Genomic DNA, 55117 nt, shown 5'->3' with positions numbered 1-55117 from the left:
GACCGAGGGCGTACTCGCGCAGGGCGAGGGACCGCTTGTGGTTCAGGAACCGCTGCCGCAGCCGGTCGAGGTTGTCCGGCCGGGTGTACTCGGGACCGTAGATGATCCGCAGGTACTCGCGGCCCCGGCACTTGATGCCGGGCTGCACCAGGCGCCCGCCCTTGTTGCGGACCAGCGCGCCGACCGGCTTGACGACCATGCCCTCGCCGCCCCGGCCGGTCATCTCCAGCCACCAGTCGACGCCCGCGCGCACCGACTCCGGGTCGCCCGTGTCGACGTACAGCCGGCGGGTGGTCTGCAGCAGACCGGAGCCGTCGTGCTCCACCATCCGGTCCAGCAGGGCCAGTTGCTCGTCGTGCGGCAGCGCGGCGAGGCTCCGGCCCTGGACGGCCAGCAGCTGGAACGGGGCCAGGCGGACGCCGTCCAGGCCGTCGGTGGTCCAGCAGTAGCGGCGGTAGGCCTCGGTGAACGCGGCCGCGTCGGCGGCGCGTTCCCGCTGCCGGGCGAGCAGACCGCCCACGTCGGTGCCGCGCGCCGCGGCGGCCTCCAGGGCGGCCAGCGCGCCCGGGAACACCGCGCCGGACGCGGCGCCGACGGCCGCGTACTGGCTGCGCAGCAGCCCCGACGCCTTCAGCGACCACGGCATCAGCTCGGCGTCCAGCAGCAGCCAGTCGGTGCCGAGCTCGTCCCACAGCCCGGCGTCCGTGACGGCCGAGCGCAGCCGGCCGAGGATCTCCTCGGTCACCTTCTCGTCGTCGAAGAACGGCCGTCCGGTACGGGTGTACAGCGAGCCGGTGGGGCCCTGCACGCCGAACCGCCTCGCGGCCGCCTCCGCGTCCCGGCACACCAGGGCCACGGCCCGCGAGCCCATGTGCTTCTCCTCGCACACGACCCGCTCGACCCCGTCGGCCGCGTACTGCGCGAAGGCCTCCTGGGGGTGCTCCAGGTGGCCCTCCAGCCGCGAGGTGGCGGTGGGCGCCATCATCGGCGGCAGATACGGCAGCAGGTGCGGGTCGACCGCGAAGCGGCTCATGACCTCGAGCGCGGCCGCCGCGTTCTCCTCGCGGACCGCCACCATGCCCGCGTGCCGGGTCTCCACGGCCCTGCGTCCGGACACGTCCGCCAGGTCGAGGGGCCGGCCGTCCTGTCCGCCGGGCGCCTCGGGGCGCAGCGGGCGGGCCGGCTCGTACCAGACCCGCTCGGCCGGTACGTCGACCAGCTCGCGCTCCGGCCAGCGCAGCGCGGTCAGCTTGCCGCCGAAGACGGCCCCGGTGTCCAGGCAGATGGTGTTGTTGAGCCAGGTGGCCTCCGGGACGGGCGTGTGGCCGTAGACGACCGCGGCCCGGCCCCGGTAGTCCTCCGCCCACGGGTAGCGCACCGGCAGCCCGAACTCGTCGGTCTCGCCGGTGGTGTCGCCGTACAGGGCGTGCGAGCGGACCCGGCCGGAGGTGCGGCCGTGGTACTTCTCGGGCAGGCCTGCGTGGCAGACGACCAGCCGGCCGCCGTCGAGGACGTAGTGGCTGACCAGGCCGTCCAGGAACTGCCGCACCCGGGCCCTGAACTCCTCGCTCTCCCCCTCCATCTGGGCGACGGTCTCGGCGAGTCCGTGGGTGTGCCGGACGTTGCGGCCCTTGAGGTAGCGGCCGTACTTGTTCTCGTGGTTGCCGGGCACGCACAGCGCGTCGCCCGACGCGACCATGGACATCACCCGGCGCAGCACGCCGGGGGTGTCCGGGCCGCGGTCGACGAGGTCGCCGACGAAGACCGCGGTGCGGCCCTGCGGGTGGACGCCGTCGACGTAGCCCAGCCTGGCGAGCAGGGCCTCCAGCTCGGCGGAGCAGCCGTGCACGTCGCCGACGATGTCGAACGGGCCGGTGAGGTGGGTCAGGTCGTTGAACCGCTTCTCGGTGACGACCTCCGCGTGCTCCGCCTCCTCCACTCCGCGCAGGACGTGCACCTTGCGGAAGCCCTCGCGCTCCAGGTGCCGCAGGGAGCGGCGCAGTTCGCGGATGTGCCGCTGGATGACCCGGCGGGGCATGTCGGCGCGGTCGGTGCGGGCCGCGTTGCGCTCGGCGCACACCTCCTCCGGCATGTCCAGGACGATGGCGATGGGCAGCACGTCGTGCTCCCTGGCCAGCTCGACGAGCCGGCGCCTGCTGTCCTGCTGCACGCTGGTGGCGTCCACGACGGTGCGCCGCCCGGCGGCCAGCCGCTTGCCGGCGATGTAGTACAGGACGTCGAAGGCGTCCCGGGTGGCGCTCTGGTCGTTCTCGTCGTCGGAGACGAGGCCCCGGCAGAAGTCCGAGGAGATCACCTCGGTCGGCTTGAAGTGCCTGCGGGCGAAGGTGGACTTGCCGGAGCCGGAGGCGCCGACGAGGACGACCAGGGAGAGGTCGGTGACGGGGAGGACCCGGCCCTCGCGCGTCTCGGTCATGCCGCCTTCGCCTCCTTCTCGGTCCTCATGCTGAACACGGCCATCTGGGTGGGCGGACCGACCTCGGGGTCGTCGGGTCCGACGGGGACGAACTCCGCCTCGTAGCCGTGCCGTTCGGCGACGGCCGCCGCCCAGGCGCGGAACTCCGCGCGGGTCCACTCGAAGCGGTGGTCGCCGTGCCGGACGTGCCCGGCGGGCAGGGACTCCCAGCGGACGTTGTACTCGACGTTCGGGGTGGTCACCAGGACCGTGCGCGGGCGGGCGTGCCCGAACACGGCGTACTCCAGGGCGGGCAGCCGGGGCAGGTCGAGGTGCTCGATCACCTCGCTGAGCACGGCGGCGTCATAGCCCTTGAGCCGCCTGTCGGTGTACGCGAGCGAGCCCTGGAAGAGCTTGACGCGGGCCGCCTGCCGCTCCCCCATGCGGTCCAGCCCGAGCCGCCGGGAGGCGATGGCGAGCGCCCGTACGGACACGTCGACCCCGACGACCTCGGTGAACCGCGCGTCCTTCAGCAGCTCCTGCACCAACTGGCCCTGCCCGCAGCCCAGGTCGAGGATGCGGGCGGCACCGGAGGCGTGCAGCGCGGTGACGACGGCCTCCCGGCGGAGCACCGCGAGCGGGGTCGGCCTCTGCTCCGCCTCGGTCTCCTCCTCGACCGCGTTGTCGATGTCCTCGACCTCGCTGTCGTCGGCCTCGGCCAGCCGCACCAGCTCCAGCCGCTCCCGCGCCTGCCGGGTCAGCGACCAGCGCCGGGAGAGATAGCGGCTGGTGATCAGCTGCTGCTCCGGGTGTCCGGGCAGCCAGCCCGCACCGGCCCGCAGCAGCTTGTCCACCTCGTCGGAGGCGACCCAGTAGTGCTTGGCGTCGTCGAGGACCGGCATCAGGACGTACAGGTGGCGCAGCGCCTCGGCGAGCGTCAGCGCGTCCGACTCCAGGACGAGGCGGACGTAGCGCGAGTCGCCCCACTGCGGGAAGCCGGTGTCGAGCGGGACGGGGTCGGCGGTCACGGCCCAGCCCAGCGGCTCGAACAGCCCGCGGACGAGAGCGGCGCCGCCGCGGGCGGGCAGGGCCGGTACCTCGATGCGCAGCGGCAGCGGCGCGGCGGCCCGCTCGGGGCGGGCGGCGCACACGCCGCGCATGGCGCTGGAGAACACGTTGCCCAGCGCCACCGCGAGCAGCGAGGAGGCCGCGTAGGGGCGGTCGTTGACGTACTGCGCGAGTGCCGCGTCGGGTGCTCCGCCGCGGCCCTTGCCCCTGCCCCGCCGCACCAGCGCCACCGTATCGGTCTCCAGCAGCAGCGCGGCCGTGCAGCGCTGCTCGTCCGCCTGGGGGTAGAAGACGTGCGCGGTCCCGTAGGACGTGGAGAACCGCTGCGCGTTGTCGGGGTGCTTGTGCAGCAGGTACCCGAGGTCGGTGGCCGGGTGGGCGGCGTCGCCGCTCGTGGAGATCGTCAGGAACACACGTCCGAGTCTCCCCGCCCCAGTCCCCCCTGACCACCGGTTTTCGGGACGACACGGGGCCTGTCTCCGCGCTCACGTGAAGTCCGCGTGGGCGAACTCGGTGTCACAGACGCGGCAGCGGAACAGGTACGCGGTCGGCTGCCCGTCCTTGTCGAGAGCGGACAGGAAGTCCTCGGTCAGGGCCGGCCGCCAGCCCCACTCGGCGCACAGCCCGCGCAGATGGGCGAGGGCGTCCGGGGGGACCGCGGCTCCTTCGCGCCGGCCGCGCCGAGGAACACCCCGGCGTCGCCGCAGTGCGCCGGCCGGCCCCGTTCCTGCCAGGTGGCGAACCCGGGCGTGCGCCGGCAGATCTGGTCGGCCACCCCGTCCGGCAGCCGCCGCGCCTCGACGTCGTCGAAGAACGCGCCGAGGCGCCGGGCGGCGGTGCCGAACGCGACGCGGTACGGGCAGACCCGTCCGTCGGGCACGTCCGCGCCGTAGACGGTCGCCGTGCAGATCCAGCCCTGTTCGTGCCCGCAGCACACGCATCTCTCGTCGCCAGCGGCCACCGCACCGGTGCCCACCGGATCGGGATGGTAGGGGAACGGCGGGAGCACGGGCCGCCGCAGGCTTCCCCGGGCCTCTTCGAGGAGCCGCCCGACCGTCTGCCCGGTCAGCTCGGCGACGAGGTCCAGGACTCCGGGACCGGTCCGCTCGAGCGACACGCCCTGGTGGTGGCGCAGCTCGGCTTCGCCGCCGTCCGCCGCCCGCATCCGCTCCGCGCCGGGCACCTCGTGGGAGACGTACGGTTCCAGCACCTCCCGGACCGCCCGGCCGTCCAGCGGCATGTTGTCGCCGTCGCGGAACCTGATGACGTGAAGACCGGAACCCATGGGGCTCACTCCACCACTCGGCGGGGCGGCGGCCGGCGCCCGCGTGCGTGCCGTCCCGGCACCGGAAGCCGCATGCATGATGGGTACATGGATCTTCGAGTGTTTACGGAACCCCAGCAAGGTGCGACCTACGAGACGCTGCTCCGTGTCGCGAAGTGCGCCGAAGAACTCGGCTTCGGGGCGTTCTTCCGGTCGGACCACTATCTGCACATGGGGGGTGTCGACGGCCTCCCGGGTCCCACCGACGCATGGATCACCCTCGCGGGCATCGCCCGGGAGACGAGCCGTATCCGGCTCGGCACGCTCATGACCGCGGGCACCTTCCGGCTCCCCGGCGTCCTGGCCATCCAGGTGGCACAGGTCGATCAGATGTCCGGCGGACGCGTCGAACTCGGCCTCGGCTCCGGGTGGTACGAGGAGGAGCACAAGGCGTACGGCATCCCGTTCCCGAAGGAGAAGTTCGGGCGCCTGGAGGAGCAGCTCGCGATCGTCACGGGGCTGTGGGGCACCCCCCTCGGCGAGCGGTTCGACTTCGACGGGACGTACTACCGGCTGGAGGACTGCCCGGCGCTGCCGAAGCCGGCGCAGAGCAGGGTGCCCGTGCTCGTCGGCGGTCACGGCGCCAAGCGCACGCCGGCACTGGCGGCGCGGTACGCCGACGAGTTCAACATTCCGTTCGCCTCCGTCGAGGACACCGAGCGCCAGTTCGGCCGCGTCCGTGCCGCCGCCGAGGAGCAGGGCCGCAAGGGCGACGACCTCGTGTACTCCAACGCGCTGGTCGCCTGCGTCGGCAGGACGGACGCCGAGGTGAAGCGGCGGGCGGACGCCATCGGCCGGGACGCGGAGGAGCTGAAGGCCAACGGCCTCGCGGGATCCCCCGCCGAGGTCGCGGAGAAGCTGGGGCGCTACGCCGCCGTCGGCTCGCGGCGCGTCTATCTGCAGATCCTGGACCTGGACGACCTGGACCACCTGGAGCTGATCGCGGCCGAGGTCATGCCGCAGACCGCCTGATCTCGTCGCCCGCCCGCCGGAGGCCTCTGCGGCCTCACCGGCGCCTGGCCGGGGGCGTGTTCGGCCTCACGGCGCCTGGCCGGGGCCTGTTCGGCCTCACGGCGCCTGGCCGAGGGGCGTCCCCGGCCGGGTGGCCGTGGGCTCTCGGCCGCGCGGGCGGAGATGGCGGGCGGGGAGGCCGGTGCCCGGGCGGGTGTTCGGGGGCTCTCGGCCGCGCGAGCGGAGACGCGGGGCGGGGAGGCCGGTGAGGCCAATGCCCGGCCGGGTGGTCTGGCGCTCTCGGCCGCGCGAGCGAGACGCGGGGCGGTGGCCGGTGAGGCCGGTGCCCGGGCGGGTGTTCGGGGGCTCTCGGCCGCGCGAGCGAGACGCGGGGCGGTGGCCGGTGAGGCCGGTGCCCGGGCGGGTGTTCGGGGGCTCTCGGCCGCGCGAGCGGAGACGCGGGGCGGAGCGGCCGGTGAGGCCAATGCCCGGCCGGGTGGTCTGGCGCTCTCGGCCGCGCGAGCAAGACGCGGGGCGGGGAGGCCGGTGCCCGGTCCCGGCTGTGCGCTAGGCGCAGGGAGCGCCTCCGAACGGGCTGTTCTCGTTGCCGTTCCCCGGTAACACCTCCTCGCGCGCCGCCAGCTTCCGCAGCATCTCCCGGACGCGGTCGCGGGACTCGTCGGCCGCGTCGATGGCCTCCATGCACTGCCAGTACGTCGTCTCGTCGGCCGCGGCGCTGGCCATGCCGACCAGGGCCATCCCGACCTCGCCGAGCAGGCCCCCGAGGCAGAGCAGCGTCTCGCGGGCGTCGTCCAGCGCGGTCAGCTGGGCGGCGCGCAGATCGCCGGGGTCCAGTTCGGGCGGGTCCAGGACTCCGCAGCCCCGGCCCGCCAGTTCGGTCAGCCCCAGCGCCTCGCCGCGCAGCTCCGGCGGACCGGAGACCGCGAGGCGGCTGCCGATCGCCTGCGCCAGGGCCTGAGCCTGCCACACCTCCGCCATGAGAGCGGGCGTGTCCGTGCCGTGCGCCAGCGCACGCCTGCTCGTGAGGATGAGCCGTATCGCATCCATCCGTCGCCCCCGTCCGTCCGCGTGCCTGTCAGCACGACTACGTGAACTCCCTTGTTCACTACCCAGAGTGAGGGCCTGTGGGACGAAAAGCCAGAGGAAGGCGGAAAATTGCGGACAACAATTCGGATTCGGCTGGCAGTATGACTCCGCAGAGTGATAACGGAGTCCAAACGTCCGCTGAATGGGACTGCCGCCGGGACCGTGACGTCAGGGGGTCTCCTCCGACCCCGGGAGCGGGAAGCGGCGCTCGTTGCGGTCGATCTTGGCATCCAGGGCGGCCAGCGGGTCGATGCCGAGCACCTCGCAGAACTGGAGGAGGTAGGCGAGGACGTCGGCGACCTCGTCCGTGACCCGGTGCGCGGTGCCGGGGTCGCCCATCACCCGGGCGGACTCCTCCGGGGTCAGCCACTGGAAGATCTCGACGAGTTCGGAGGCCTCCACGCTGAGGGCGGAGACGAGGTTCTTGGGCGTGTGGTACGGCCCCCAGTTCCGCGCGGCCGCGAACTCGGCCAGTCTGCGCTGGAGTCGGGGCAGGTCGGGGTGGTGTTCCGTCACGGGTTCAGGTGTACCACCGTGACTCCGTCGATCCCGGTGACCCAGGAGGCGTCGTTCACCGCGGCCACGCAGCGGATGTGCCCGCGCTCGCCCATCCGGGCCGCAAGGCGCAGCAGCGCCCCGCGCTGGTCCGGATCGAGCCCGCGGTCGAAGCCGTCGGCGAGCACGGTGAGGGTGCGCAGCGCGTCGGGCACCTCGCCCGGCGCGTCCACGTCCAGCACCCCGGGTCCGGTCAGCAGCACCAGCGTGAGCGCGAGGTAGCGCAGTTCGCCGTCGCCGAGCCGGGCCAGCTCGGTACGGAAGCCGTCGCCGCGGTCGAGCAGCGCCCGGATCGTGCCGTCGCCGAGCGGCTCGGCGACGAGGTCGGCCACCTGTCCGGCGCAGCCCGTGCGCAGCGCCTCGACCAGCAGGCCGTGCCGGCGGGAGCACTCCGCGCGGGTGCGCCACAGGACGTCGGCGAGGTTGTCGCAGCCGGGCATCAGCCGTCCCGTGCCCGTGCGGACGGGGGCACGCATGCGGTCGGGGCGCGGGTCGCAGGAGAAGACCGAGCGCAGCGCGACGACCATCTGCTCGGCCGCGGCCAGCACCTGGCGCTGCCCGTCCGTCTTGCCCGCCACCCGCAGTGGCAGCAGGGCGGTGCCGAGGCGGTCGTCGGGGAGCGGGGCGCGCGTCACCGGTGCGGTGCCCGCGGTGTGCCATGCGGCCTGCACGGTGCGGCGGCCCGGGTCGCGCAGGGCGGTCTCCAGCAGCACGACCCCGCCCGCGGTCAGCCGCTCGCCCACGATCCGCAGGTGCGGCTCGGCCTGTACGGCGATGTCCAGCCGGACGGGTCCCCCGGCGCCGTCGGCCGTGCACCCGATCCGGAAGCCGCGCCGGCCCTCGGCGTCCGCGCGGGCCCGCTCCGGGACACAGCCGGCCGGGTCCGGGAACGCCTCCACGAGGGGGGCTCCGCCGCCCAGCCGGGCGAGCGCCTCGTACGCCGCGAGCGCGGTCGTCTTGCCCGCGCCGCTCGGCCCGGCGAACACGGTGACGGCTCCCAGCGGGAACCCGGCCCGCCGGTGCCCGGCGAAGGCCGACAGCCGCAGCTCGGTGATCCGGGCGCGCACGTCGAGGGCCCCGCGGGACTGCGCGGGCAGGGCTCCGGCGGAGCCGCCGGGCGCCGGTGACCCGGGTGCGGCGGCGGAGGTGTCGCCCGCCGGTGGTTCGGCGGAAAGGGAAGGCACGGCCATGTCCGGACGGTATGGCTCCGCCCACCCGCCGAACCGTTTTCCCGCCGGGACCTTCCTACGATCGGGGGGCCGGACCACCACGAACGGGATCCAGGGCCACCCGACCGGGTGACACGGCCACCTCGGCGGCGACGCCGCGACCGGCCTGTCCGGGACACCGGGGAGGCCCCGGGGCGGCCGGGCACGCACCACGTAACCGGCGGGGGCGGCCCGACACACACCGCAAACCGGCGGAGACGGCCTGACGCACACCGCAAACCGGCAAAGGCCGCCCGACCCGCACCGCGAACCGGCCGGGGGTGCCCCGCCGCCGCTCAGCCGCCGGAGGCGCCCGCGCTCTGCATCAGGCCGCTGACCTCCGTGCCCGGCGGGGTGAGGAGGAACACATTGCGGTCGACGCGGTGCATGCCGCTGCCGAGGCCGAAGACCACGCCCGTGCTGAAGTCGAGGACGCGCTTGGCGACCTCGGTCTCCGCGCCGGACAGGTCGAGCAGGACCGGCGCCCCGGCCATGAGGGTCTCGGCGACCTCCCGGGCGTCCGCGAAGACGTTGACCCGCAGGACCACGAACCGGCGCCGGGTCTCGGTCTCGGCGTCCGGCAGGGACCGGTGGTTCACCGCGGACGGCCAGGCGTCCCGCCCCCGCAGCGGCACGACCTGGGCGAGCCCTTCCCATTGTTCGTCGGTGACGTCGTAACGGCTCACCGGATCCCCCTGACCTGACTCGCACTCCATGCCTGCACCAGCCAATTCTTACGCCAAGTCACCCGTTCGGCCCAACAACGACACGGTCCGCGACCGGGCCGATGCCGGGCCCGCCGACGGGACTGGGGTACATGTACGAATACGCCCGCTTCTTACCGGCCTCATACCTGGCTCTTCACGTCCGGCCATGAACCGCTCACATGCCGCCGATAGCGTCCGGTGCCGTGCAGTTGGCAGAAACACAGCAGGTGACACCCGGCCGGCGGACACAGTCGGCGGTGTCCGCCGTACCGGTACCGCGCGCGGAGGCCCCCGGGAGCCCGCCGCAGTGGCACCGGGTGCTGACGCTGCTCGCCAACGTGAGCCTCTTCATCGGCACACGCTCGGTGTGGACGCAGGCCGCCACGCACCAGCTGGTGCTCGCCGCCGTCATCTCCGTCTGCTACGCCTCGATCCTGGTGACGGGCGTGCTCACCCTGACGGTCCGCCGGGCGCGTTCACTGGCCCGCCTGGACGTGGTCGTCCTGGTGACCGCGATCGCCCTCACCCTGTGCACGTGGGCGCTGAACCACGCCGGCGGCGACGAGGCGGTCCTCACCACCCAGGCCGCGAAGGAACTGGCGCACGGACACATCGTCTACGGGCAGCAGTGGCCGTGGCTGTTCCGCATCAAGGGCGTCGCGCTGACCACGACGATAGACGGCGGGTACGACTTCACCTACGGCTATCCGCCGCTGGCGCCGCTGCTCACCGTGCCGTTCCTGTGGCTGGGCCACGGCGGCGCGCCCGCGACCCTGGCGGCGACCTGCGCGCTCGTCGTGGGTGCGGTGGTGCTGTGGCGGCTGCTGCCGGCGCCGTGGCGCTCGGCGGCCACGATGATCTGCCTGGGCTTCAGCTTCCTGCCGATGTACGCCCGCCAGGGCTATCCGGCGATCGTGGCCCTGACCCTGCTGCTGCCGGTGGTGGTCGGCTGGCCGCGCCTCGGCGCGCGCGGCAGGCTGGGCGCGGCCGGGATCGCGCGGGCCGTGTGCCTCGGTGCCGCGTGCGCGACCCAGCAGCTGCCGTGGTTCGTGACGCCGTTCCTGCTGGCCGGGATCTACGCGGTGCGCCGCGGCGAGCTGGGTGGCCGCCAGGCCGCGCGGCTGGTGCTGCGGATCGTCGGGATCGCGGTCCTGGCCTGGCTGCTGATCAACGCGTACTTCATCGTGAGCGAGCCCGGCCCCTGGCTGCAGGGCATCGCCCTGCCACTGACCCAGGGCGCGACGCTGCACGGCCAGGGCCTGGTGGACATCTCCCTGTACTTCACCCACGGCAGCGACCGGCTCGACTGGTACGGCCACGCGAGCGTGCTGCTGGCCGCGGCCCTGCTCGGGCTGTTCGTGCTGTTCGTCCGGCGGCTCGGCCCGGCCGCGACCGTGCTGCCCTGGTGCGCCTTCTACCTCGCCACCCGCTCGCAGGACGGCTACTACCTGATGATGACGCCGCTGTGGCTGGCGGCGGCGATCACGGCACCCCTGTCCGAGTTCAGGCGCGCCTGGCAGCCGCGGCCCCGGTGGCTGACCGGACCGCGCCGCCGTCCCGCCCTGATCGCGGCCGTGGTGCTCCTGGTGGCGCCCGCGCTGGTGAGCGCGACCCTCGCGGTCACGGGACGGCCGCCCCTGCGGATGGACATCACGGCCGTGCGGCACAGCTCGGCGCGCACGGTGTCCGCGCTGACCGTGAAGGTCACCAACACCGGGGACGAGGCGCTCACCCCGCACTACATGCTCACCACGGGCCAGGGCCTGAACCGCTACTGGTCGCTCACGCACGGCCCTGCCTCGATTCCCGCGCACGGCACGGCGACCGTCGTGCTCGGGGCGCCGTCCGGCAGGTTCCCGGTGCCCACGAAGAAGAGCACCCATCTGCGGCTGCGCGCCTTCACGGGGTCCCCGCAGACGCTCTCCACCCGGGACGTACGGCTGGCCGAGCTGGGCGGCAAGGGCTGAGCCGGCCGTCGAGGGCCGTGCCGGGCGTCAGGGGCTGAGCGAACGGCTCACGCCTGCTCGCGTGTGAAGCGCAGCCCGGCCGTCACGGTGGTCAGGCCGCGCAGCATGCCCAGCTGGTTCCAGCCCATGCCGAACTGCTCGCGGTCCACGTCGAACTCGGCCGCCAGCGTGAGCGCCCCGGCCGTCGCCTCCGTCAGGCGCGCGGTGAGGGACAGGGGCCGGGAGACGCCCCGCACCGTCAGCCGGCCGGTGACACGCACCTGGTCGCCGTCGAGGCGGTCGGCCCCGCCCACGGCGAAGGTGATCTCCGGGTGGTTCCCGGCGTCGAAGAAGTCGGCCGAGCGCAGGTGCGTGTCCCGCTTGGCGTTGCCGGTGTCCAGGGAGGCCACGTCCAGGGTGACGGCGCCGGTGGCCGAGCCGTCGGGCCGGACCTCGCCCGAGCCGCCGACAGCGGCGAAGGCGCCCTTCACGGTGACGAGGCCCCAGAAGGTCCTGTGCCGCAGTTCCACGGTGGACGCGGTCGCGTCGAGCTGCCAGCGGCCTGTTTCCACGGCGACGGTCATGATGTGGCTCCCTGTTCCGGTGATTCAAATTTGGATGACCTCACGCTAGCCGCTCATCCAAAAATGGACAACCAGGCCGCTCCTTTCGAACGATTCACCCGCCCAAATTTGGACAACGGTTAGACTTCAGTCATGTCCGCCTCCGCCGCGCACCCCGACGGCCAGCCCGAATGCCCGCTCTCCGGGAACGGCGGCGGCCTGCTGCCGGACGAGCTGCGGGCCTGGATGCTGCTGCTGGCCGCGACGGGCGCGGTCGAGCAGCGGCTGCGGTCGGTCGTGAAGGAGACCCTGGACGTCTCGCACGACGAGTTCCTGATCCTGTGCCTGCTGGCCGAACAGCCCCGCGCCGGGCTGCGCATGACCCAGGTCGCCGACCTCCTCGGCCGCCCCAAGACCCGCCTCACCTACCAGATCGCCTGTCTGCAGCGGGCCGGTCTGGTCACCCGCAGGTCGGTGTGCGGCGACAAGCGGGGCGTGGAGGTCGCCCTCACCGACAAGGCCCGCGAACTGCTGCGCGAGACCTCCGTCCTGCTGGCCGGCGCCGTGCGCCGGGCCCTCACCGACTCCATGGGTCCCGAGCAGCGCGCGGCCGTCTCCGCACTGGTGCCGGACCTCGGGAACGAGCCCTCGGAGGGCTGAGAGGCGCAGGTCACACCCGCAAGAGGAGAAACCTCACATCCCGCGGCCTGCGTTCCCTTAGGCGTGCTGCCCTAGCATCCGACCATGACGGTCCTGCCTGACGACGGGCTCCCACTGGCCGCCGAGTTCCCTGACGCGACACACGAGCAGTGGCAACGCCTGGTCGAGGGTGTGCTGCGCAAGTCGGGCAAGGAAGTCTCGGGCACGGCAGCTGAGGACGCTCTGTCCACGACGCTGGAGGACGGGCTGCGCACGCGGCCCCTCTACACCGCGCGCGACAGCGCGCCCGACCCCGGCCTGCCCGGCTTCGCCCCGTACCTGCGGGGCGGCCGCGCCGAAGGCGGTATCGCGGGCGGCTGGGACGTGCGGCAGCGGCACACGGTCCTCGCGGAGAACGCCGTGCTGGGCGACCTGGAGAACGGCGGCACCTCCCTGTGGCTGGTGCTGGGCGAGGGCGGCATCCCGGTCGCCGAACTGGGCCGGGCCCTGGAGGGCGTGTACCTCGACCTCGCGCCGGTCGTGCTGGACGCAGGACGGGACACCGCCGAGGCCGCCGAGGCGCTGCTGCGGCTGTACGAGGAGAAGGGCGTCGACCCGAAGGCCGCACGCGGCAACCTGGGCGCCGACCCGCTCGGGTACGAGGCCCGCACCGGCACGGCACTCGACTTCGCGCCGTTCGCCGCCCTGGCGGCGCGCTGCGCCGAGCAGTACCCCGGGGTGCGGGCGCTGACCGTGGACGCGCTGCCGTACCACGAGGCGGGCGGCTCGGCCGCGCAGGAGCTGGGCGCCTCGCTCGCCACCGGCGTGGCCTGTCTGCGCGAGCTGGCCGAGGCCGGACTCGGCGTGGAACAGGCCGCCGCCCAGCTGGAGTTCCGCTACGCGGCCACCGCCGACCAGTTCCTGACCGTCGCCAAGCTGCGCGCGGCGCGCCGGCTGTGGGCGCGGGTCACCGAGGCGTGCGGGGCACCGGGCGCGGGCGCGCAGACCCAGCACGTGGTGACCTCGCCGGTGATGATGAGCCGCCGCGACCCGTGGGTGAACATGCTGCGCACGACGGTCGCGACGCTCGCCGCCGGAGTGGGCGGCGCCGACTCCGTGACCGTGCTGCCGTTCGACCACGCGCTCGGACTGCCCGACGCGTTCGCCCGGCGCATCGCCCGCAACACCTCCACGATCCTGATCGAGGAGTCCCACCTGGCCCGGGTCATCGACCCGGCGGGCGGCTCCTGGTACGTCGAGCGGCTGACCGACGAACTCGCCCAGGCCGCCTGGGAGTTCTTCCGGTCCATCGAGCGCGACGGCGGCCAGGCGGCCGTGCTGCGCTCCGGCCGGCTGCGCACGGACCTGGCGACGACGTGGGCGGAGCGCTCCAAGCGGCTCGCCAAGCGCCGCGAACCCATCACCGGGGTCAGCGAGTTCCCGCTGCTGTCCGAGAAGCCGGTGGAGCGGGAGCCCGCGCCCGAGCCGCCCTCCGGCGGGCTGCCGCGGGTGCGCCGCGACGAGGCCTACGAGGAGCTGCGCGCCCGCTCCGACGCCCACCTGGCGGCGACCGGGTCCAGGCCGCGCGTCTTCCTGGCCACGCTGGGCACGGCCGCCGAGTACACCGCCCGGGCCACCTTCGCCGCCAACCTCTTCCAGGCGGGCGGCATCGAACCGGTCACCGAGGGCCGCTTCGAGGACAGCGGCGCCACCGAGGCCGTGCTGTGCTCCAGTGACGCGCTCTACGCCGAACAGGCCGGGCAGGCCGCACAGTCGCTGCGCGCGGCCGGTGCCCGGCAGGTGTCCCTGGCGGGCCGGGGCGACTACGCCGGCATCGACTCGTACGTCTTCGCGGGCTGCGACGCCATCGACGTGCTGTCCGCGACCCTCGACCGCATGGGAGTGTCCTGATGGGAATCCCCGACTTCTCCGGCATCGAGCTGGGGACCCCGTCCGCCGACGGCGGCGCCGAGGAGTGGAGCGCGGCCGTCAAGCGGGCGACCGGGGCCGAGGAGCCGCTGTGGGAGACCCCGGAGGGCATCGGGGTCAAGCCGCTGTACACCGGCCGTGACCTGGAGGGCCTGGACTTCCTGGGCACCTACCCGGGCGTCGCGCCGTATCTGCGCGGCCCGTACCCGACGATGTACGTCAACCAGCCCTGGACCATCCGGCAGTACGCGGGCTTCTCCACCGCCGAGGAGTCCAACGCGTTCTACCGGCGCAACCTGGCGGCCGGCCAGAAGGGCCTGTCGGTCGCCTTCGACCTGCCCACGCACCGGGGTTACGACAGCGACCACCCCCGGGTGACGGGTGACGTCGGCATGGCGGGCGTGGCGATCGACTCGATCTACGACATGCGGCAGCTGTTCGACGGGATCCCGCTGGACCGGATGACCGTGTCGATGACGATGAACGGCGCCGTGCTGCCCGTGCTCGCGCTGTACATCGTGGCGGCGGAGGAGCAGGGCGTACCGCCGGAGAAGCTGGCCGGAACCATTCAGAACGACATTCTGAAGGAGTTCATGGTCCGCAACACCTACATCTATCCGCCGAAGCCGTCGATGCGGATCATCTCCGACATCTTCGCGTACACCTCGCAGCGGATGCCCCGCTACAACTCCATCTCCATCTCGGGCTACCACATCCAGGAGGCCGGCGCGACGGCCGACCTGGAGCTGGCGTACACGCTCGCGGACGGCGTCGAGTACATCCGGGCGGGCCGGGAAGCGGGCCTGGACGTCGACGCGTTCGCGCCCCGGCTGTCCTTCTTCTGGGCGATCGGCATGAACTTCTTCATGGAGATCGCCAAGATGCGCGCGGCCCGGCTGCTGTGGGCCAAGCTGGTCTCGCAGTTCGAGCCGCGGAACACCAAGTCGCTGTCCCTGCGCACGCATTCGCAGACCTCGGGCTGGTCGCTGACCGCGCAGGACGTGTTCAACAACGTCACGCGTACGGCCGTGGAGGCGATGGCGGCGACCCAGGGGCACACCCAGTCGCTGCACACCAACGCCCTCGACGAGGCCCTCGCGCTGCCGACCGACTTCTCGGCGCGCATCGCCCGCAACACCCAGCTGCTCATCCAGCAGGAGTCGGGCACCACCCGGGTCATCGACCCCTGGGGAGGCAGCGCGTACGTGGAGCGGCTGACGTACGACCTCGCCCGCAAGGCCTGGGCGCACATCCAGGAGGTCGAGCAGGCGGGTGGCATGGCGCAGGCCATCGACGCGGGCATCCCGAAGCTGCGCGTGGAGGAGGCCGCGGCCCGTACCCAGGCGCGCATCGACTCGGGGCGCCAGCCGGTGATCGGCGTCAACAAGTACCGGGTGGACAGCGACGAGCAGATCGAGGTCCTGAAGGTCGACAACTCCTCGGTGCGCGCCCAGCAGATCGAGAAGCTGCGGCGGCTGCGGGCCGAGCGGGACGAACAGGCCTGCCGGGACGCGCTGGACGCGCTCACCCGGGCGGCCGACGGCAGGGAGAACCTGCTGGAGCTGGCCGTGCGCGCGGCCCGCGCCAAGGCGACCGTCGGCGAGATCTCCGACGCCCTGGAGAAGGTGTACGGGCGGCACGCGAGCCAGATCCGTACGATCTCCGGCGTGTACCGCAACGAAGCAGGCCAGTCCCCGTCCGTGGACCGCACCCGCGCCCTGGTCGACGCCTTCGAGGAGGCCGAGGGCCGCCGGCCGCGCATCCTGGTCGCCAAGATGGGCCAGGACGGCCACGACCGCGGCCAGAAGGTGATCGCGACGGCCTTCGCCGACCTCGGCTTCGACGTCGACGTCGGCCCGTTGTTCCAGACGCCGGAGGAGGTCGCCCGGCAGGCGGTCGAGGCGGACGTGCACGTGGTCGGGGTGTCGTCGCTGGCCGCCGGTCACCTCACGCTCGTCCCGGCGCTGCGGGAGAAGCTCGCCGAGGAGGGCCGCGAGGACATCATGATCGTGGTCGGCGGCGTGATCCCGCCGCAGGACGTGCCGACGCTCCTGGAGATGGGCGCCACGGCCGTGTTCCCGCCCGGGACGGTGATCCCTGACGCGGCGTACGACCTGGTGAAGCGGCTGTCGGCCGACCTCGGCCACGAGCTGTAGAGCCGCGATGGCAGCGATCGACCTCGACACGTACGTGAAGGGTGTGCTCGACGGGAAGCGGGCCCTGGTGGCCCGCGCCATCACGCTCGTCGAGTCCACCCGGCCGCAGCACCGGGCGCTGGCACAGGAGTTGCTCACCGAGCTGCTCCCGCACAGCGGCCGGGCCAGACGGATCGGCGTGAGCGGCGTGCCGGGCGTCGGCAAGTCGACGTTCATCGACGCGTTCGGCACGATGCTGACCTCGCTCGGCCACCGGGTCGCCGTGCTCGCCGTCGACCCCTCCTCCACCCGCACCGGCGGTTCGATCCTGGGCGACAAGACCCGGATGGAGCGCCTCGCGGTCGACCCGAACGCCTTCGTGCGGCCCTCCCCCAGCGCGGGCACGCTGGGCGGCGTCGCGAAGGCCACCCGGGAGTCGATGGTGGTGATGGAGGCGGCGGGCTACGACGTGATCCTCGTGGAGACCGTGGGCGTGGGCCAGTCGGAGACGGCGGTCGCGGACATGGTCGACTCCTTCCTGCTGCTCACCCTGGCCCGCACCGGCGACCAGCTCCAGGGCATCAAGAAGGGCGTCCTGGAGCTGGCCGACGTGATCGCCGTCAACAAGGCGGACGGGCCGCACGAGCGGGACGCGCGGGCGGCGGCCCGGGAACTGGCGGGCGCGCTGCGGCTGATGCACGGCAGGGAGGCCTTCTGGACTCCCCCAGTGCTGCACTGCAGCGCCCGCGAGTCGGCGGGTCTGGATACGGTGTGGGAACGGCTGGAGCAGCACCGCGCCCTGCTGGACTCCACCGGGCGGCTCACCGCCAAGCGGCGGGACCAGCAGGTCGACTGGACCTGGGCGATGGTCCGCGACGAGCTGCTCGGCCGGCTGTACGCCGACCCCGCGGTGCGCGAGGCGGCACCGGATCTGGAACGGCAGGTCAGGGAGGGCCGGTTGACCGCGACCCTGGCGGCGGAACGCCTCCTGGCCGCGTTCGAGGGCCGCACCACCGGGCCGTGAGCGGCTAGTTCAGCCCGCCGCGTTCGCAGATGCGGCGGGCGACGTCGCGGAGCTTGACGTTGTGGTCCTGCGAGAAGCGGCGCAGCACGTCGAAGGCCTGGTCCTCGGTGAGGTCGTGGCTGCCCATGAGGATGCCCATGGCCTCGCCGATGACGTGCCGGGTCTCGACGGCCTGCTCCAGCTGGGAGTGGGTGCGGGCACTGGAGAAGGCGACCGCGGCGTGCGAGGCCAGCAGCCAGCCGGCCGTCTCCCCGGCCTCGGTGAACGCGCCCGGGCTGCGCGAGTACAGGTTCAGCGCGCCGAGGTCCTCGTCCTCCGTGTAGAGCAGGAAGCCCATCATGCTGCCGAGACCCAGCTCGCGGCCCGCGGCCACGTAGTCCGGCCAGCCCGGGTGCTCCTCACGGAAGTCGCCGATCCGGAACACCCGCTCGCCGTCCTGGCGGCGGGCGACGTCGTAGCAGGGGCCCTGGTGGAGCCGTGCCTGGAGCTGGTCGCTGTCGATCACGATCTGACCGGTCGGGGCGAGGGTCTGCACTCCCTTGTTGTGCAGGATCAGGATGCCGGCCGCGTCACAGCCGGGGACGAGTTCCATCGCGGAGTGCGTGATCCGGTCCAGGGTGGCGGTCACCGTGTCCTGCGCCAGCAGGTCGCGCGCCAGTCCCGCCAGCTGTTCGGCGAACATCCGCCAGTCCATCGTGGTCCTCCGTCCCGTCGGCCGCCCACCGGGTCCCCTGCCCCCTTCCCACGATCGCATCCCCGTATGACGCCACGCGCGCGGACACACGAGGCCCAGGACGGTCCGGCGCGGCGATCCGCGGCCCCGGCGCCGGGGCCGTGCGGGAAGGGTCGTGTCCGTCCCTGACCCGGGATCAGTCCCCGGGGACCCGGCGGTGCACCGCGGCGTCGGCGTCGCCGCCGCGGCGGCCCTCCCGGACCGAGTCCCTCGCGGCCGTCATGATCCCTCGCACCCCGCGCGGCCGAGGGGGAGCCGGGACCGCGTGCGGGCGGGACGCGGCGTGTCATCCTGATTCATGGGTGACGACCGTTCGGCCCGTCTCACCGCGCCGCGCCGCGGCCGCGATGACCCAGGGTCGCAGGAGGCCACTGGGTGTTCAGGATGGCAGGAACCGGCGAAGGACCCTCGTGGAGGCCGCCGCACGCTCCCGACCCCGATCTGCACCTGCGGCTGCGCGCCGAACTGAGCAGGATCAACGAGCAGACGAGGGAGCTGCTGGAGGCCATGGCCCGGCTGCAGGGCCTGCTGGACGCGGTGGTGGCCATCAGCCGGGAGGTCGAGCTGCCGGCGGTGCTGCAGCGCATCGTGACCACCGCCATGGACCTGGTGGGGGCCCGCTACGGGGCACTGGGCGTGCTCGACGAGGCCGGGGACCACCTCGAGCGCTTCATCGCCGCGGGCCTGTCCGAGCAGGAGTACTCGGATCTGGCCGGGACCGGCTTTCCGCGCGGTCTCGGCGTCCTCGGGCACCTGATCCACCACCCCGACCCCCTGCGGCTGGAGAGCATCCTCGCCCATCCGTCGTCCGTGGGGTTCCCGCCGGGCCACCCGTGCATGCGCAGCCTGCTCGGCGTCGCCGTCAGCGTGCGCGGCGAGATCTACGGGGACCTCTACCTCTCCGAGCGGCGCGACGGCCGGCCCTTCGACATCCACGACGAGGACGTCGTCGTCGCCCTGGCCGGGGCGGCGGGCATCGCGATCGAGAACGTCCGCCTGTTCGAGCGGGTACGTGTCGGCGCCGAGCAGTTCCAGCGGCTCCTGCTGCCGACACTGCCCGACCTGCGGCCCTTCACCGCCGCCGCCATCTACCGGCCCGCCGCCGAACCCAGCCAGCTCGGCGGCGACTGGTACGACGCCGTCCCGCTGCCCGACAGCGTTGTCGCGGTCGTCATCGGCGACGTGGTGGGGCACGATCTGCGGGCCGCGGCCGCCATGGCCTCCACCCGCAACATGCTGCGCGCCCTGCTGTACGAACGGGGCAGCACGCCCGGCGCGATCCTCGCCCAGCTCGACCGCACCCTGCAGGCCATCACGAACAACCCCGTCACCACCACCACGCTGGCGCGCATCGAGCCGGCCGGCACGGGCTGGCGGCTGCACTGGAGCACCGCGGGCCATGTCCCGCCCCTGCTGCTCGCCCCCGGGCACCGGGCGGAGTACCTGTTCGCCGAGCCCGGGCTGCCGCTGGGCGTGGACTTCGAGCAGCCCCGCCCCGACCACTCCCGGTTCGTGCCCCCGGGCTCCACCGTCGTCTTCTTCACGGACGGGCTGATCGAACACCCCGCCCGGTCCATCGACGAGAGCCTCGACGAACTCACCGGTCTCGCCGCCGCCTACGCCGCGCTGCCGCTGCAGGACTTCGTCCGGGCCCTGGCCGACCACCACCCGAGCGACGGCCACGACGACATGGCCGTACTCGCCCTGCGCACCCCGCGCGCCTGACCTCGCCGCTTCTCCGCACCGCCCGCCCCGCGCTGCCGTGGAGGATCCCGGCCATCGAGCGGATGATGGATCCCGGGGCGATGGTGATGCGGAGGTCGCCCGATGTTCGACGCGCGGCACGAACGGCTCCGGGGCGGTGGTGTGGCCGCCGTGGAGATCTGCGTCGTCGCCGCGCTGTACTACGGCTCGGCCGAGCTGGGACTGCTCCAGCAGCTGGTGCGCGGCCAGGTCACCCCGCTGTGGCCGCCGACCGGTATCGCCCTGGCGAGCCTGCTCCTGCGCGGCCCGCGGGTCTGGCCCGGGATCGCGCTCGGCGCGCTCCTCGCGAACTTCTCCCTCGGACCGTCGATCCCGGCCGTCCTCGCCATCGTGGCCGGAAACACCCTCGCCCCGCTCTGTTCGTACGCGCTGCTGAGCCGCGCCGGATTCCGGGTCGAACTGGACCGGCTGCGGGACGCGCTCGCGCTGATCTTTCTCGGTGCCTTCGCGGGGATGCTGGTCAGCGCGACGGCGGGCACCGGCACGCTGGCCCTCTCCGGTGCGCTGAGCACCGGCAGGTTCTGGCCGACCTGGTCGGTGTGGTGGACCGGCGACGCGATGGGCGTCCTGGTGGTGACGCCGGTCCTGCTCGTGCTGCGCACCGTGCGCCGGCCCCGGCGGGTTCCGGCGTACCGGTGGCTGGAGGGGCTGCTGCTCGTCGCGGCCACCGCCTGCGTCGGGTACGTCGAGACCCGGGGCACCCCCCTGATGTTCCTCGGCTTCCCGCTGCTGATCTGGGCGGCCTTCCGGTTCCAGCTGGCGGGGGCCGCGCCCTGCGCCCTGGCCGTGTCGACCTTCGCGATCATCGCCGCCACCCGGGGATCGGGACCGTTCCTCGGGCACGACCTGATCACCGACATGATCACGCTGCAGGCGTTCAACGGTGCCTCCTCGCTGACCGCCCTGCTCGTCGCGGCGGCGGTCAGCGAGCGCAACCAGTCGCAGAAGGAGATCGCGCGCGCCTGTACGTTCCTCGCCGAACTGGTGGCGAAGATCGCCGCGACCGGCTACCAGCCGACGCTGCTCGTCGGCACCGCCGAGAAGAAGGAGGCGAAGGAGGCCGGCGAACGGACCCGCAGACCCGCCTGAGGCCGGCGCCTCGGGGGCCGAGGGAGGCTTGGGGGCTTGAGGGCTCGGGGGCCTTGGGCGGCTACGCGCAGGCCGGTGCCCGCGGTCCGGCGGCGTCGTCGAGTTCGGCCCAGACCGTCTTGCCGTGGCGGGCGTGGCACGTTCCCCAGCGCCCGGCGAGCCGGGCCACCAGGAACAGGCCGCGGCCGCCCTCGTCGTAGACCCGGGCCCGGCGCGGATGCGGCGTGGTGCTGCTGTCGTCGGACACCTCGCACAGGAGGGTGCGGTCGTGGATCGGGCGCAGCCGGATGGGCGGCCTGCCGTAGCGGACGGCGTGGGTGACCAGCTCGCTGATCACCAGCCCGGCGGTGAAGTCGGGCTCCCCGATCCCCCAGGCGGCCAGCTGCCGGGACACGTTCGTCCGGGCCCGGGAGACGGCGGCGGGATCCGCCTCCGGCTCCCAGGTGGCGACCTGGCCGCTCCCGAGTCCGTGGGTGCGGGCCAGGAGCAGCGCTACGTCGTCGTCCGGCCGGGCCGGGAGCAGGGCGTCCAGCACGATGTCGCAGGCCGCCTCCAGGGAGTCCGCGGGCCGCGCGAGCGCCTGGCGCAGCCTGGTGACGCCCTCGTCCACGTCGTGGTCGCGGGATTCGAGCAGGCCGTTGCTGTAGAGGGCGATGAGGCTGCCCTCGGGCATCTCCAGCGCCAGCGCCTCGAAGGGCAGGCCGCCGAGGCCGAGCGGCGGACCCGGCGGCAGGTCGAGGAGGTCGACGGCACCGTCCCCGCTCACCAGGGTCTGCTGTCCCGTGCCGCGCGCGAGCTCAGCCTCGAGGCGGGCCCGCTGACCCGGGACGTGGAGGAGGTCCTGCGGCGGGACCTGCCCGAGCTGTGGGGGTACCCGGACGTCATGGCGTCGCAGAACATCGCCGAGCCCGTCGCCACCGTCCTGTCCGCGGAGAGGTCCACGTCTTCGACGGTACGCCGCGGACCTCCACGCACGCCGCGCGGGCGGGTTCGGGCCTCCTCGGGGCCGCCGCGGAAGGCGAGCGGGCGCAACCCCTCATCGACGCGCGTCCGGCACCCGGCTCCCTTGTTACCGGATGCGGACAGAGGCCGATGAACAACTCATGCCCGGCGGCCATCTGACGAGGTGTGACAAAAGGAAGATCCGGCCGACCACCGCGCGGCAGCAGGCGCGCGTGCCGGATCCTGTCGACCCTTGGGGGACTTCGATCATGACCACTCGCCTCACCACCCGTTCCGCCGGCCTGGTCGCCGCCCTGGCCGCCGCCGCGGCCTTCTCGCTGACCGCGTGCCAGAGCGGGGGCCACGCCGCGGGCGCCGGCCCGGTGCAGCAGGACTCCGCCTCCCACGCCGCCGGCACCGGTGCCGTGCACGGCGGCTCGGGGACCAGTGCGGGCAAGGGTCTGACCGGCCTGCGGACCGAGGCGTCCGCCGTGCACCGCGTCGAGGCGGCGGCCGCGCGGACCAAGGGGGCCTCCCCGGTCCGCACCCAGACGCTGGCGGACGGCAGTACGGCCATGATCCGTCGGCTCGGCGACGAGCACTACCGCGCCGACATCGTCAGCCGCGGTGCGGTGCTGGCCACGCTGGAGACGAACCAGGGCGATGCCGGGCTCGACGCCAACGACATGTTCGTGGTGCTCACGCTGGGCGGCCAGGTCCATTCCTGGATGGGCGGCGGACACACGGGGCCGGGCACCTTCGACCTCGCCGGCGGCTGGAAGGCCAAGGTCACGAAGACCGGTGAACTGCACTACCGTGCGCAGATCCTCGGCAACGACGGATCGGTGGACGCCACGCTGGACGCGAACCAGCAGGACGCAGGCCTCGACGCCAACGGCGTGTACATCGTGCTGAGCGCGGGCGGCGTCATCAGCTCCCACGCGTAGTTCCAGCCGGGCCGCGTGGTGGCGTCCCCGTCGGGCCCGCCACCGCGCCGGCGGCCCGGCGGCGGCCCATCTCACTCCATTTTAGATGTGCACACCATGCAGTCTGTAACCGCAGCGGCCACCACCACACGAATGAGCGCCCGTCCAGCAACCTCAAACCGCGCATGACGATCCGTCAGTAGGCGCCCTGTGCATGCGTCGAACGTGCGTCACGCACCTGGAACATGCGTCAGGACGTCGCGCCTGGCGCACGTGACGCCCATCAAGCACACCCGGAGAAACGCCAGGTCAGCGACCCTTTTCCGCGGGCTCCAGGATCGCCACGCACTCCACGTGATGCGTCATCGGGAACAGGTCGAACGCCCGCAGCGTCCGCACGCGGTAGCCGCCGTCTCGGAAGTACGCCAGGTCGCGGGCCAGGGCGGCCGGGTCGCAGGCGACGTAGGCGATGCGGCGGGCGCCGAGGGAGGACAGGTGGGCGACCGTCGCGCGGCCGGCGCCGGCGCGCGGCGGGTCCAGGACGATCAGGTCGACCTCGGTGATGCCGGTGCGCGGCAGGACCGACTCGACCTTGCCCTGCTCGATGCGGACGCGGGGGAAGTCGGCCAGGTTGTGCCGCGCGTCCTCGACGGCCCGCTTGCCGGACTCGATGCCGAGGACCGCGCCCTTCTCGCCGAGCCGGTCGGCGAGCGCGCCGGCGAAGAGGCCGACGCCGCAGTAGAGGTCCAGGGCCATCTCGCCCTTGCGCGGGAGCAGGCCCTGCATGACGGCCTTGACCAGGGTGTCGGCGGACTTCGGGTGGACCTGCCAGAAACCGCCGCTGCCGACGCGATAGGTGCGGTCGTCGGCGCGCTCACGCACGAACGCGCGGCCGTGGACGCGGTGGACGCCGCCGTCCTTCTCCTCGACACGCATGACGGAGACCGGCCGGTCCAGCTCGACGAGCGGCAGCCGGGCGCCGGGGCGGGGTTCCAGGATCACCATGCGGTCCTGGGAGCCCGTCGCGGCGATCGCGTCGACGGACGCCATCCCGACCCAGTCGCGCTTCTCGATGCCCAGCTCGGACACGCCCTCCGCCGCGATCATGCAGTGGTCGATGCGCTCGACCTCGTGCGAGCGGTGGCGGCGCAGCCCCGCGTGGCCCTCGGCGTCGACGGCGTACTGCACCCGCGTCCGCCACTGCGGCACCTGGCCGGCGGGCAGCTTGTCGCCCTCGGCGGGCAGCACGGTGCCGTCCCAGCCCGCCTCCTCGGGGGTGAGCCCCGCGAGACGCCTGAGCTGTTCGGCGATGACGTCGGCCTTCAGCCGGCGCTGGGCGCCCGGCTTGGCGTGCTGCCAGTCGCAGCCGCCGCAGCGGCCGGGGCCGGCGAAGCGGCAGGGGGCCTCGATGCGGTCCTTGGAGGCGTCGAGGACGCGCACGGCGTCCGCGCGGAGGTAGCGGGCGCCCTCCTCGCCCTCGGTCACCCTGGCCACCACCCGCTCGCCCGGCAGCGCGTGCCGGACGAAGAGCACCTGCCCCTCGGCGGTGCGGGCGATGCAGTGGCCGCCGTGGGCGACGGGGCCGATCTCGACCTCGTACTCCTCGCCCACCAGAGACTTGGTCGGTTCTGTCTGCATGGTGGGGTGACTCCAGATCGGGAAATCGACGAAGGGACGCGGCGCGAGCCTGGTGGGCCCGACAACAGCCCACCAGTCTACGGCCTCGCCGCCCCGTCTCAGTCCTTGGCCGCCGACGGCTCCTTCGGCCGCTCGGCCGCCGGACCGCGCCGGACCGCGCCCGGTGCGTTCCAGTCCTGCCGCTTGCGGGCCCGGACCCGGGCCACCTCGGAGGAGGCCAGCTGGTAGGGCACCGAGGTGACCATCACTCCGGCCGTGAACAGCAGGCGGCCCTTGAGGCGCAGCGCGCTCTGGTTGTGCAGCAGGTGCTCGTACCAGTGGCCGACCACGTACTCGGGGATGATCACCGAGACCGCGTCGCGCGGGGACTCCTTGCGCAGGCCCTTCACGTACTCGATCACCGGCCGGGTGACCTCGCGGTACGGCGAGTCCAGGACCTTCAGCGGGACGTCGATGCCGCGCCGCTCCCACTCCTCGCGCAGCGCCTTGGTCTCGGCCGGGTCGACGTTGACCGTCAGCGCTTCCAGGGTGTCCGAGCGCATCAGCCTGGCGTAGGCCAGGGCGCGCAGGGTGGGGCGGTGGATCTTGGAGATCAGCACGACCGAGTGGATCCGCGAGGGGCGGACCAGGTCGTCGTCCGGCTCCTCGGGAGCGGCGATCTCCTCGGCGACGCGGTCGTAGTGCCTGCGGATGGCGGTCATCGTCGCGTAGAAGATGCACATGCCGAGTACGGCCACCCAGGCGCCGTGCGTGAACTTGGTGACCAGCACCACGACCAGCACCAGGCCGGTCAGGAAGGCGCCGAACGCGTTGATCGCGCGGGAGCGGATCATGTGGCGGCGCTTGGCCTGGTCCTGCTCGTCCCTCAGGTGCCGGTTCCAGTGCCGGACCATGCCGGTCTGGCTGAGCGTGAAGGACACGAACACGCCGACGATGTACAGCTGGATCAGCCGGGTCGAGTCCGCGCCGTAGATGACCACGAGCAGGGCCGCCGTACCGGCGAGCAGCACGATGCCGTTGGAGAAGGCGAGGCGGTCGCCGCGGGTGTGCAGCTGGCGCGGCAGGTAGCGGTCCTGGGCGAGGATCGAGCCCAGCAGCGGGAAGCCGTTGTACGCGGTGTTCGCGGCCAGGAACAGCACCAGGGCGGTGGCCGCCGCGAGGATCACGAACAGGAAGCTGCCCTTGCCGAAGACCGCCTCGGCGACCTGGGAGATCACCGGGTTCTGGACGTAGCCGGAACCGATCGGGTGGCCGTTGTGGAGCAGGTCGGTGGCCGGGTTCTCGGCCATGCGGACCTTGGTGGTCATGGCGAGGACGATGATGCCGCAGAACATGGTGACGGCCAGCAGGCCCATCATCGCGAGCGTGGTCGCCGCGTTCTTCGACTTGGGCTTGCGGAAGGCCGGGACGCCGTTGGAGATCGCCTCGACGCCGGTGAGCGCGGCACAGCCGGAGGAGAAGGCGCGCAGCAGCAGGAAGATCAGGGCGAAGCCCGCGAGACCCTGGTGCTCGGCCTTGATCGTGTAGTCCGCGGTCGGCGCGTGCATGGTGGCGCCGAGGACCAGGCCGCGGAAGGCGCCCCAGGCGATCATGACGAAGACGCCGCCGACGAACACGTAGGTCGGGATCGCGAAGAGCTTGCCCGACTCCTTCACGCCGCGCAGGTTCATCAGCGTGAGCAGCACGATCACGACGACCGCGCACAGCACCTTGTGCTGGACCACGAAGGGGATCGCGGAGCCGAGGTTCTCGATGCCGGAGGCGATCGAGACGGCGACGGTCATCACGTAGTCCACGAGCAGGGCGCTGGCCACCGTGAGGCCGGCCCTGGGTCCCAGGTTGGTGGTGGCGACCTCGTAGTCGCCGCCACCGCTCGGGTACGCGTGGACGTTCTGCCGGTATGAGGCGACCACGGTGAACATCAGCACCACGACCGCGACGGCGATCCATGGGCTGAAGTGGTACGCCGACACGCCCGCGATGGACAGGACCAGCAGGACCTCCCCCGGCGCGTAGGCGACAGAGGACAGCGGGTCGGAGGCGAACACGGGCAGTGCGATGCGCTTCGGCAGGAGGGTCTCGCCCAGCCTGTCACTGCGCAGTGCGCGCCCGATCAGGATCCGTTTGGGCACGTCGGTCAGTTTGGACACGAGAGAGGATCGTAAGCCTTCGAACAGGCAGCCGCCCACCCCCTCCCCCATATCTGCCCCTCGGGTGAACTCGTCGGGGCACGGAAGTGCGGATTCCGTGGTCCGGTCGCCGGCCGTGCCTAGATGGCAAACCCCGCCTCTCGCAGACCCTTCGGAGGTCCCATGCCACCGACCGCTGAGCTGATCGGAGCCGTGGTCGCCCTGGCCGGCCTCGGAATCCTGACCCTGTACAGCGTGCGCAGCATCACGCGCCGATGGGCGCCGTGGCAGCTCGCCGCCCGTCCCGCGGCAGACCGTACGACGGCGGCGCCGCACGACGGCGCCACAATCGAACGTCTGTCTACTCTCGGGAGCGGGGGCGTCGCACCGCTCGTCCGGCGGGGCCGCGGCCGGACGGGCGGCCCGCTCGGCCAGGTCGTCCAGGCCTGCGGGTGCCGGGTTGCGCGTGCCGGCCTCGACGCCGACCAGCGGCGGCCGGTGCCCCGCGTCGCCCCTGCGGAGGCCGTACTCCCCGCGCCGCCCTCGACCGCGTTCGAGACGGCCGAGCCCCTCGATCCGCAGCGGTAAGAGGCCCGCCCCGGCCGGCGCCCGCCCGGGCACCCGCCACCCAGAAGCCCCCCCCCCGCCCGGGGACCACAGTCCGGCGCGATCACCCCGAAAGCCCCCGGCCCGAAAGCCACCGCCCAGCGCAATCACCCCAAAGCCCCCCGCCCAGGAGCCACCACCCCGCGCGGTCGCCCCGGACGTCCGCCCATCGGGGCTGACGGAGTGTCGTACCAGGTCGGTCCGGCCGTCGCGAAGGCATGGTGGTCATCTCCCCCGTGGCAGTGCGGAGCGGTGGGGCACGCGGCGCGGGCCCCCGGCACCCGAGGAGGCGACTGATGTGAGCACCGACCGGGCCGACGCCGCGGCGGAGCGGCTGATGCGGACGGCGCAGTACTTCTTCCCCGGCACCCAGTCACCCGACCGGCGGATCCTGTACCGCGGCGGCGGCCGCGCGGCGGAGGAGTTCTACCGCGAGCGATGGCGCCACGACCGGGAGGTGCGCTCCACGCACGGGGTGAACTGCACGGGTTCGTGCTCGTGGCGGGTGTTCGTCAAGGACGGCCTGATCACCTGGGAGACCCAGGCGACCGACTACCCCTCGGTGGGGCCCGACTCCCCGGAGTACGAGCCACGGGGCTGCCCGCGCGGGGCGTCGTTCTCCTGGTACACCTACTCGCCGACCCGCATCCGCTACCCGTACGTGCGCGGCCCCCTGCTGGAGCTGTGGCGGCAGGCCAGGGCGCGCACCGCCGACCCGGTCGAGGCGTGGGAGTGGCTGACCTCGGATCCAGAGCGGTGCGCCGCCTACAAACGCGCCCGCGGCAAGGGCGGGTTCGTGCGCTGCGACTGGCGCGAGGTGACCGAGCTGGTGGCGGCGGCGCAGGTGCACACCGTCAAACGGTACGGCCCGGACCGCATCGTCGGCTTCTCCCCGATCCCGGCGATGTCCATGGCGTCGTACGCGGCCGGCACCCGCTACCTGTCGATGATCGGCGGCACGATCTCCCCCTTCTACGACTGGTACGCCGACCTCCCCATGGCCTCACCGCAGGTGTTCGGCGACCAGACCGACGTGCCGGAGTCCGGCGACTGGTGGAACGCCGGCTATCTGATCGTGTGGGGCACCAATCTGCCGATCACCCGCACCCCGGACGCGCACTTCATGACCGAGGCCCGCTACCGGGGGCAGAAGGTCGTGGAACGGGCCACCGCGTCCCCCACCGGCCGCAGCGCCGAGACCGTCCACGGCGGCCACGAGCACGTCCTGCGCCAGACCCTCATCGCCCTGCGGGCCGGCACCGAGCTGGCCGAGCACGAGAACCCCGGCGAGGCGACGGTGCTGGTCCTGCGCGGCCGGGTGCGGCTGCGCAGCGGCGACGAGGCCTGGGAGGGCATGACCGGGGACCTGCTCATCGTGCCGCCGGCCCGGCACGGCCTGGAAGCCCTGGAGGACGCCGCGGTCCTGCTGTCCGTCGCCAAGACCCCCTGAGCCGGACCACACCCGAACTAGGTCACGACCGCGATTCACCGGCATGATGTTGCCTGACGGCCGAACGCTAGGCCGCACGTGTTGCCTGACGAGCCGAAAGAGGAAGATGAGCGGGACGTTCACCCAGGTCAAAGGGCCTATGGGAAGTGTGGTGTAAACCGTGCACATCGTCATCATGGGCTGCGGGCGAGTAGGCTCCGCTCTCGCCCAGACCCTGGAGCAACAGGGGCACACGGTCGCCGTCATCGACCAGGACCCGACCGCATTCCGCAGGCTGGGCCCCGGATTCGGAGGCCGCCGGGTCACCGGGGTCGGCTTCGACCAGGACACCCTGCGCGAGGCGGGAATCGAGGAGGCGGGCGCCTTCGCCGCCGTCTCCAGCGGGGACAACTCCAACATCATCTCCGCGCGCGTGGCCCGCGAGATGTTCGGCGTGGAGAACGTCGCCGCGCGTATCTACGACCCCCGCCGCGCCGAGGTCTACCAGCGGCTCGGCATCCCCACCGTGGCCACGGTCCGCTGGACCGCCGACCAGATGCTGCGCCGGCTGCTGCCGTCCGGCGCCGAGCCCCTGTGGCGCGACCCCACCGGCGGGGTGCAGCTCGCCGAGGTGCACGCCTCCCCGAAGTGGGTCGGCCACAAGATCAGCAAGTTGCAGGACGAGACCGGCGTGCGCGTGGCGTTCCTGACCCGGCTGGGCGAGGCGATGCTGCCCACCTCCCAGACGGTGCTGCAGGAGGGCGACCTCGTGCACGTGATGATGCGGACGGACGACGTGGACAAGGTCGAGGCCGCGTTCGCCGGGGGTCCGGAAGAGGAGGGCGGTCACTGATGAGGGTCGCCATTGCCGGAGCCGGCGCCGTCGGCCGCTCGATCGCGGGCGAGCTGCTGGAGAACGGCCACGAGGTCCTGCTCATCGACAAGGCCCCGACCGCCATCTCGGTGGAGCGGGTGCCCCAGGCGGAGTGGCTGCTGGCCGACGCCTGTGAGATCACGTCCCTGGACGAGGCGGCGCTCCAGCGCTGCAACGTCGTGATCGCCGCGACCGGTGACGACAAGGTCAACCTGGTCGTCTCGCTGCTCGCCAAGACGGAGTACGGCGTCCCGCGCGTCGTTGCCCGCGTCAACAACCCGAAGAACGAGTGGCTGTTCAACGAGGCCTGGGGTGTGGACGTGGCCGTGTCCACCCCGCGCCTGATGTCCGCGCTGGTCGAGGAGGCGGTGAGCGTCGGCGACCTGGTCCGCCTGCTCCGCTTCAGCCACGGCGACGCCAACCTCGTCGAGCTGACGCTGCCCGAGGAGTCGGCCCTGGCCGGCACCCAGGTCGGCGACGTCCAGTGGCCGGAGGACACCTCGCTGGTCACCATCATCCGCGGCACCCGCGTCCTGACCCCCTCCAAGGAGGACTCCCTGGAGCCGGGCGACGAACTCCTCTTCGTGGCCGCCCAGGCCCGCGAGGAGCAGTTGGAGGAACTGCTGTCGGTGCGGCGCGACGAGGCCTGACCGGTACGACGAGAAAGGGCGCCCCCGCCTGGCGGGGGCGCCCTTTCTCGTCGTACCGCGGCCGGCTACGCGTCCCGGCGGTGCCGGCCGCCCGTGGGCTCGCCGCCCTCGGTGGCCAGCGCGGCCTTGCGCTCCTTCTCGGCCTTCTCCTCGGCCTCCATCTCGGCGAAGACGTCGATCGGGGCCGGGGCCTTGGCGAGGAAGACCCAGGTGAGCCAGACCGCCAGCAGGAACGGCGGGATCTTCAGGGTCACGAGGACCCAGCCGAGCTTGGTGGTGTCGGACCACCAGTACAGCGGGAAGAGGATCGCGCACTTGGCGAGCAGGATCAGGCCCCAGGCCCAACTGGCCTTCGCGTAGGCCTTCTTGCGGCCCGGGTTACGGGTGCGCCAGGAGAGGTTCTCCTTGAAGACCGGGCCGAGGATGAGACCGATCAGGGGCACCCCGGCGAGGGTCGTGACGATGTACGCCACCGCCAGGCCCAGCGTGTAGAGCATGCCGGGGAGGTAGAAGTCCTTGGCGTTGCCCGTGAACATCGCGAAGAGGACGCCGAAGGCCACGCCGAACACCCCGCTGAAGGCGTGCTTGACGGTGTCCTTCATCACGAGCCGCACCACGACCAGGACCAGGGACACGGCCAGCGCGGCGATCGCCGACAGGTGCAGGTCCTTGTCGACCGTGAAGATCGCGACGAACAGCAGGCCCGGCACGACCGTCTCGACCATGCCACGGACTCCGCCGAACGCCTCGAACAGCGCCGCCTCCGTCACCGCACGGGCGTCGCCGGCCTGGTCCGCAGGAGTCTGGTCGGTGTCTTCGGTCGGCTTGTCGAGTGACGTCACCGGCTACTCCCGTCCGAGGGGTCGCAGTTCGTATTTCGGATTGAAGAGCACCCGGCGGCCCCGGCTCAGCGAGACCCGGCCCGATGCGATCAGCCTGCGCCCCGGTTCTATGCCCACGATGGAGCGCCTGCCCAGCCACACCACGTCCAGCGCGGCCGAACCGTCGAACAGTTCGGCCTCCAGGGCCGGGACTCCGGCACGCGGACGCAGGGTGACCGTGCGCAAGGTACCAGTTACGGTGACGATCTGCCGGTCCTGGCAGTCACCGATCTTCGTACACCCCGCCGTCTCGGCGTCTTCGCGCAGCTCCTCCGACTCCAGGTCCTCCTGCGTCGAGGAGAGCCGGTCGAGCATGCGCCGGAACCGGCCGGCCGGCTTTTCGGAACGAGGAACAGCACTCATATCTGAAGCGTACCGGGGCACACCCCCGGCGCCGTAGCGCAGCTCACTTCTCGAACCGGTACCCCATGCCCGGTTCGGTGATGAAGTGCTTGGGGTGCGACGGGTCCGTCTCCAGCTTCCGGCGCAGCTGGGCCATGTAGACGCGCAGGTAGTTGGTCTCGGTCCCGTACGACGGCCCCCACACCTCCTGCAGGAGCTGCTTCTGGCTGACCAGCCGGCCGGTGTTGCGGACCAGGACCTCCAGCAGGTGCCACTCGGTCGGGGTGAGCCGGACGTCCCTGCCGTCGCGGTTGACCTTCTTCGCGGCCAGGTCGACGGTGAAGCCCTCGGCCTCCACGCTCGTCACGTCGTCCTCGCCCGCGCCGACCGGCTCGGCCCGGCGCACGGCGGCCCGCAGCCGGGCCAGCAGCTCGTCCATGCCGAACGGCTTGGTGACGTAGTCGTCCGCGCCCGCGTCCAGCGCCTCGACCTTCTCGTCGGACGAGTGGCGGGCGGACAGGACCAGGATCGGCACCCGGGTCCAGCCGCGCAGGCCCCTGATGACCTCGACGCCGTCCATGTCGGGCAGGCCCAGGTCGAGCACGACCACGTCGGGGTGGCGGGAGGCGGCCAGGTCGAGGGCGGTCCTGCCGTCGGGGGCCGCGTCGACCTCGTACTTGCGCGCCTTGAGGTTGATCACGAGGGCGCGCACGATCTGCGGCTCGTCGTCGACCACGAGCACCCGGGTCATAGGGTCTGCCTTTCCGGTTCTGCGATGCCCTCCGCGTGGGAGGCGGACTCAGGAGGTGATCCTGCCGCGCGGAGGCTGAGCACCATGGTGAGCCCGCCGCCGGGCGTGTCCTCCGCGTTCAGGGTGCCGCCCATGGCTTCGGCGAAGCCACGGGCGACGGCGAGGCCGAGTCCGACGCCGGCGCCGCGCGGGGCGTCCCCGTAGCGCTGGAAGGGCTCGAAGATGCGGTCCTTGGCCTCGTCCGGCACGCCCGGCCCGCGGTCCACCACCCGCACCTCGACCCGGTCGGCGATGGCGCTGGCCGAGACCAGGACGCGTCGCCCGCGCGGGCTGTACTTGACGGCGTTCTCCACCAGGTTGGCCACCGACCGCTCCAGCAGCCCGGGGTCGACCTCGACCATCGGCAGCGTCTCGGGCACGTCCAGCTCGACGCTGTCCTCGGGCACGCCGCCCAGGGCCATCGGCACCACCTCGTCGACGTCGATCTCGCGGATCAGCGGGGTGACGGTGCCGGTCTGCAGGCGGGACATGTCGAGGAGGTTGCCCACCAGGTGGTCGAGGCGGTCGGCGCCCTCCTCGATGCCCTCCAGCAGCTCGGCCCGGTCCTCGTCGGACCAGTCCACGTCGTCGGAGCGCAGTGAGGAGACCGCCGCCTTGATGCCGGCGAGCGGGGTGCGCAGGTCGTGGCTGACGGCGGCGAGCAGGGCCGTGCGGATGCGGTTGCCCTCGGCGAGCGCGCGGGCCTGGTCGGCCTCCTCCTGCAGGCGGCGGCGGTCGAGGACGACGGCGGCCTGGGCGCCGAAGGCGGCGAGCACGCGGCGGTCCTCGGCGGGCAGCACCCGGCCGGTGAGGGCGAGCGCCATGTGGTCGCCCACGGGCATGTCCACGTCGGCGTCCTCGGGCCGCTCCAGAGCGGGCCCGAAGCCGGCGCGCCCCGCGCAGGTCCACGGCTCGACGTCGCTCGCCCGCTCCAGCAGGGCGGCCGACTCCATGGCGAAGGTCTCGCGGACCCGCTCCAGCAGTTCCTCCAGGCTGGTCTCCCCGCGCAGCACGTTGCCCGCGAGGAAGGACAGGATCTCCGACTCGGCCCGCAGCCGGGCCGCCTGATGGGTGCGCCGGGCCGCGAGGTCCACCACGGAAGCCACCGACACGGCGACGCCGAAGAAGATCGCGATGGCCACGATGTTCTTCGGATCGGCGATCGTCCACCGGTGCAGGGGCGGGGTGTAGTAGTAGTTCAGCAGCAGGGACCCGAAGGCCACGGAGGCGAGGGCGGGCAGCAGACCGCCGAGCAGGGCCGCCGCGACCGTGACCGCCAGGAACAGCAGCATGTCGTTGGCGAGTCCGATGTCGACGATGTTCAGCAGCACCGCGAGCACGGCGGGGCCGCACAGTCCGACCAGCCAGCCGGAGGTGATCCGGGTCCGGCCGAGCCGCGCGCCCCGGGCCACGGGCAGTCCGCGGCCCTTGGCGACCTCCTCGTGCGTGACGATGTGCACGTCGAGGTCGGGGCCCGACTCCCGGGCGACGGTCGCGCCGACGCCGGGTCCGAAGACGTACTGCCAGGCCTTTCGGCGCGAGGAGCCGAGCACGATCTGGGTGGCGTTGACGCCGCGCGCGAAGTCGAGCAGGGCGGCCGGTATGTCGTCGCCGACCACATGGTGGAAGGTGCCGCCGAGGTCCTCCACGAGGGTGCGCTGGACGGCCAGTTCCTTCGGGGAGGCCGCGGTCAGCCCGTCGCTGCGGGCTATGTAGACGGCGAGCACCTCGCCGCCCGCGCCCTTCTCCGCCAGGCGGGCGGCGCGGCGGATGAGGGTGCGGCCCTCGGGTCCGCCGGTGAGCCCGACCACGATCCGCTCCCGGGAGCCCCAGATCTTGGAGACCCGGTGCTCGCTGCGGTACTGGTTCAGGTACTCGTCGACACGGTCGGCGACCCACAGCAGCGCCAGTTCGCGCAGGGCGGTGAGGTTGCCCGGGCGGAAGTAGTTGGACAGGGCCGCGTCGACCTTGTCGGGCTGGTAGATGTTGCCGTGCGCCATGCGGCGGCGCAGGGCCTGCGGGGACATGTCGACCAGCTCGATCTGGTCCGCCCTGCGGACCACCTCGTCCGGCACGGTCTCGCGCTGGCGCACCCCCGTGATCGACTCCACCACGTCCCCGAGGGACTCCAGGTGCTGGATGTTGACGGTCGAGACCACGTCGATCCCGGCGGCCAGCAGCTCCTCCACGTCCTGCCAGCGCTTGGCGTTGCGCGAGCCGGGGATGTTGGTGTGGGCCAGCTCGTCCACCAGGGCGACGGCGGGCGCCCGGCCGAGCACGGCGTCGATGTCCATCTCGCCGAAGGTGGTGTCCCGGTACTCCAGCTGCCTGCGCGGGACCTGCTCCAGTCCGTGCAGCATCACCTCGGTGCGCGGCCGGTCGTGGTGCTCGACGAAGCCGACGACGCAGTCCGTGCCCCGCTCCACCCGGCGGTGCGCCTCCGAGAGCATGGCGTAGGTCTTGCCGACGCCCGGTGCCGCGCCGAGGTAGATCCGAAGCTTGCCGCGTGCCATGGCTCCATTGTTTCCGGTGACTGCTGCCTACGCAGCGTCGACCTTACGGCCAATGATGCTGACAAAGTGGACAAGGGCCGGGTCAAGGGGGGTCTTTGACGCAACTCTGATGGTGCCGGGCGGTACCCGGCGATCTCACACCTGGACGATCTCGCCGTCCCGCAGCTCCAGCACCCGGTCCGCCAGGTCCAGCAGCGTCGCGTCGTGCGTGGCGACCAGCACGGCCGGGGGTCCCTCCGCCTCCGCGGGGTCCCCGGGGGCCTGTTCGCCGTGGACGACGGCCCGCAGCAGCTCCATGACGGCGTGCCCGGTCTCGGCGTCGAGCTGGCCCGTCGGCTCGTCGGCGATCAGCAGGGCCGGGCGGTTGGCGAGGGCGCGGGCGATGGCGACCCGCTGCTGCTGGCCACCGGACAGCTCGCCGGGCCGCTGCGCCGCGTGGCCGGCGAGCCCGACGAGGGACAGCAGCAGCTCGACGCGCTCCTCACGCTCGCGCGGGTCGGCTCGGCGCAGCCGCAGCGGTACGCCGACGTTCTCGGCCGCGCTGAGGATCGGGATGAGCCCGAAGGACTGGAAGACGAACCCGATGCGGTCCCGGCGCAGCCGCAGCAGCTCGTTCTCGCCCAGCTCCGCCAGCTGCCGCCCGTCGACCTCGACCCGCCCCCGGTCGGGTGTGTCGAGCCCGCCGACGATGTTCAGCAGGGTGGTCTTGCCGGAGCCCGAGCGGCCCTTGAGCGCGATCAGCTCGCCGCGGGGCACCTCGAGGGAGACCCCCCGCAGCGCGTGGACGGCCGCGGCCCCCCGCCCGAACGACTTGTGAACGTCCTCGACCCGCACCATGGTCCCGGTGACCACCTGACGCATGTCGCCTCCCCCGCCGGCAGACCGCCAGTATCACCACGCCGGGCAGCGCCCCGAAAGGGGCGCGGGGAACTGCGCGACCAGCCACGACGCACCCGCACCCGGCGACGGCACGTCTGCCCCACGCTCGCGAAGCCGCCAAAACGGGCCGCGCCTTCCAAAGGCACGGCCCGTACATCCCTGCTGAACCCAGCGGAGCGCCTAGCGGACTTCGGTGATCTCAGGTCCACGCTGCAGCTGCCCCATGCCCCCGGAGAAGCGCGAGGACTCCTCCTGCTGGAGGCCCTCGGGGACCATCTGCGCGTCGTTCGGCAGCTTGAGGACGATCGGGTCGCGGGGCGCCATCGGGCCCTCGCCGCGGACCACGACGGTGTCGCGGAAGATCTGCTCCAGCAGGCCGGCGGCCTCCGGCTGCACCGCCCCCTGGCCGGAGATCACGCCGCGCAGGAACCAGCGCGGGCCGTCCACGCCGACGAACCGCACGACCTGGAAGCCGCTGGTGCCGTCGGGCAGCTGCACCGGCACCTGGGCCCGCAGCTCCCAGCCGAGCGAGCCCTCGACCTCGTCGACGATGCCACCCTGCTGGGTGATGCCGGAGGCGATCTCCTCGCGGACCTCGCCCCAGATGCCCTCGCGCTTGGGCGCGGCGAAGGCCTGCAACTGCACCGCGCTGTCGCGCAGTACGACGGTGGCGGCCACGATCGCGTCGCCGGCGACCTCGACGCGCAGCTCCATGCCGTCCACGCCCGGTACGAACAGTCCGCCGAGGTCCACACGGCCCTCGGCCGGGTCGCGCACCTCGGTGCTGTCCCACGGCCCGTCGGGCCGCGGCTCGGGCTCCAGCCGGACGCGCTCGCGCTCGGCCTCGACTTCCTCGTCCGCCTCGGTGTCGACGCTGTCGACGACCTGCTCGGCCTCGCCGGCCGCGTCCTCGGCGGCACCCTTCTTGTTGCGACGTCCGAACACGTCACTGTCCTTCCCGGTCGGATACGACCGAAGCGTATCGATTCCCACCCGTCGGACCGCCATCGGCGGCCCGACCGCTTGTGCCGCTCTCGCCGCCCACCGCGGCATGACCCCCGGTGGACCCGAAGCCCCCCTCGGCCCGCGCCGAGCCGGGAAGTTCCGCCACCTCCTGGAAGCGGACCCTCTCGACCTGCTGGACGACCAGTTGGGCAATCCGGTCGAAGCGCTCGAACCGCACGGACTCGCGCGGGTCGAGATTCACCACGATCACCTTGATCTCCCCACGGTACCCGGCATCGACCGTCCCCGGGGCATTCACGAGGGCGACACCGCAGCGGGCGGCGAGCCCGGAACGTGGGTGCACAAAGGCCGCGTACCCCTCCGGGAGGGCGATGGACACCCCCGTGGGCAGTACGGCCCGTTCGCCCGGCTCCAGCGTGCACGCCTCGGTGGTGCGCAGGTCGGCTCCCGCGTCCCCGGGGTGCTCGTAGGACGGAAGCGGCACGTCCGGGTCGACGCGCCGGATCTGGACGTTCAGCGGCTCGCGGCCGGTGGGGGTCACGGGTTCACCTCGAAGGCGCGGGCGCGCCGGATCTGGTCGGGGTCGCTCATGGCCGCCTGGATCTCCTCGTCGCGGCCGTGGTCGATGAAGTGGTCGACCTTCACCTCGACGAAAAGGGCGTCGGCGCGGACGGCGACGGGCCCGTCGGGGCCGCCGATGCGCCCGGTGGCGGTGGAGTAGATCTTCCGTCCGGCGACCGCGGTGACCTCGGCCTCCAGGTGCAGCGTGGTGCCGACCGGCACGGGCCGTACATAGTCCGTCTCCAGCCGGCCGGTCACGGCGATGGTCCGCAGCAGCCAGTTCAGCGAGCCGAGGGTCTCGTCGAGGGCGGTGGCCAGCACCCCGCCGTGGGCGAGGCCCGGCGCGCCCTGGTGGGCGCTCTGGACGGTGAACTCGGCGGTCAGGGAGACGCCCTCGCCGGCCCGGGCCTCCAGGTGCAGTCCGTGGGACTGACCGGGGCCGCATCCGAAACAGTGTTCGTAGTGGGCACCGAGGAGTTCCCCGGGTGCGGGCGCGTCGGGGTGCCGTACCGGTTTCACCGCGTCGGCGGGGGGCTGAAGAGCTGCGGAACTACCACTCACAGGCGCAGACCTTACCCGTCCGCCGAGCGCCCACCACCGCCCTGCCCGGCGGGGCTTCGCACCGGCCGCCCCGACTCCGGCCGCCCACGGATCCCGTGCCAAGCTTGACTCCATGCAGCTCTCCGCCACGCCCTACGAAGAACGCCTCACCGCCCCTCGCTCGTGGTGGTTCGTCAGCTTCCTCGTGGGCGTCTCGTTCGCCCTGATCCTGCTCCCCTTCGGCACCCTGCCGCTGCTGGGCGGCCTGGTGGGCGGTACGGCCGCGGCGGCGGTGGTCGCCAGCGCCTACGGCTCGCCGCGCATCCGGATCGTGGGGGACTCGCTGATCGCGGGCGAGGCGAAGATCCCGGTGTCGGCGCTGGGCGAGGCGGAGATCCTGGACGCGGAGGAGGCACGCGCCTGGCGCACCTACAAGGCCGACACCCGCGCCTTCCTGCTGCTGCGCGCGTACATCCCCACGGCCCTGCGCGTGGAGGTCACGGACCCCGAGGACCCGACGCCGTACCTGTACCTGTCGACGCGGGAGCCGGAGCGGCTGGCGGCGGCCATCGAGGCGGCGCGCACGGCGAACGCCTAGGGCCTGTCTGACCATGCGCGTCGTCGCCCGAAGGGCGTCCGCGCGGCGTCAGGCGCGTGCTCTCGGCGTGCCGGCCCCAGGCCCTCGTACCGGACGTACTCGGGACTGGGGCCGGCACGGCGAGCGTGCGCGCATGGCGTCGCGGGGCAGACGGGAATGGCCAGACAGGCCCTAGGGGCTATCCCGCCGGAGGTCCTGGGAGGACGCGCTAGAACTCGTCGGGCAGATCGCGCAGGTCCAGCGGCTCCGCGGGCTGTTCCAGCGGCGGCAGCTGCAGGAGCTCGTCCCACGGCACCTGGGCCTTGCGCAGGTCGGCCCTGATCCGCGCGGCCAGTCTTCGGGTGTCCCGGCGGTTCATGACCGCCCCGACCGCGGCGCCCACCATGAACGGCATCAGGGTGGGCAGGTTCCGGACCGTCCGCTTCATGATCTGCTGGCGCAGTTCGCGCTTCATGCGGCCGCCGAGGGCCGCGTCGTAGGTCGACGGCTTCATCACGTCGACGCCGCGCTCCCCCGACCAGGAGGACAGATACGCGGTGCTGCGGACTCTGAGGTTCCCCGGCGGTCGTACGCCGTACACCTCGTGCAGTTCCGCGATGAGCTTCAGCTCGACCGCCGCGACCCCGGTGATCTCCGCGGCCAGTTCGGTCGGCAGGGCGGGTGGCACCGGCAGCATGGCCGCCGCACCGATGCCGGCCCCGATCGTCGAGGTTCCGGCCGCCGCGCCCGCCACCAGCTTGTCGGCCAGTTCCTCGGGTCCGAGACCCGGGAACTGCCTGCGCAGGGTCGCGAGGTCGCGTACGGGCACACGCGGGGCGATGTCGATGATGCGGTCCGCGACGTAGGAGAGCCCCGCGCGGGCGTGACTGCCGCCTTTGCGGGCGCCTTCCCGGGCCATCTTCCGGGCCCTGTCACGGATGACCGCCGCCCGTCGGCGTGCGACGGGCGCGGGCCACTGCGCCGGCTCCGGGTGGTCAGCCCGGCCGGCCGCCGGTTCGAGCGAGGCTCCCGCTTCCGGTGAGCCCCGCTCGTCGTCACGCGCGCCGTGCGGGCCGTGGGACGGCCCTTCGTCCGCTCCCCGCCCGGGGAAGCGGCGCTTCCTGGGAGGGGTCGAGCCAGACACGGCCGACCCGCCCTCAGTCGCAGTCGCGGCAGATCGGCTGACCGTTCTTCTCCCTGGCCAGCTGGCTGCGGTGGTGGACCAGGAAGCAGCTCATGCAGGTGAACTCGTCCTGCTGCTTCGGCAGGACCCGGACGGCCAGCTCCTCGTTCGAGAGGTCCGCTCCGGGCAGTTCCAGGCCTTCGGCGGCCTCGAACTCGTCGACGTCCACCGACGAGGTGGACTTGTCGTTCCGCCGTGCCTTCAGCTCTTCCAGGCTGTCGGAGTCGACGTCATCGTCGGTCTTGCGTGGAGTGTCGTAGTCGGTTGCCATATCGCTCTCCCCCTCTGGGTGTCTGCGGTGTCTCCAGCGCACGTAACGCGTGAGAGGCCGGACTTGTGCCCGACCTGAGGCGGAGATTTTGCCTCACATCAAGGGCTGTTACTCAATCGACACCCAACCCGACCTCTCAAGAGTGATCGGCTTGGATGGCGGTGAGGACCGTACACGCTTCGAATGCCGCACCTCAAAGGCGCCTCACCGTGTACTTCCCGTGATCAAGAGCCCTGAAAACCAGGACTTTCCCGGCTTTCCGTCATCTGTCATGATCACAGAGAGTACATGGCTGGAAATCCGCCTATGTGATCGATCACACAGCGAGAAGCCCATTCGGCCGCCGAAAAATTCCGCGTAGAGCGAACATCGCCCGCGTGTGTCGATTTCGGTCACAGCGGCAGGGTGACGCGCATCACCAGACCGCCTCCCTCGCGCGGCTCCGCCACGATCTGGCCGCCGTGCGCGCGGGCCACGGACCGCACGATGGACAGGCCGAGCCCGACACCCTTGTCGCTGTTCGTGCGCTCCGTACGGAGCCGCCTGAAGGGCTCGAAGAGATTGTCGATCTCGTACGCCGGCACCACCGGCCCGGTGTTCGCGACGGTGAGCACCGCCTGCCCGTGCTGGACCTCGGTGTTCACCTCCACCCACCCGTCGTCCGCCACGTTGTACCGCACCGCGTTCTGCACGAGGTTCAGCGCGATCCGCTCCAGCAGCACGCCGTTGCCCTGCACCACGGCCTGCTTGCGCTCGCCGCGGATCTTCACGCCCTTCGCCTCGGCCTCGCCGTGCACCTGGTCGACGGCCTGGGTGGCCACCTCGGCCAGGTCGACCGGTTTGCGCTCGACGATCTGGTTGTCGCTGCGGGCGAGCAGCAGCAGGCCCTCGACCAGCTGCTCGCTGCGCTCGTTGGTGGCGAGCAGCGTCTTGCCGAGCTGCTGGAGCTCCACCGGCGCGTTCGGATCGGACAGGTGCACCTCCAGCAGCGTGCGGTTGATCGCGAGCGGGGTGCGCAGCTCGTGGGAGGCGTTGCCGACGAAGCGCTGCTGGGCGGTGAAGGCCCGCTGCAGCCGCTCCAGCATGTCGTCGAAGGTGTCCGCCAGCTCCTTCAGCTCGTCGTCCGGGCCGTCCAGCTCGATGCGGCGGGACAGGTCGGAACCGGCCACCGCGCGCGCGGTGCGGGTGATCCGGCCGAGCGGGGACAGCACGCGCCCGGCCATCGCGTAACCGAACGCGAAGGCGATCACGGCGAGGCCCAGCAGGGCCATCAGGGAGCGGCTGAGCAGATTGTCCAGGGCCGCCTGGCGCTGGTGGTCGGCGCAGCGGCTGATCGCGTCGTTGAACTCCGCAAGCGGCACCTGGTTGGTGATCGCGGGGCAGTTGTCGCTGGAGACCTTCAGGTCCTGGAAGCTGACGATCTTGAACAGCGGCGCGTTGCCGGTGGTGATGGCCTGCGCGGCCAGCAGGTAGATGATCGACAGCAGCAGGATGCCGGCGATCAGGAACATGCCGCCGTACAGCAGCGTGAGCCGTATGCGGATGGTCGGGCGCAGCCACGGGAACGGGGGCTGCGGACGCCTGGGGTCCCAGGTGGGTTTCGGTGGCGCCTGCGGGGGCGCGGGGGTCGCGGCCATGGCGATCAGATCCGGTAGCCGGAGCCGGGCACGGTGACGATGACGGGCGGCTCGCCCAGCTTCCGGCGCAGCGTCATGACCGTCACGCGGACCACGTTCGTGAACGGGTCGGTGTTCTCGTCCCAGGCCTTCTCCAGCAGCTGCTCGGCCGAGACGACGGCGCCCTCGCTGCGCATCAGCACTTCGAGGACCGCGAACTCCTTGGGCGCGAGCTGGACCTCCTTGCCGTCGCGGAAGACCTCGCGGCGGTTGGGGTCGAGCTTGATCCCGGCGCGCTCCAGGACGGGCGGCAGGGGCACGCTGGTCCGGCGGCCGAGGGCCCGCACGCGCGCGATCAGCTCGCTGAACGCGAAGGGCTTGGGCAGGTAGTCGTCGGCGCCGAGCTCCAGGCCCTCGACCCGGTCGCTGACGTCTCCAGAGGCGGTGAGCATGAGCACGCGGGTGGCCATGCCCAGCTCGACGATCTTGCGGCAGACGTCGTCGCCGTGCACGAGCGGGAGATCGCGGTCGAGGACGACCACGTCGTAGTCGTTGACGCCGATGCGCTCCAGGGCGGCCGCCCCGTCGTACACGACGTCGACGGCCATGGCCTCCCGGCGCAGTCCGGTGGCCACCGCATCCGCGAGCAGCTGCTCGTCCTCGACGACGAGTACGCGCACGTCGCTTGTCCTTCCTCTGTCCACCCGCGTAGGGCGCCGGGCGCGCATGCGGGCAGGGGTGTTCGTGGGGTGTGACCTCCATCCTGCCCTTTTCGGTCATAAGTCGGCTGTAAGACGGGGGCCCGGACCGCAGGGACCGTGGCCGCGTGAGGGGAATACGAGATTTTCTCCTCCGGTTGAGGTTTCCGGGACGGGGAGCGGGGGGAGGACGGCTTTACACCCGCGATCACGCTCTGCATGTGCCGCAGCACCATGCGGTACATCGCGATCCGCTTCGGCAGAGTGGGCGCGGGTGTCCGGCACCGACGCCGCCCGGCCGGGCGCGGCCGGGCACCTGCCAGAGCTTGATCGTCCCTTCCCGCACACGGCACACCCCCGTGCCACCCGACCCACGACCCAGGACGAGGGGGCGCAGCATGGACGCTTTCACCGCAGGACTTCTGCAGCGCATAAGGGCGACCGAGTCCGACCTGACCCGGGCTCGTGACGAGGGCGACGACTTCCTCGCCGAGGTGGAGCAGGCAGAGCTCGACGACCTGCGCCGCCTCGCCGCCGAACACGGTGTGGAGGTCGGCGCGTCACGCGTCTGATCGGTTCGGAAGCGCACGAAGGGACCCCGGCGAATCCAGCGCCGGGGTCCCTTCGTGTGCGGTGGCACCGGGCGGGATCCCTCCCGTCCGGTCCCGCCTCAGTCGTGCCAGGCCCCGAAGTCCTCCAGCAGCCGCTGGAGGGGCTCGAAGACCCCGGGGGTACCCGCGACCGTCAGATCCCGCGACGGCCGCTCTCCGGCCCGTCCACCGGTCAGCGCGCCCGCCTCCCGGGCGATCAGGTCGCCCGCCGCGTGGTCCCACGCGTTGAGCCCGCGCTCGTAGTACCCGTCGAGCCGGCCGCAGGCCACGTCGCACAGGTCGACGGCCGCCGAGCCGCTGCGCCGGATGTCCCGCAGCAGGGGGATCAGCCTGGCCGCCACCTCGGCCTGGTGGGCGCGGACCTCGGCGACGTAGTTGAAGCCGGTGGAGACCAGCGCCTGGTCCAGCGGGGGCGCGGGGCGGCAGGCGAGCGCCCGCTCGCCCTCCCCCGCGCCCGTGGCCCATGCGCCGCCGCCGCTAACTGCGTGGTATGTCTCGCCGCGCATCGGGGCCGCGACGACCCCGGCGACGGTCTCGCCGTCCCACTCGGCCGCGATGGACACCGCCCAGGTCGGCAGCCCGTACAGGTAGTTCACGGTGCCGTCGAGGGGGTCGATCACCCAGCGGACGCCGCTGGTGCCCTCGACGGAGGCGCCCTCCTCACCGAGGAAGCCGTCGTCGGGGCGGCGCCCGGAGATCAGATCGGTGATCAGCTTCTCCGCCGCGATGTCCATCTCGGTGACGACGTCGATGGGGCTGGACTTGGTCCGCGCCACGGCGAGGTCGGCCGGGCGGCCGTCCCGCAGCAGCTCACCGGCCCGGCGGGCGGCCTCCTGGGCCAGCTCCAGCAGTTCCCGGTGCAGGGCGTCGGTCACGGGTCTCCTCACGCGTAGGGGCTGTCGGCGCCCGCCGCGGCGGGGCGGGGCGCACGGGGCGGGCAGCAGCCGACCGGGCAGACGTCGTGGCTCGCGCCGAGGGCGCCCAGGGCGCAGGGGGTGACGTCCTGCCCGCGTTCCACGGCGGCGCGTTCCACGATCAGGTCGCGGACTGCGGCGGCGAACCGGGGGTCGGCGCCCACGGTGGCCGAGCGGCGCACCGGCAGGCCCAGCTCCCGGGCCTTGGCCGTCGCCTCGGTGTCGAGGTCGTAGAGGACCTCCATGTGGTCGGAGACGAAGCCGATCGGCGCCATCACCACGGCCGGGGCGCCGGCGGCGTGCCGCTCCTCGAGGTGGTCGCAGATGTCGGGCTCCAGCCACGGGATGTGCGGGGCGCCGGAGCGGGACTGGTAGACGAGCCGCCAGGGGTGGTCGGCACCGGTGCGCTCGCGGACCGCGTCGGCGATCAACTGGGCGACGTCCAGGTGCTGCTCGACGTAGGCGCCGCCCTCGCCGTGGGCCTCGACGGGGCCGGAGGTGTCGGCGGCGGCGGTCGGGACGGAGTGGGTGGTGAAGGCGATGTGGGCGCCGGCGCGGAGGTCCTCGGGCAGCTCGGCGAGGGAGCGCAGCACCCCGTCGGTCATGGGTTCGACGAAGCCGGGGTGGTTGAAGTAGTGCCGCAGCTTGTCGATCCTCGGCAGCGGCAGGCCCTCGGCCTCCAGGGCGGCCAGCGCGTCGGCGAGGTTCTCGCGGTACTGGCGGCAGCCGGAGTAGGAGGCATAGGCGCTGGTGGTGAGCACCAGGATGCGGCGGCGGCCGTCGGCGACCATCTCGCGCAGGGTGTCCGTCAGGTAGGGCGCCCAGTTGCGGTTGCCCCAGTAGACCGGCAGGTCCAGGCCGTGGTCGGCGAAGTCCTTGCGCAGGGCGTCCAGCAGAGCGCGGTTCTGGTCGTTGATCGGGCTGACCCCGTCGAACAGGAAGTAGTGCTGCCCGACTTCCTTGAGGCGTTCCTTGGGGATGCCGCGCCCGCGCGTGACGTTCTCCAGGAACGGGACCACGTCGTCCGGGCCTTCGGGGCCGCCGAAGGACAGCAGGAGCAGGGCGTCGTACGGGGTGGCATCGAGCGCGTCTGGCATGTCTCGATCCTGCCACCCGGTGCTGACCGCCGGGAAACGGCCGGGTGAAGAGTCGTGTTCCAGGGGGTTTATGCCGGTTTTTTCCGCTGTTGATCCAGGTGCGTTAAGGGTCCCCTAACTCGTAAGCTGTATCAGCCGCACTCGCGCCTTACCGAGCCGTTTCGGAGACCACGTGCCCAGCCCCTACCGAGCCCTGTTCGACGAGCCCGGCACCAAGGCGTTCTCCGCCGCGGGACTCCTCGGCCGGATGCCGCTGTCGATGATGGGCATCGGCGTGGTCACGATGATCTCCCAGCTCACCGGGCGGTACGGGCTCGCGGGCGCGCTGTCGGCCACCATCGCGCTGTCCGCGGCGGTGATCGGGCCCCAGATCTCCCGGCTGGTGGACCGGCACGGGCAGCGCCGGGTGCTGCGTCCCGCTACCCTCGTGGCCCTCGTGGCGGCGGCCGGGCTGCTGCTCGCCGCCCACCTGGGGTGGCCGGACCGGGTGCTCTTCGCCTGTGCGGCCGGGATCGGCTCGGTGCCCAGCCTGGGCGCCATGATCCGGGCCCGCTGGGCCGCGCTGTACCGGGGCACGCCGAAGCTGCACACCGCCTACTCGTTCGAGTCGGTGGTCGACGAGATCTGCTTCATCTTCGGCCCGATCATCTCCATCGGGCTGTGCACGGCCTGGTTCCCGGAGGCGGGCCCCCTGCTGGCCGCCTGCTTCCTGGCGGCCGGGGTCTGCTGGCTCACCGCCCAGCGCGCCACCGAGCCGGTGCCGCACCCGCGCGAGCGGCAGGGCGGCGGCAGCGCCCTGCGCTCCCCCGCGCTCCAGGTGCTGGTGGCGACCTTCGTGGCGACCGGCGCGATCTTCGGGTCGGTGGACGTGGTCACCGTCGCCTTCGCCGACGAGCGCGGGCACAAGGGCGCCGCGAGCGTGGTGCTCGCCCTGTACGCGGCCGGTTCCTGCGCGGCCGGGGCGGTCTTCGGGCTGCTGCGTCTGGCCGGGGCGCCGGAACGTCGCTGGTTGCTGGGCGTGTCGGCCATGGCCGTGAGTATGATCCCCCTCCTACTGGTCGGAAACCTGCCGCTTCTGGCCGTGGCGCTGTTCGTTGCGGGGCTGTCCATCGCACCGACGATGATCACGACGATGTCCCTCATCGAAGAGCACGTACCTCGCGCACAGCTCACCGAGGGCATGACCTGGGTGAGCACCGGCCTCGCGGTCGGCGTGGCGCTCGGCTCCTCCCTGGCCGGCTCGGTGATCGACGCCGCCGGGGCGCACGCCGGGTACGGGGTTCCGGTGCTGTCCGGGGCCGTCGCGGTCGTGGTCGGTTTCCTCGGGTACCGCCGGCTGCGCAGGCCGGCCGCGGGTCGGGGAGGCACCGTTGAGCAGCACAGCGAGCGGGAAGAACGGCACCTGGCGTAACTGGGGCGGCAACGTCACCGCCCGGCCCGCCCGGCAGGTCGCACCGGCCTCCGTGGAGGAGTTGGCCACGGCGGTGCGCCGGGCGCGTGAGGACGGCCTGAAGGTGAAGGCCGTCGGCACCGGGCACTCCTTCACGTCGATCGCCGCCACCGACGGCGTGTTGATCCGCCCTCACCTCTTGACGGGCATCCGCAACATCGACCGCGAGTCCATGACCGTCACGGTCGAGGCGGGCACCCCGCTCAAGAGACTCAATGCGGCCCTGGCGCGCGAGGGACTGTCGCTCACCAACATGGGCGACATCATGGAGCAGACCGTCTCCGGGGCCACCAGCACCGGAACCCACGGCACGGGCCGCGAGTCCGGCTCCATAGCCGCCCAGATCAAGGGGCTCGAACTCGTCACGGCGGACGGCTCGGTGCTCGTCTGCTCCGAGAAGGAGAACCCCGAGGTCTTCGCGGCCGCGCGACTGGGGCTCGGCGCCCTCGGCATCGTCACCGCGATCACCTTCGCCGTGGAGCCGCTGTTCCTGCTCACCGCGCGCGAGGAGCCGATGCCCTTCGAGCGGGTCCTCGCCGAGTTCGACCAACTGTGGGCCGAGAACGAGCACTTCGAGTTCTACTGGTTCCCGCACACCGGCAGCACCAACACCAAGCGCAACAACCGCAGCGCGGGCCCCGAGCAGCCCGTCGGGCAGCTGGCCGGCTGGTTCGAGGACGAGTTCCTCTCCAACGGCGTCTTCCAGGTGGCCCAGTGGGCCGGCCGCGCGGCACCCGCCGCCGTCCCCGCGATCGCGCGGATCTCCAGCAGGGCCCTGTCCGCGCGGACGTACACGGACATCCCGTACAAGGTCTTCACCTCCCCGCGCCGGGTGCGCTTCGTGGAGATGGAGTACGCCGTCCCGCGCGCGGCCCTGGTGGAGACCCTGCGCGAGCTGAGGACCATGGTCGACCGCTCGGGCCTGCGCATCAGCTTCCCCGTCGAGGTGCGCACCGCCCCGGCCGACGACATCACCCTGTCCACCGCCTCCGGGCGGGACAGCGCCTACATCGCCGTGCACATGTTCCGGGGCACGCCGTACCAGTCGTACTTCACCGCCGCCGAGCGCATCCTCACCGCGCACGAGGGCCGTCCGCACTGGGGCAAGGTGCACACGCGGGACGCGGAGTACCTCGCCCGGGTGTACCCGCGCTTCGGCGAGTTCACGGCGTTGCGGGACCGTCTTGACCCGGAACGGCTGTTCCAGAACGACTACTTGCGGAGGGTTCTGGGGTCGTAGGCGTCGCGGCGGACCCGCTGGGCGTGGGGGTCGCGCCCGGGGTGGTGCCGGCGCTCGGGGCCTCGCCCGCGGTGCCGCCAAAGCGGCCGGGTGCGGGGGTCGCGCCGCCGGCCGTACCCCCGCCGGCGGAGGGTGTGCGACCGCTCCGCTCCCCGGACGGCGTGCCCGACGGGGCCGGCACCTCCTCGGACTTCGAGGAGGCCGGGCGGCGCCCGGTGACCGCGTCGCTGACCGTCGTGCCCCCGCCGCCGCTGAAGCTGCTGCCGGACACGAGCTCGTACGTCGTGATGCCGGCCATGGTCACGCCGAACACCATGGCGGCCGCGACCACCGGCCGCCGCCAGTTCCTCACCCGCGCGCGGTAGACGGTCCCCTCGCCGAACTCGCCCGGGGGCGAGGGCACTTGCCGCGGGGGACGGGGGGTCGCCTTCGCCTCCCGGAACTGCTCCCCGGTCCGCCTGAAGAAGTGCTGGAAGAGGGTGCCGCCGCAGGTGGCGACGACGCTGACCACCCCGGCGCCGAGGATCGTGCCGTACACCCCGAAGTACGAGGCCATCTTGGCCGCCACGACCGCCGCCAGGGCGCTGCCCGCCACCTGGGGGACGCTCAGGTCGATCCGCCTGCGAACCGCGGCGGGTGTTTCACGCATACCCGGAACCTGCCTGCCTTTCCCGTACTTGATCGACATTCACCGACCTACTGCACGAGAAGGGGACGTACGAACGAAACCATTAGTTCCGTTTCTGGGGATTGCGTGAAGTTCGCCACGTTCATGATCGACAAAACCGGTTGCGGAGGGCCGGGAGACATCTCTTGCCAGAAGTTGGGCGGCGCGCCAATCCACGCACGTGGTCCGAATGGAGTACTGTTGCGAGCCCTGGGTCCGGTCTCCCACCAGGGTGTCCGCGGCCTTGAAGGACCGCCGGGAGGGGGCTAGTTGCACAGGGTGACGGAGTTTGTCACTTAGCGTTGCGAATAGGTAACCGTGCCATAACGGCGGCCCAGGGCCCGTGCCCGACACGCCGGGCAACTCGGCAAGGTTGTGGCAGGCTGCACCCGGGCAGGCCACACTCGACTAGCGGAAGCAGCGACGCACGTGACGTCGGCAGGCACCACCCGGGAGGTCCCCATGCCCGAACTGCGTGTCGTGGCCGTCTCGAATGACGGCACACGGCTGGTGCTCAAGGCTGCCGACTCAACGGAGTACACCCTTCCGATCGACGAACGGCTGCGCGCCGCCGTGCGCGGCGACCGGCCCCGCCTCGGGCAGATCGAGATCGAGGTCGAGAGCCATCTCCGCCCCCGCGACATCCAGGCGCGTATACGCGCCGGTGCCACGGCGGAAGAGGTCGCGCAGCTCGCGGGCATCCCCGTCGACCGGGTACGGCGCTTCGAGGGTCCGGTACTGGCCGAGCGCGCCTTCATGGCCGAGCGGGCCCGCAAGACCCCGGTCCGCCGCCCCGGCGAGAACTCCGGCCCGCCGCTCGGCGAGGCCGTCCAGGAGCGGCTGCTGCTGCGCGGCGCCGAGAAGGACACCGTGCAGTGGGACTCCTGGCGCCGTGACGACGGCACCTGGGAGGTGCTCCTCGTCTACCGGGTCGCGGGCGAACCGCACTCGGCGAGCTGGACGTACGACCCGCCCCGGCGGCTCGTCCAGGCCGTCGACGACGAGGCGCGCTCGCTGATCGGCGAGTCCGACGACCTCGCGGTGCCGGAGCCCAGCTTCCCGTTCGTCCCGCGCATCGCCCGGCTGCCGCGCGAGCGTTCGATGGACCGTGCGCTGGACCGGGGCGACCGGGAGCGGCCGAGCCTGCCCGCGCAGGCGTCCGAGCCCGTGGAGGAGAGCACCACCGGCGAGCGCGACTCGCTGACCAGCCTCCTGGAGGCCGTGCCCAGCTTCCGCGGCGACATGGTGGTCCCCGAACGGCCGTCGGAGACCCCGGAGGAGCCGCCCGAGGAACCCGTCGTGGAGGAGCCCCCGGCGCCCGCCGCGTCGGCCGGTTCCGCCTACGCGGACGTCCTCATGCCCCGCTCCGTGGGCAGTCACCGCGACCGGCTCGTCGGCGCCACCGACCGCCAGGCCGAGGCCGACGGCGTCCGCCCCGGCCGCCGCGCCGCCGTCCCGAGCTGGGACGAGATCGTCTTCGGCACCCGCCGCAAGAAGCAGGAGTAGCCGGTCCGACGACCGTACGGGGAGGGCGGGGCACGCGTGCGTGCCCCGCCCTCCCCGTCTGCCGCTACTGCGGGTCGGCCCCCACCGCCACCGGCCGGGACGGGTCCGAGGACCACTCCGACCACGAACCGACGTACAGGGCCGCCGGGATGCCGGCCACCGCGAGGGCCAGCACCTCGTGGGCGCCGGAGACGCCCGAACCGCAGTACACGCCGACCTCCGCGTCCGTGGAGACGCCGAGGGCCTTGAAGCGGTCCTCCAGCTCCGCCGCGGGCAGGAAGCGGCCGTCGGTCTCCACGTTCTCCGTCGTCGGCGCCGACACCGCGCCCGGGATGTGCCCGCCCACCCGGTCGATCGGCTCGACCTCGCCGCGGTACCGCTCCCCCGCACGCGCGTCCAGCAACACACCCGTGCGGGCGAGTTCCGCGGCGCCGTCCGCGTCCAGCAGACCGGTCGCGGCCGACACCGGTTCGAAGTCGCCTCCGGCCGGGGCGGGCTGACGTGACGACAGCTCGCCCTCCCAGGTGGGCAACCCGCCGTCCAGGACCCGCACGTCCGGGTGACCCGTCCAGCGCAGCAGCCACCACGCGCGCGCGGCGGCCCAGCCCTGCCCGCCGTCGTAGACGACGACCGGCCGGCTCGCCGACACACCCGCGCGGCGCATCGCGGCGCCGAATTCCGCGAGGTCGGGCAGGGGGTGCCGGCCGTGTTCGCCCGGGGCGCCGGCCAGCTCCCGGTCCAGGTCCACGAAGACGGCGCCGGGGATGTGCCCGGCCGCGTACTCGGCCCGGCCGTCGAAGGCCGGGGCGCCCGCCGCCTTCGCCACGCTCAGCTGCCAGCGGACGTCCAGCAGAACGGGTGGATTCTCCCCGCTCAGGCCCTGGGCGAGTTCGGTTGCGGTGATGATGGCTCTCATGGCGTCCATCCATACGCCAGGGGTGGCCGCGGCGTCCAGGTCCGGCTACTCTGCTCCGCCGGACAGGCTCGATCACGAGGCGTATGGGATCGAGCACGTGCTGTACAGCCGGTGGACACCCGCCGGCCATCGTCAGGAAGCGACGAAACACGGCAGCGCAGGCATTCTTCCGGGGAAACCGCCGGTCCGGCGACGCCGTACGGCCCGCGAGACCGCGGAGGATGCCGCCACCGGCACGGGCGCGCACGCGACCGGCGTGGTCCCCCTGCCGGCGGAGCGGAAACGACACGGCCACCACCAGGGGCCGGGGAGAGAGTGATCGATGACCGAGGCACGGGAGTCGGACGGTCCGCACGCGCGGCGCGCGCCCGGCACACCCTGCTGGGTGAGCCTGATGGCACACGGGCTGACCGCCACCGAGGAGTTCTACGGGGAGCTGTTCGGCTGGGAGTTCCGGCCGGGCCCGCAGCAGCTCGGCCCCTATGTGCGGGCGCTGCTCGACGGGCGGGAGGTGGCCGGCATGGGTCAGCTGCCGCCGGACCCCCGGCTGCCGATCGCCTGGACGCCCTACCTCGCCTCGGACGACGTGGACCGGACGGCCGACACGGTGCGGCTGTGCGGCGGCACGGTGGCCGTCGGCCCGCTGGACGCGGCCGAGGCCGGGCGGATGGCCATCGCCGCCGACCCCTCGGGCGCGGTGTTCGGCATCTGGCAGGGCTCGGACCACCTCGGCGCGACGGTCACCGGGGTGCCGGGCACGCCCGCGTGGAACGAGCTGCTCACGTTCGAGACGGAGAGCGTCGCCAAGTTCTACGAGACGGTGTTCGGATACGAGGAGGAGCCGGTGCTCTCCGCCGACTTCGACTACGTGACCCTGCGCACCGGCGGCCGTCCGGTGGCCGGACTGCACGGCCTGGGCCACGCCCTGCCCCGGGACCGCGGCTCGTACTGGCAGACCTACTTCGAGGTGGCCGACACGGACGAGACGCTGCGGCAGGTGGCCGGCCTCGGTGGCCAGGTCCTCCATGCGGCCCACGAGAGCGCACACGGGCGGGTGGCGACCGTGGCGGACCCGGAGGGCGCGGTCTTCTCGGTGGTGCAGAACCCGAGCTGACCGCTCAGGCGGACGAGACGGGCAGCACGTCCGGGGACAGGGCCGCCGCGCGGGACGTCGCGGCGGTCATCCGGCGGCGGTGGTGGCGGCGGCACAGCACCTCGTAGCCGATCTCGCCCGCCGCGTTGTTGACGTCGCCGACGACCACCTGGGCGCCCTCGACCACCATCTGGCCGTCCACGGTGCGGGCGTTGTGCGTGGCGCGGGCGCCGCACCAGCACAGCGCCTCCACCTGGAGCACCTCGATCCGGTCGGCCAGCTCCACCAGCCGCTGCGAACCCGGGAAGAGCTTGGAGCGGAAGTCGGTGGTGATGCCGAACGCGTAGGCGTCCAGGCCGAGATCGTCCACCACGCGCGCGAGCTGATCGATCTGCCCGGGCGCGAGGAACTGCGCCTCGTCCGCGATCACGTAGTCGACCCGGCCGCCCTGCGAGAGGTGGTCGACGATGTACGCGTACAGGTCCTGGTCGTCCGCGACCTCCACCGCGTCGGTGACCAGGCCGAGACGGGAGGACAGCTTGCCCTCGCCGGCGCGGTCGTTCCTCGTGAAGATCATTCCGACCAGGCCCCGCGCGGAGCGGTTGTGCTCGATCTGCAGAGCCAGCGTCGACTTCCCGCAGTCCATCGTTCCGGAGAAGAACACCAGCTCGGGCATGAGGAGTTGAGCACCTTTCGGTGAGTCGTGGAGGCGGGGGCGCGTCAGGAGCGTACTTCGAGCAGCGGGACCAGCTGCTCGACGGGGGTCATCGAACCGTGGTTGCCGACCAGCGCGGACTCCTTCGGCTCCCGCTCGGAGGCGATGATCAGGACGTCGTCGTGCGCGGCCGCGACCACGTCCCCGAGGCGGGCGTACACCCGCTCGTCGATGTGCGGCCCGAACCAGCCCGCCGCGATCGCCTCGTCGCGCGAGGCCACCCAGAACTGCTCGCCGAGCACCTCGCGCCAGCAGGTCAGCACGTCGTTCTGGGCGCCCGGCACCGCGTACACGTGCCGTGCCCGCCCCTCGCCGCCCAGCAGGGCGACCCCGGCGCGCAGCTCCCAGTCCGTGTCGAAGTCGATCCGGTGCTCGTCGTCGAACGGGACGTCGACCATGCCGTGGTCCGCGGTGACGTAGAGCGCGCTGCGCGGCGGCAGCTGCTCGGCCAGGCGCTGGGCGAGCCGGTCGACGTACATGAGCTGGCCGCGCCAGGTGTCGGAGGCGACGCCGTAGCGGTGGCCCGCGCCGTCGAGTTCGGCGTAGTACGTGTACACCAGCGAGCGGTCCCCGGCGGCCAGCTGCTCGGCGGCCAGGTCCATGCGCTCCTCGCCGCTCAGCCGTCCGTGGAAGCGGCCGCCGCTGAGCGCGACCTTGGTCAGCGGGGTGTGCTGGAAGGTCGGCGAGGACACCTGGGCGGCGTGCACCCCGGCGTCGTGGGCCAGCTGGAAGACGGTGGGGTACGGCTGCCAGGGCCGCGGTTCGGTGTACGGCTGCCAGCGGAGCTGGTTCATCAGCTCGCCGGTGGCCGGGTTGCGGACCGTGTAGCCGGGCAGGCCGTGGGCGCCGGGCGGCAGGCCGGTGCCGACGGAGGCGAGGGAGGTCGCGGTGGTCGCCGGGTAGCCGGCGGTGAGCGGGCGGCCGGTGCCGCCGCGCGAGCTGCCGAGCAGCGAGGCCAGGAAGGGGGCCTCGTCGGGGTGGGCGCGCAGCTGCTCCCAGCCGAGCCCGTCGATCAGGAAGACGCAGACCCGGTCGGCCGGGGCCAGCTCGGTGATCGTCGCGGACAGCCCGGGTACGCCCATGCCCGCGGCGAGCGTGGGCAGCAGGTCGGCGAGGGAGCCGGTGCCGTACTGGGGCAGCGGCGCGGTGTCCAGGGCGAGCGGTTCCGGGTGGTCCCAGGCGGAGAGCTGGGACATCAGCGCGTGACGTCCGCGGTCGCCTCGGAGACGGCCTGCGCGAAGGCCAGTGCCTGGCGGACCGTCTCCGGGCCGTCGCCGGCCTCGCTGACGCGCAGGCTGAGGTCGTCCGCCGTGGAGTTGCCCGTGTAGCCGTGGTCGGCGTCGCAGTTGGGGTCGCCGCAGGCGGCGGGCTCCAGGTCGATGCGGCTGACCGCGCCCCAGCCGATGGTCAGCACGACCTCGCGGGGCAGCGTGCCCGGGGTGTACTGCTCGGGGTTCGCGACCACCCGGCTGACCACGACCGACGAGATCCGGCCGAGCTTCACGGACTCCGTGGACGTCGTGGCGTACGGCGTCGGGGAGGTGGTGTCGGCGGCCTGCTCGTCGGTGTGGCTGACGATGAAGCGGTTGCCGGTGAGGACCAGGACGGTCACGTGCCGCCGCACCTCGTTCTGGTCGAACGTGGTCTCCTGGTGGACCAGGTACGACCGGATGGGCTCGCCGCCCACGGCGGCCTCCACCGCCTCGGCCACGAGGGCCGGGTAGTAGCCGCTGCGCTCGATCGCCGCGCGCAGCCCCTGGGTCGTCGTACTGGTCTTGGCCATGGCGTCCATCCTAATCCGTGGGCAAGGGGGGTCCGGGCCAGTCGCGCAGACCGGGGACGGCCCGCGCACGCGTGTGTGGGCGCCTCGGGACGAGCCCCGGGCCGATGTCGAGCCGCTCGGCGGCGACGAGGCAGGAGACGCGTTCCGGGCCGCCGGCGTCCGCCTCGAACGCGGCCACGACGGGCGGCGTCTCCCCGAGGGTGCGCACGAGCCGGTCCGCCTCCGCGGCGTTCGGCGGCCGGAAGAGCGGGTCCTGGAAGGCGAACGGGCAGGACACGAAGTACGGGTCGCCGAACGCGACCTCCAGGCCGTGGTGGTGGGTGAGGTCGTACCCGGCGGCGAGCACGAACCGGCCGGCGTCCCAGGTGACGACGTCCCAGTCCCACCAGCTGCCCTCGGGCAGTGCCCGGCCGGCCATCTCCATGAGCCCCCCTCCCCGGATCAGTAGGCCGGCATCGTGCGCGGGCCGAGGTCGCCGCGGGCGGGCGGCGGCGCGAGTCGAACGGTGGCGCTGAGGACGCTCACGCCGTGCGGGGCGACGACGACCGGCTCCAGGGTGACCGCGACCACCTCCGGGTGGTCGTCCACGAGCCGGGAGACGCGCAGCAGCAGCTCCTCCAGCGCGGGTGTGTCGACCGGGGTGGAGCCGCGCCAGCCGAACAGCAGCGGCGCGGTGCGGATCGAACGCACCAGGGAGGTCGCCTCGCGGTCGGTCACCGGGACCAGCCGGTGCGCCATGTCCCCGAGCAGCTGCGAGGCGGCCCCGGCCAGCCCGAAGGACAGCACGGCCCCCGCCGCCGGATCGATCACCGCCCGTACGATGGTGTCGACCCCGCGCGGTGCCATGCCCTGCACCACCGGCCGCAGTTCCTCCGGCTTCCCGAACAGTTCGGTCAATTCGGCGTAGGCGCGGCGCAGTTGCTCCTCGTCGGCGAGGTCCAGGCGCACTCCGCCGAGGT

Annotated in this window: 53 protein-coding genes and 1 pseudogene (2 of these 54 only partly in view); 20 read left to right on the top strand and 34 right to left on the bottom strand. The window is 72.7% G+C overall.

The window, feature by feature from the left end:
- The 4 genes from ACZ7FF_RS19650 to ACZ7FF_RS19635 all read right to left on the bottom strand — a co-directional run.
- Positions 1–2434: the 5' portion of a polynucleotide kinase-phosphatase gene (locus ACZ7FF_RS19650; protein ID WP_470813491.1), read on the bottom strand. Its footprint begins 107 nt before the window's first position; only the first 2434 of its 2541 coding nucleotides appear in the window; its start codon is at positions 2432–2434; its stop codon lies beyond the left edge, outside the window.
- Positions 2431–3894: a 3' terminal RNA ribose 2'-O-methyltransferase Hen1 gene (locus ACZ7FF_RS19645; RefSeq protein WP_470813490.1), complete on the bottom strand. Its 1464-nt coding sequence runs from the start codon at positions 3892–3894 to the stop codon at positions 2431–2433. The genes ACZ7FF_RS19650 and ACZ7FF_RS19645 overlap by 4 nt, the downstream gene beginning before the upstream one ends.
- Before the next feature lie 72 nt (positions 3895–3966).
- The gene (locus ACZ7FF_RS19640; RefSeq protein WP_470813669.1) at positions 3967–4074 is read right to left on the bottom strand and encodes a CbrC family protein; all 108 of its coding nucleotides are present in this window, start codon (positions 4072–4074) and stop codon (positions 3967–3969) included.
- Positions 4071–4766 carry a CbrC family protein gene (locus ACZ7FF_RS19635; RefSeq protein ID WP_470813489.1) on the bottom strand — a complete coding sequence of 232 codons (696 nt, stop codon included), beginning with the start codon at positions 4764–4766 and terminating at the stop codon, positions 4071–4073. The genes ACZ7FF_RS19640 and ACZ7FF_RS19635 overlap by 4 nt, the downstream gene beginning before the upstream one ends.
- Positions 4767–4853: 87 nt before the next feature.
- Here ACZ7FF_RS19635 and ACZ7FF_RS19630 point away from each other — a divergent pair, with 87 nt between their 5' ends.
- The gene (locus ACZ7FF_RS19630) at positions 4854–5777 is read left to right on the top strand and encodes an LLM class F420-dependent oxidoreductase (protein WP_470813488.1); all 924 of its coding nucleotides are present in this window, start codon (positions 4854–4856) and stop codon (positions 5775–5777) included.
- A gap of 546 nt (positions 5778–6323) precedes the next feature.
- Here ACZ7FF_RS19630 and ACZ7FF_RS19625 read toward each other — a convergent pair.
- The 4 genes from ACZ7FF_RS19625 to ACZ7FF_RS19610 all read right to left on the bottom strand — a co-directional run bounded on the left by ACZ7FF_RS19625 (position 6324) and on the right by ACZ7FF_RS19610 (position 9342).
- Complete coding sequence (locus tag ACZ7FF_RS19625) at positions 6324–6824, bottom strand: DUF6099 family protein (RefSeq protein WP_470813487.1); 501 nt, start codon at positions 6822–6824, stop codon at positions 6324–6326.
- A 207-nt stretch (positions 6825–7031) separates the two neighbouring features.
- The gene (locus ACZ7FF_RS19620; RefSeq protein ID WP_470813486.1) at positions 7032–7379 is read right to left on the bottom strand and encodes a nucleotide pyrophosphohydrolase; all 348 of its coding nucleotides are present in this window, start codon (positions 7377–7379) and stop codon (positions 7032–7034) included.
- Positions 7376–8608 (bottom strand): AAA family ATPase, encoded by a 1233-nt coding sequence (locus ACZ7FF_RS19615; RefSeq protein ID WP_470813485.1) that lies wholly within the window; start codon positions 8606–8608, stop codon positions 7376–7378. Before ACZ7FF_RS19615 ends, ACZ7FF_RS19620 begins: the two co-directional genes overlap by 4 nt.
- 314 nt (positions 8609–8922) lie before the next feature.
- Positions 8923–9342, bottom strand: coding sequence for a cell division protein SepF (locus ACZ7FF_RS19610; RefSeq protein WP_470813484.1), 420 nt, complete (start codon positions 9340–9342; stop codon positions 8923–8925).
- A 170-nt stretch (positions 9343–9512) separates the two neighbouring features.
- On the opposite strand from ACZ7FF_RS19610, the gene ACZ7FF_RS19605 reads away from it, so the two are divergent.
- The gene (locus tag ACZ7FF_RS19605) at positions 9513–11300 is read left to right on the top strand and encodes a hypothetical protein (protein ID WP_470813483.1); all 1788 of its coding nucleotides are present in this window, start codon (positions 9513–9515) and stop codon (positions 11298–11300) included.
- A gap of 47 nt (positions 11301–11347) precedes the next feature.
- On the opposite strand, the gene ACZ7FF_RS19600 is transcribed toward ACZ7FF_RS19605, so the two are convergent.
- Entirely contained in the window at positions 11348–11863 is a 516-nt protein-coding gene (locus ACZ7FF_RS19600) for a YceI family protein (protein WP_470813482.1), read from the bottom strand.
- A gap of 132 nt (positions 11864–11995) precedes the next feature.
- On the opposite strand from ACZ7FF_RS19600, the gene ACZ7FF_RS19595 reads away from it, so the two are divergent.
- The 4 genes from ACZ7FF_RS19595 to meaB all read left to right on the top strand — a co-directional run bounded on the left by ACZ7FF_RS19595 (position 11996) and on the right by meaB (position 17569).
- The gene (locus tag ACZ7FF_RS19595) at positions 11996–12502 is read left to right on the top strand and encodes a MarR family winged helix-turn-helix transcriptional regulator (protein WP_470813481.1); all 507 of its coding nucleotides are present in this window, start codon (positions 11996–11998) and stop codon (positions 12500–12502) included.
- A gap of 84 nt (positions 12503–12586) precedes the next feature.
- The gene (locus tag ACZ7FF_RS19590) at positions 12587–14392 is read left to right on the top strand and encodes a methylmalonyl-CoA mutase family protein (protein WP_470813480.1); all 1806 of its coding nucleotides are present in this window, start codon (positions 12587–12589) and stop codon (positions 14390–14392) included.
- The gene (scpA, locus tag ACZ7FF_RS19585; protein ID WP_470813479.1) at positions 14392–16566 is read left to right on the top strand and encodes a methylmalonyl-CoA mutase; all 2175 of its coding nucleotides are present in this window, start codon (positions 14392–14394) and stop codon (positions 16564–16566) included. Before ACZ7FF_RS19590 ends, scpA begins: the two co-directional genes overlap by 1 nt.
- Positions 16567–16573: 7 nt before the next feature.
- Positions 16574–17569: a methylmalonyl Co-A mutase-associated GTPase MeaB gene (gene meaB / locus ACZ7FF_RS19580; RefSeq protein ID WP_470813478.1), complete on the top strand. Its 996-nt coding sequence runs from the start codon at positions 16574–16576 to the stop codon at positions 17567–17569.
- A 4-nt stretch (positions 17570–17573) separates the two neighbouring features.
- Here the strand turns inward: meaB and ACZ7FF_RS19575 are convergent, their stop codons facing one another.
- Positions 17574–18263, bottom strand: coding sequence for a GAF and ANTAR domain-containing protein (locus ACZ7FF_RS19575; protein ID WP_470813477.1), 690 nt, complete (start codon positions 18261–18263; stop codon positions 17574–17576).
- Positions 18264–18686: 423 nt separating this feature from the next.
- Here ACZ7FF_RS19575 and ACZ7FF_RS19570 point away from each other — a divergent pair, with 423 nt between their 5' ends.
- A complete protein-coding gene (locus ACZ7FF_RS19570) occupies positions 18687–20027 on the top strand; it encodes a PP2C family protein-serine/threonine phosphatase (protein ID WP_470813476.1) in 1341 nt (446 codons plus the stop codon).
- A 102-nt stretch (positions 20028–20129) separates the two neighbouring features.
- Positions 20130–21155 carry an MASE1 domain-containing protein gene (locus ACZ7FF_RS19565; protein ID WP_470813475.1) on the top strand — a complete coding sequence of 342 codons (1026 nt, stop codon included), beginning with the start codon at positions 20130–20132 and terminating at the stop codon, positions 21153–21155.
- Between the two features lie 61 nt (positions 21156–21216).
- Here ACZ7FF_RS19565 and ACZ7FF_RS19560 read toward each other — a convergent pair whose 3' ends face one another.
- Positions 21217–21921 carry a SpoIIE family protein phosphatase gene (locus ACZ7FF_RS19560; RefSeq protein ID WP_470813474.1) on the bottom strand — a complete coding sequence of 235 codons (705 nt, stop codon included), beginning with the start codon at positions 21919–21921 and terminating at the stop codon, positions 21217–21219.
- Between the two features lie 445 nt (positions 21922–22366).
- Here ACZ7FF_RS19560 and ACZ7FF_RS19555 point away from each other — a divergent pair, with 445 nt between their 5' ends.
- A complete protein-coding gene (locus ACZ7FF_RS19555; RefSeq protein WP_470813473.1) occupies positions 22367–23044 on the top strand; it encodes a hypothetical protein in 678 nt (225 codons plus the stop codon).
- Between the two features lie 288 nt (positions 23045–23332).
- Here ACZ7FF_RS19555 and ACZ7FF_RS19550 read toward each other — a convergent pair whose 3' ends face one another.
- Both ACZ7FF_RS19550 and ACZ7FF_RS19545 read right to left on the bottom strand, forming a co-directional pair.
- A complete protein-coding gene (locus ACZ7FF_RS19550) occupies positions 23333–24661 on the bottom strand; it encodes a class I SAM-dependent RNA methyltransferase (protein WP_470813472.1) in 1329 nt (442 codons plus the stop codon).
- Positions 24662–24759: 98 nt separating this feature from the next.
- Positions 24760–26811, bottom strand: a complete 2052-nt coding sequence (locus tag ACZ7FF_RS19545; RefSeq protein WP_470813471.1) for an APC family permease — start codon at positions 26809–26811, stop codon at positions 24760–24762.
- A 162-nt stretch (positions 26812–26973) separates the two neighbouring features.
- Between ACZ7FF_RS19545 and ACZ7FF_RS19540 the strand changes: the two genes are divergently transcribed.
- From ACZ7FF_RS19540 to ACZ7FF_RS19520, 5 genes and pseudogenes are all read left to right on the top strand, one after another.
- A complete protein-coding gene (locus tag ACZ7FF_RS19540; protein ID WP_470813470.1) occupies positions 26974–27378 on the top strand; it encodes a hypothetical protein in 405 nt (134 codons plus the stop codon).
- A gap of 355 nt (positions 27379–27733) precedes the next feature.
- Positions 27734–28555: pseudogene (locus tag ACZ7FF_RS19535) on the top strand (molybdopterin-dependent oxidoreductase); the annotation flags it as partial.
- Positions 28553–28846: a cupin domain-containing protein gene (locus ACZ7FF_RS19530; RefSeq protein WP_470813668.1), complete on the top strand. Its 294-nt coding sequence runs from the start codon at positions 28553–28555 to the stop codon at positions 28844–28846. The pseudogene ACZ7FF_RS19535 and the gene ACZ7FF_RS19530, both read left to right, overlap by 3 nt.
- A 160-nt stretch (positions 28847–29006) precedes the next feature.
- Positions 29007–29678: a potassium channel family protein gene (locus ACZ7FF_RS19525; RefSeq protein WP_452965362.1), complete on the top strand. Its 672-nt coding sequence runs from the start codon at positions 29007–29009 to the stop codon at positions 29676–29678.
- Complete coding sequence (locus ACZ7FF_RS19520) at positions 29678–30349, top strand: potassium channel family protein (protein ID WP_470813469.1); 672 nt, start codon at positions 29678–29680, stop codon at positions 30347–30349. The genes ACZ7FF_RS19525 and ACZ7FF_RS19520 overlap by 1 nt, the downstream gene beginning before the upstream one ends.
- A gap of 65 nt (positions 30350–30414) precedes the next feature.
- Here the strand turns inward: ACZ7FF_RS19520 and ACZ7FF_RS19515 are convergent, their stop codons facing one another.
- The 8 genes from ACZ7FF_RS19515 to ACZ7FF_RS19480 all read right to left on the bottom strand — a co-directional run bounded on the left by ACZ7FF_RS19515 (position 30415) and on the right by ACZ7FF_RS19480 (position 37842).
- Positions 30415–31191 carry a DUF3159 domain-containing protein gene (locus ACZ7FF_RS19515; RefSeq protein ID WP_470813468.1) on the bottom strand — a complete coding sequence of 259 codons (777 nt, stop codon included), beginning with the start codon at positions 31189–31191 and terminating at the stop codon, positions 30415–30417.
- 3 nt (positions 31192–31194) lie between these two features.
- The gene (locus ACZ7FF_RS19510; RefSeq protein WP_470813467.1) at positions 31195–31593 is read right to left on the bottom strand and encodes an OB-fold nucleic acid binding domain-containing protein; all 399 of its coding nucleotides are present in this window, start codon (positions 31591–31593) and stop codon (positions 31195–31197) included.
- A gap of 43 nt (positions 31594–31636) precedes the next feature.
- Positions 31637–32323 carry a response regulator gene (locus tag ACZ7FF_RS19505; protein WP_470813466.1) on the bottom strand — a complete coding sequence of 229 codons (687 nt, stop codon included), beginning with the start codon at positions 32321–32323 and terminating at the stop codon, positions 31637–31639.
- Complete coding sequence (locus ACZ7FF_RS19500) at positions 32320–34875, bottom strand: ATP-binding protein (RefSeq protein WP_470813465.1); 2556 nt, start codon at positions 34873–34875, stop codon at positions 32320–32322. Before ACZ7FF_RS19500 ends, ACZ7FF_RS19505 begins: the two co-directional genes overlap by 4 nt.
- A gap of 135 nt (positions 34876–35010) precedes the next feature.
- Positions 35011–35736 carry an ABC transporter ATP-binding protein gene (locus ACZ7FF_RS19495; protein ID WP_470813464.1) on the bottom strand — a complete coding sequence of 242 codons (726 nt, stop codon included), beginning with the start codon at positions 35734–35736 and terminating at the stop codon, positions 35011–35013.
- A 198-nt stretch (positions 35737–35934) separates the two neighbouring features.
- Complete coding sequence (locus ACZ7FF_RS19490; protein ID WP_470813463.1) at positions 35935–36699, bottom strand: DUF3710 domain-containing protein; 765 nt, start codon at positions 36697–36699, stop codon at positions 35935–35937.
- A 1-nt stretch (position 36700) separates the two neighbouring features.
- The gene (gene dut, locus ACZ7FF_RS19485; RefSeq protein WP_470813462.1) at positions 36701–37261 is read right to left on the bottom strand and encodes a dUTP diphosphatase; all 561 of its coding nucleotides are present in this window, start codon (positions 37259–37261) and stop codon (positions 36701–36703) included.
- A complete protein-coding gene (locus tag ACZ7FF_RS19480; RefSeq protein ID WP_470813461.1) occupies positions 37258–37842 on the bottom strand; it encodes a PaaI family thioesterase in 585 nt (194 codons plus the stop codon). Before ACZ7FF_RS19480 ends, dut begins: the two co-directional genes overlap by 4 nt.
- Positions 37843–37954: 112 nt before the next feature.
- Here ACZ7FF_RS19480 and ACZ7FF_RS19475 point away from each other — a divergent pair, with 112 nt between their 5' ends.
- Entirely contained in the window at positions 37955–38419 is a 465-nt protein-coding gene (locus tag ACZ7FF_RS19475; RefSeq protein WP_470813460.1) for a DUF3093 domain-containing protein, read from the top strand.
- Between the two features lie 208 nt (positions 38420–38627).
- Here ACZ7FF_RS19475 and ACZ7FF_RS19470 read toward each other — a convergent pair whose 3' ends face one another.
- The 4 genes from ACZ7FF_RS19470 to ACZ7FF_RS19455 form a co-directional block, all read right to left on the bottom strand.
- Complete coding sequence (locus ACZ7FF_RS19470; RefSeq protein WP_470813459.1) at positions 38628–39542, bottom strand: hypothetical protein; 915 nt, start codon at positions 39540–39542, stop codon at positions 38628–38630.
- Between the two features lie 13 nt (positions 39543–39555).
- Positions 39556–39852, bottom strand: coding sequence for a DUF4193 domain-containing protein (locus ACZ7FF_RS19465; RefSeq protein WP_003997302.1), 297 nt, complete (start codon positions 39850–39852; stop codon positions 39556–39558).
- Positions 39853–40244: 392 nt separating this feature from the next.
- Positions 40245–41489 carry a sensor histidine kinase gene (locus ACZ7FF_RS19460; RefSeq protein ID WP_470813458.1) on the bottom strand — a complete coding sequence of 415 codons (1245 nt, stop codon included), beginning with the start codon at positions 41487–41489 and terminating at the stop codon, positions 40245–40247.
- 5 nt (positions 41490–41494) lie between these two features.
- Positions 41495–42148, bottom strand: coding sequence for a response regulator transcription factor (locus tag ACZ7FF_RS19455; protein WP_470813457.1), 654 nt, complete (start codon positions 42146–42148; stop codon positions 41495–41497).
- A gap of 416 nt (positions 42149–42564) precedes the next feature.
- Here ACZ7FF_RS19455 and ACZ7FF_RS19450 point away from each other — a divergent pair, with 416 nt between their 5' ends.
- Positions 42565–42738 carry a hypothetical protein gene (locus tag ACZ7FF_RS19450; RefSeq protein WP_403958224.1) on the top strand — a complete coding sequence of 58 codons (174 nt, stop codon included), beginning with the start codon at positions 42565–42567 and terminating at the stop codon, positions 42736–42738.
- Between the two features lie 98 nt (positions 42739–42836).
- On the opposite strand, the gene ACZ7FF_RS19445 is transcribed toward ACZ7FF_RS19450, so the two are convergent.
- Entirely contained in the window at positions 42837–43652 is an 816-nt protein-coding gene (locus ACZ7FF_RS19445; RefSeq protein WP_470813456.1) for an inositol monophosphatase family protein, read from the bottom strand.
- Between the two features lie 8 nt (positions 43653–43660).
- Positions 43661–44788, bottom strand: a complete 1128-nt coding sequence (locus ACZ7FF_RS19440) for a ferrochelatase (protein WP_470813455.1) — start codon at positions 44786–44788, stop codon at positions 43661–43663.
- 172 nt (positions 44789–44960) lie between these two features.
- Between ACZ7FF_RS19440 and ACZ7FF_RS19435 the strand changes: the two genes are divergently transcribed.
- On the top strand, positions 44961–46199 hold the full coding sequence (locus ACZ7FF_RS19435; protein WP_470813454.1) for an MFS transporter: 1239 nt from the start codon (positions 44961–44963) through the stop codon (positions 46197–46199).
- Positions 46159–47478 (top strand): D-arabinono-1,4-lactone oxidase, encoded by a 1320-nt coding sequence (locus ACZ7FF_RS19430; RefSeq protein ID WP_470813453.1) that lies wholly within the window; start codon positions 46159–46161, stop codon positions 47476–47478. Before ACZ7FF_RS19435 ends, ACZ7FF_RS19430 begins: the two co-directional genes overlap by 41 nt.
- On the opposite strand, the gene ACZ7FF_RS19425 is transcribed toward ACZ7FF_RS19430, so the two are convergent.
- The gene (locus ACZ7FF_RS19425; protein WP_470813452.1) at positions 47402–48127 is read right to left on the bottom strand and encodes a hypothetical protein; all 726 of its coding nucleotides are present in this window, start codon (positions 48125–48127) and stop codon (positions 47402–47404) included. The genes ACZ7FF_RS19430 and ACZ7FF_RS19425 overlap by 77 nt on opposite strands.
- Positions 48128–48607: 480 nt before the next feature.
- Here ACZ7FF_RS19425 and sepH point away from each other — a divergent pair, with 480 nt between their 5' ends.
- Positions 48608–49651, top strand: a complete 1044-nt coding sequence (gene sepH, locus ACZ7FF_RS19420) for a septation protein SepH (protein ID WP_470813451.1) — start codon at positions 48608–48610, stop codon at positions 49649–49651.
- 64 nt (positions 49652–49715) lie between these two features.
- On the opposite strand, the gene ACZ7FF_RS19415 is transcribed toward sepH, so the two are convergent.
- Positions 49716–50567: a sulfurtransferase gene (locus ACZ7FF_RS19415; RefSeq protein WP_470813450.1), complete on the bottom strand. Its 852-nt coding sequence runs from the start codon at positions 50565–50567 to the stop codon at positions 49716–49718.
- 322 nt (positions 50568–50889) lie between these two features.
- Between ACZ7FF_RS19415 and ACZ7FF_RS19410 the strand changes: the two genes are divergently transcribed.
- Positions 50890–51681, top strand: coding sequence for a VOC family protein (locus tag ACZ7FF_RS19410; protein ID WP_470813449.1), 792 nt, complete (start codon positions 50890–50892; stop codon positions 51679–51681).
- Positions 51682–51685: 4 nt separating this feature from the next.
- Here the strand turns inward: ACZ7FF_RS19410 and ACZ7FF_RS19405 are convergent, their stop codons facing one another.
- The 5 genes in view from ACZ7FF_RS19405 to ACZ7FF_RS19385 are tightly spaced (at most 44 nt apart) and all read right to left on the bottom strand, a layout consistent with a single transcriptional unit that may run on beyond the window.
- Positions 51686–52336 (bottom strand): thymidine kinase, encoded by a 651-nt coding sequence (locus ACZ7FF_RS19405; protein ID WP_470813448.1) that lies wholly within the window; start codon positions 52334–52336, stop codon positions 51686–51688.
- Between the two features lie 44 nt (positions 52337–52380).
- Complete coding sequence (locus tag ACZ7FF_RS19400; RefSeq protein ID WP_470813447.1) at positions 52381–53571, bottom strand: alkaline phosphatase family protein; 1191 nt, start codon at positions 53569–53571, stop codon at positions 52381–52383.
- Positions 53571–54167: a DUF5998 family protein gene (locus tag ACZ7FF_RS19395; RefSeq protein WP_470813446.1), complete on the bottom strand. Its 597-nt coding sequence runs from the start codon at positions 54165–54167 to the stop codon at positions 53571–53573. The genes ACZ7FF_RS19400 and ACZ7FF_RS19395 overlap by 1 nt, the downstream gene beginning before the upstream one ends.
- A gap of 1 nt (position 54168) precedes the next feature.
- A complete protein-coding gene (locus ACZ7FF_RS19390; RefSeq protein ID WP_470813445.1) occupies positions 54169–54582 on the bottom strand; it encodes a hypothetical protein in 414 nt (137 codons plus the stop codon).
- Between the two features lie 17 nt (positions 54583–54599).
- Positions 54600–55117, bottom strand: partial view of a bifunctional acetate--CoA ligase family protein/GNAT family N-acetyltransferase gene (locus tag ACZ7FF_RS19385; protein WP_470813444.1) — the final stretch only. Its footprint extends 2341 nt past the window's final position; 518 of the gene's 2859 nt are visible here — the last part of the coding sequence; the start codon falls outside the window, past its right edge — the gene reads right to left on this strand; it ends in the stop codon at positions 54600–54602.

The organism is Streptomyces sp. NPDC037126, assembly GCF_055605965.1.
The sequence above is the reverse complement of the archived record's forward strand: the minus strand, read 5'-3'. Positions and strand labels throughout refer to the sequence as shown.

What these genes read in the sequence shown, in the direction of transcription:
- ACZ7FF_RS19615 (WP_470813485.1), bottom strand. Translation starts at nt 8,608, where the DNA reads ATGGCCGTGCCTTCCCTTTCCGCCGAACCACCGGCGGGCGACACCTCC.
- ACZ7FF_RS19575 (WP_470813477.1), bottom strand. Translation starts at nt 18,263, where the DNA reads ATGGACTGGCGGATGTTCGCCGAACAGCTGGCGGGACTGGCGCGCGAC.
- ACZ7FF_RS19550 (WP_470813472.1), bottom strand. Translation starts at nt 24,661, where the DNA reads ATGCAGACAGAACCGACCAAGTCTCTGGTGGGCGAGGAGTACGAGGTC.
- ACZ7FF_RS19555 (WP_470813473.1), top strand. Translation starts at nt 22,367, where the DNA reads ATGACCACTCGCCTCACCACCCGTTCCGCCGGCCTGGTCGCCGCCCTG.
- ACZ7FF_RS19610 (WP_470813484.1), bottom strand. Translation starts at nt 9,342, where the DNA reads ATGGAGTGCGAGTCAGGTCAGGGGGATCCGGTGAGCCGTTACGACGTC.
- ACZ7FF_RS19425 (WP_470813452.1), bottom strand. Translation starts at nt 48,127, where the DNA reads ATGCGTGAAACACCCGCCGCGGTTCGCAGGCGGATCGACCTGAGCGTC.
- ACZ7FF_RS19460 (WP_470813458.1), bottom strand. Translation starts at nt 41,489, where the DNA reads ATGGCCGCGACCCCCGCGCCCCCGCAGGCGCCACCGAAACCCACCTGG.
- ACZ7FF_RS19400 (WP_470813447.1), bottom strand. Translation starts at nt 53,571, where the DNA reads ATGTCCCAGCTCTCCGCCTGGGACCACCCGGAACCGCTCGCCCTGGAC.
- ACZ7FF_RS19495 (WP_470813464.1), bottom strand. Translation starts at nt 35,736, where the DNA reads ATGCGTCAGGTGGTCACCGGGACCATGGTGCGGGTCGAGGACGTTCAC.
- ACZ7FF_RS19410 (WP_470813449.1), top strand. Translation starts at nt 50,890, where the DNA reads ATGACCGAGGCACGGGAGTCGGACGGTCCGCACGCGCGGCGCGCGCCC.
- ACZ7FF_RS19540 (WP_470813470.1), top strand. Translation starts at nt 26,974, where the DNA reads ATGCCACCGACCGCTGAGCTGATCGGAGCCGTGGTCGCCCTGGCCGGC.
- ACZ7FF_RS19595 (WP_470813481.1), top strand. Translation starts at nt 11,996, where the DNA reads ATGTCCGCCTCCGCCGCGCACCCCGACGGCCAGCCCGAATGCCCGCTC.
- ACZ7FF_RS19415 (WP_470813450.1), bottom strand. Translation starts at nt 50,567, where the DNA reads ATGAGAGCCATCATCACCGCAACCGAACTCGCCCAGGGCCTGAGCGGG.
- ACZ7FF_RS19390 (WP_470813445.1), bottom strand. Translation starts at nt 54,582, where the DNA reads ATGGAGATGGCCGGCCGGGCACTGCCCGAGGGCAGCTGGTGGGACTGG.
- ACZ7FF_RS19570 (WP_470813476.1), top strand. Translation starts at nt 18,687, where the DNA reads ATGGCAGGAACCGGCGAAGGACCCTCGTGGAGGCCGCCGCACGCTCCC.
- ACZ7FF_RS19600 (WP_470813482.1), bottom strand. Translation starts at nt 11,863, where the DNA reads ATGACCGTCGCCGTGGAAACAGGCCGCTGGCAGCTCGACGCGACCGCG.
- ACZ7FF_RS19590 (WP_470813480.1), top strand. Translation starts at nt 12,587, where the DNA reads ATGACGGTCCTGCCTGACGACGGGCTCCCACTGGCCGCCGAGTTCCCT.
- ACZ7FF_RS19605 (WP_470813483.1), top strand. Translation starts at nt 9,513, where the DNA reads ATGCCGCCGATAGCGTCCGGTGCCGTGCAGTTGGCAGAAACACAGCAG.
- ACZ7FF_RS19520 (WP_470813469.1), top strand. Translation starts at nt 29,678, where the DNA reads ATGAGGGTCGCCATTGCCGGAGCCGGCGCCGTCGGCCGCTCGATCGCG.
- ACZ7FF_RS19565 (WP_470813475.1), top strand. Translation starts at nt 20,130, where the DNA reads ATGTTCGACGCGCGGCACGAACGGCTCCGGGGCGGTGGTGTGGCCGCC.
- sepH (WP_470813451.1), top strand. Translation starts at nt 48,608, where the DNA reads ATGCCCGAACTGCGTGTCGTGGCCGTCTCGAATGACGGCACACGGCTG.
- meaB (WP_470813478.1), top strand. Translation starts at nt 16,574, where the DNA reads ATGGCAGCGATCGACCTCGACACGTACGTGAAGGGTGTGCTCGACGGG.
- ACZ7FF_RS19440 (WP_470813455.1), bottom strand. Translation starts at nt 44,788, where the DNA reads ATGCCAGACGCGCTCGATGCCACCCCGTACGACGCCCTGCTCCTGCTG.
- ACZ7FF_RS19510 (WP_470813467.1), bottom strand. Translation starts at nt 31,593, where the DNA reads ATGAGTGCTGTTCCTCGTTCCGAAAAGCCGGCCGGCCGGTTCCGGCGC.
- scpA (WP_470813479.1), top strand. Translation starts at nt 14,392, where the DNA reads ATGGGAATCCCCGACTTCTCCGGCATCGAGCTGGGGACCCCGTCCGCC.
- ACZ7FF_RS19500 (WP_470813465.1), bottom strand. Translation starts at nt 34,875, where the DNA reads ATGGCACGCGGCAAGCTTCGGATCTACCTCGGCGCGGCACCGGGCGTC.
- ACZ7FF_RS19475 (WP_470813460.1), top strand. Translation starts at nt 37,955, where the DNA reads ATGCAGCTCTCCGCCACGCCCTACGAAGAACGCCTCACCGCCCCTCGC.
- ACZ7FF_RS19465 (WP_003997302.1), bottom strand. Translation starts at nt 39,852, where the DNA reads ATGGCAACCGACTACGACACTCCACGCAAGACCGACGATGACGTCGAC.
- ACZ7FF_RS19450 (WP_403958224.1), top strand. Translation starts at nt 42,565, where the DNA reads ATGGACGCTTTCACCGCAGGACTTCTGCAGCGCATAAGGGCGACCGAG.
- ACZ7FF_RS19505 (WP_470813466.1), bottom strand. Translation starts at nt 32,323, where the DNA reads ATGACCCGGGTGCTCGTGGTCGACGACGAGCCGCAGATCGTGCGCGCC.
- ACZ7FF_RS19405 (WP_470813448.1), bottom strand. Translation starts at nt 52,336, where the DNA reads ATGCCCGAGCTGGTGTTCTTCTCCGGAACGATGGACTGCGGGAAGTCG.
- ACZ7FF_RS19630 (WP_470813488.1), top strand. Translation starts at nt 4,854, where the DNA reads ATGGATCTTCGAGTGTTTACGGAACCCCAGCAAGGTGCGACCTACGAG.
- ACZ7FF_RS19635 (WP_470813489.1), bottom strand. Translation starts at nt 4,766, where the DNA reads ATGGGTTCCGGTCTTCACGTCATCAGGTTCCGCGACGGCGACAACATG.
- ACZ7FF_RS19395 (WP_470813446.1), bottom strand. Translation starts at nt 54,167, where the DNA reads ATGGACGCCATGGCCAAGACCAGTACGACGACCCAGGGGCTGCGCGCG.
- ACZ7FF_RS19625 (WP_470813487.1), bottom strand. Translation starts at nt 6,824, where the DNA reads ATGGATGCGATACGGCTCATCCTCACGAGCAGGCGTGCGCTGGCGCAC.